This window comes from Nocardia sp. CNS-044 (assembly GCF_059570515.1).
In genome coordinates this window covers 576,843-634,513 of record NZ_JCANSX010000009.1, presented here as the reverse complement: position 1 = coordinate 634,513, position 57,671 = coordinate 576,843, and the positions used below count along the sequence as shown (strand labels likewise).

General features: G+C 69.7%; 52 protein-coding genes and 1 pseudogene. 28 read left to right on the top strand and 25 right to left on the bottom strand.

Annotated features, from left to right (window positions below; genetic code table 11):
- Window positions 1–67: 67 nt before the first annotated feature.
- Window positions 68–427, top strand: a complete 360-nt coding sequence (locus tag T333_RS25635) for a DUF952 domain-containing protein (RefSeq protein WP_496426089.1) — start codon at window positions 68–70, stop codon at window positions 425–427.
- A gap of 10 nt (window positions 428–437) precedes the next feature.
- On the opposite strand, the gene T333_RS25630 is transcribed toward T333_RS25635, so the two are convergent.
- Together T333_RS25630 and T333_RS25625 are read right to left on the bottom strand one after the other, a co-directional pair.
- Window positions 438–1,085, bottom strand: coding sequence for a response regulator (locus T333_RS25630; protein WP_357256417.1), 648 nt, complete (start codon window positions 1,083–1,085; stop codon window positions 438–440).
- A gap of 34 nt (window positions 1,086–1,119) precedes the next feature.
- Window positions 1,120–2,334 carry a sensor histidine kinase gene (locus tag T333_RS25625; protein ID WP_496426088.1) on the bottom strand — a complete coding sequence of 405 codons (1,215 nt, stop codon included), beginning with the start codon at window positions 2,332–2,334 and terminating at the stop codon, window positions 1,120–1,122.
- 212 nt (window positions 2,335–2,546) lie between these two features.
- Between T333_RS25625 and T333_RS25620 the strand changes: the two genes are divergently transcribed.
- Together T333_RS25620 and T333_RS25615 are read left to right on the top strand one after the other, a co-directional pair.
- Window positions 2,547–3,029: a cation:proton antiporter regulatory subunit gene (locus tag T333_RS25620; RefSeq protein ID WP_354999589.1), complete on the top strand. Its 483-nt coding sequence runs from the start codon at window positions 2,547–2,549 to the stop codon at window positions 3,027–3,029.
- A gap of 3 nt (window positions 3,030–3,032) precedes the next feature.
- Window positions 3,033–4,214, top strand: a complete 1,182-nt coding sequence (locus T333_RS25615; RefSeq protein ID WP_354999590.1) for a cation:proton antiporter — start codon at window positions 3,033–3,035, stop codon at window positions 4,212–4,214.
- Window positions 4,215–4,321: 107 nt separating this feature from the next.
- On the opposite strand, the gene T333_RS25610 is transcribed toward T333_RS25615, so the two are convergent.
- From T333_RS25610 to ppgK, 3 genes are all read right to left on the bottom strand, one after another.
- Window positions 4,322–5,413 carry an MHYT domain-containing protein gene (locus T333_RS25610; RefSeq protein WP_496426087.1) on the bottom strand — a complete coding sequence of 364 codons (1,092 nt, stop codon included), beginning with the start codon at window positions 5,411–5,413 and terminating at the stop codon, window positions 4,322–4,324.
- A gap of 245 nt (window positions 5,414–5,658) precedes the next feature.
- Window positions 5,659–7,032 carry an RNA polymerase sigma factor gene (locus T333_RS25605; RefSeq protein ID WP_354999592.1) on the bottom strand — a complete coding sequence of 458 codons (1,374 nt, stop codon included), beginning with the start codon at window positions 7,030–7,032 and terminating at the stop codon, window positions 5,659–5,661.
- Between the two features lie 234 nt (window positions 7,033–7,266).
- Window positions 7,267–8,025 (bottom strand): polyphosphate--glucose phosphotransferase, encoded by a 759-nt coding sequence (gene ppgK / locus T333_RS25600; RefSeq protein ID WP_354999593.1) that lies wholly within the window; start codon window positions 8,023–8,025, stop codon window positions 7,267–7,269.
- 172 nt (window positions 8,026–8,197) lie between these two features.
- On the opposite strand from ppgK, the gene T333_RS25595 reads away from it, so the two are divergent.
- The gene (locus tag T333_RS25595) at window positions 8,198–9,112 is read left to right on the top strand and encodes an inositol monophosphatase family protein (protein WP_496426086.1); all 915 of its coding nucleotides are present in this window, start codon (window positions 8,198–8,200) and stop codon (window positions 9,110–9,112) included.
- A gap of 65 nt (window positions 9,113–9,177) precedes the next feature.
- Here the strand turns inward: T333_RS25595 and cei are convergent, their stop codons facing one another.
- Window positions 9,178–9,855 (bottom strand): envelope integrity protein Cei, encoded by a 678-nt coding sequence (gene cei / locus T333_RS25590; protein WP_354999595.1) that lies wholly within the window; start codon window positions 9,853–9,855, stop codon window positions 9,178–9,180.
- 377 nt (window positions 9,856–10,232) lie between these two features.
- Between cei and T333_RS25585 the strand changes: the two genes are divergently transcribed.
- Window positions 10,233–10,535: a DUF4193 domain-containing protein gene (locus T333_RS25585; RefSeq protein ID WP_067779587.1), complete on the top strand. Its 303-nt coding sequence runs from the start codon at window positions 10,233–10,235 to the stop codon at window positions 10,533–10,535.
- A gap of 54 nt (window positions 10,536–10,589) precedes the next feature.
- On the opposite strand, the gene T333_RS25580 is transcribed toward T333_RS25585, so the two are convergent.
- Window positions 10,590–11,102, bottom strand: a complete 513-nt coding sequence (locus T333_RS25580) for a DUF3093 domain-containing protein (RefSeq protein ID WP_354999596.1) — start codon at window positions 11,100–11,102, stop codon at window positions 10,590–10,592.
- A 62-nt stretch (window positions 11,103–11,164) separates the two neighbouring features.
- Between T333_RS25580 and dut the strand changes: the two genes are divergently transcribed.
- Window positions 11,165–11,665, top strand: coding sequence for a dUTP diphosphatase (dut, locus tag T333_RS25575; protein ID WP_354999597.1), 501 nt, complete (start codon window positions 11,165–11,167; stop codon window positions 11,663–11,665).
- A gap of 7 nt (window positions 11,666–11,672) precedes the next feature.
- A complete protein-coding gene (locus T333_RS25570; RefSeq protein ID WP_496426085.1) occupies window positions 11,673–12,527 on the top strand; it encodes a DUF3710 domain-containing protein in 855 nt (284 codons plus the stop codon).
- A gap of 169 nt (window positions 12,528–12,696) precedes the next feature.
- Here the strand turns inward: T333_RS25570 and T333_RS25565 are convergent, their stop codons facing one another.
- Complete coding sequence (locus T333_RS25565) at window positions 12,697–13,416, bottom strand: alpha/beta fold hydrolase (protein ID WP_357256423.1); 720 nt, start codon at window positions 13,414–13,416, stop codon at window positions 12,697–12,699.
- Between the two features lie 126 nt (window positions 13,417–13,542).
- On the opposite strand from T333_RS25565, the gene T333_RS25560 reads away from it, so the two are divergent.
- From T333_RS25560 to T333_RS25550, 3 genes are all read left to right on the top strand, one after another.
- Entirely contained in the window at window positions 13,543–13,920 is a 378-nt protein-coding gene (locus tag T333_RS25560; protein ID WP_354999863.1) for an OB-fold nucleic acid binding domain-containing protein, read from the top strand.
- Window positions 13,921–13,925: 5 nt separating this feature from the next.
- Window positions 13,926–14,666: a DUF3159 domain-containing protein gene (locus T333_RS25555; protein WP_354999600.1), complete on the top strand. Its 741-nt coding sequence runs from the start codon at window positions 13,926–13,928 to the stop codon at window positions 14,664–14,666.
- 139 nt (window positions 14,667–14,805) lie between these two features.
- Window positions 14,806–15,438 carry a sigma-70 family RNA polymerase sigma factor gene (locus T333_RS25550; protein ID WP_357256424.1) on the top strand — a complete coding sequence of 211 codons (633 nt, stop codon included), beginning with the start codon at window positions 14,806–14,808 and terminating at the stop codon, window positions 15,436–15,438.
- Window positions 15,439–15,471: 33 nt separating this feature from the next.
- Here the strand turns inward: T333_RS25550 and T333_RS25545 are convergent, their stop codons facing one another.
- Entirely contained in the window at window positions 15,472–16,143 is a 672-nt protein-coding gene (locus T333_RS25545; RefSeq protein WP_354999602.1) for a potassium channel family protein, read from the bottom strand.
- A gap of 2 nt (window positions 16,144–16,145) precedes the next feature.
- Window positions 16,146–16,811 carry a potassium channel family protein gene (locus tag T333_RS25540; RefSeq protein WP_354999603.1) on the bottom strand — a complete coding sequence of 222 codons (666 nt, stop codon included), beginning with the start codon at window positions 16,809–16,811 and terminating at the stop codon, window positions 16,146–16,148.
- A gap of 191 nt (window positions 16,812–17,002) precedes the next feature.
- Here T333_RS25540 and T333_RS25535 point away from each other — a divergent pair, with 191 nt between their 5' ends.
- From T333_RS25535 to T333_RS25525, 3 genes are all read left to right on the top strand, one after another.
- On the top strand, window positions 17,003–18,994 hold the full coding sequence (locus T333_RS25535; protein WP_354999604.1) for an APC family permease: 1,992 nt from the start codon (window positions 17,003–17,005) through the stop codon (window positions 18,992–18,994).
- Window positions 18,995–19,028: 34 nt separating this feature from the next.
- Complete coding sequence (locus T333_RS25530; RefSeq protein ID WP_496426084.1) at window positions 19,029–20,417, top strand: class I SAM-dependent RNA methyltransferase; 1,389 nt, start codon at window positions 19,029–19,031, stop codon at window positions 20,415–20,417.
- A 109-nt stretch (window positions 20,418–20,526) separates the two neighbouring features.
- Window positions 20,527–20,892: a VOC family protein gene (locus T333_RS25525; protein WP_496426083.1), complete on the top strand. Its 366-nt coding sequence runs from the start codon at window positions 20,527–20,529 to the stop codon at window positions 20,890–20,892.
- 58 nt (window positions 20,893–20,950) lie between these two features.
- Here T333_RS25525 and T333_RS25520 read toward each other — a convergent pair whose 3' ends face one another.
- The 3 genes from T333_RS25520 to glsA form a co-directional block, all read right to left on the bottom strand.
- Window positions 20,951–21,754 (bottom strand): enoyl-CoA hydratase, encoded by an 804-nt coding sequence (locus T333_RS25520; RefSeq protein WP_357256427.1) that lies wholly within the window; start codon window positions 21,752–21,754, stop codon window positions 20,951–20,953.
- A gap of 88 nt (window positions 21,755–21,842) precedes the next feature.
- Window positions 21,843–22,526 carry an SIMPL domain-containing protein gene (locus T333_RS25515; RefSeq protein WP_357256428.1) on the bottom strand — a complete coding sequence of 228 codons (684 nt, stop codon included), beginning with the start codon at window positions 22,524–22,526 and terminating at the stop codon, window positions 21,843–21,845.
- Between the two features lie 61 nt (window positions 22,527–22,587).
- A complete protein-coding gene (glsA, locus tag T333_RS25510; RefSeq protein WP_496426082.1) occupies window positions 22,588–24,453 on the bottom strand; it encodes a glutaminase A in 1,866 nt (621 codons plus the stop codon).
- A 241-nt stretch (window positions 24,454–24,694) separates the two neighbouring features.
- On the opposite strand from glsA, the gene dxs reads away from it, so the two are divergent.
- The gene (dxs, locus tag T333_RS25505) at window positions 24,695–26,593 is read left to right on the top strand and encodes a 1-deoxy-D-xylulose-5-phosphate synthase (RefSeq protein WP_354999609.1); all 1,899 of its coding nucleotides are present in this window, start codon (window positions 24,695–24,697) and stop codon (window positions 26,591–26,593) included.
- A 511-nt stretch (window positions 26,594–27,104) separates the two neighbouring features.
- On the opposite strand, the gene T333_RS25500 is transcribed toward dxs, so the two are convergent.
- Together T333_RS25500 and T333_RS25495 are read right to left on the bottom strand one after the other, a co-directional pair.
- Window positions 27,105–28,373, bottom strand: coding sequence for an HRDC domain-containing protein (locus T333_RS25500; RefSeq protein WP_496426081.1), 1,269 nt, complete (start codon window positions 28,371–28,373; stop codon window positions 27,105–27,107).
- Window positions 28,374–28,395: 22 nt separating this feature from the next.
- A complete protein-coding gene (locus T333_RS25495; RefSeq protein ID WP_496426131.1) occupies window positions 28,396–28,947 on the bottom strand; it encodes a DUF3000 domain-containing protein in 552 nt (183 codons plus the stop codon).
- 204 nt (window positions 28,948–29,151) lie between these two features.
- Here T333_RS25495 and hemE point away from each other — a divergent pair, with 204 nt between their 5' ends.
- From hemE to hemQ, 3 genes are all read left to right on the top strand, one after another.
- Window positions 29,152–30,207 (top strand): uroporphyrinogen decarboxylase, encoded by a 1,056-nt coding sequence (gene hemE / locus T333_RS25490; protein WP_496426080.1) that lies wholly within the window; start codon window positions 29,152–29,154, stop codon window positions 30,205–30,207.
- 207 nt (window positions 30,208–30,414) lie between these two features.
- The gene (locus T333_RS25485; RefSeq protein ID WP_496426079.1) at window positions 30,415–31,761 is read left to right on the top strand and encodes a protoporphyrinogen oxidase; all 1,347 of its coding nucleotides are present in this window, start codon (window positions 30,415–30,417) and stop codon (window positions 31,759–31,761) included.
- Between the two features lie 284 nt (window positions 31,762–32,045).
- The gene (gene hemQ, locus T333_RS25480) at window positions 32,046–32,741 is read left to right on the top strand and encodes a hydrogen peroxide-dependent heme synthase (protein WP_357256430.1); all 696 of its coding nucleotides are present in this window, start codon (window positions 32,046–32,048) and stop codon (window positions 32,739–32,741) included.
- Between the two features lie 84 nt (window positions 32,742–32,825).
- Here the strand turns inward: hemQ and msrB are convergent, their stop codons facing one another.
- The 4 genes from msrB to T333_RS25460 form a co-directional block, all read right to left on the bottom strand.
- Entirely contained in the window at window positions 32,826–33,269 is a 444-nt protein-coding gene (gene msrB, locus T333_RS25475) for a peptide-methionine (R)-S-oxide reductase MsrB (RefSeq protein ID WP_067779651.1), read from the bottom strand.
- Complete coding sequence (locus T333_RS25470; protein WP_496426078.1) at window positions 33,266–34,636, bottom strand: glycosyltransferase family 87 protein; 1,371 nt, start codon at window positions 34,634–34,636, stop codon at window positions 33,266–33,268. The genes msrB and T333_RS25470 overlap by 4 nt, the downstream gene beginning before the upstream one ends.
- A 95-nt stretch (window positions 34,637–34,731) precedes the next feature.
- A complete protein-coding gene (locus tag T333_RS25465) occupies window positions 34,732–36,288 on the bottom strand; it encodes an alpha/beta hydrolase (protein WP_496426077.1) in 1,557 nt (518 codons plus the stop codon).
- Window positions 36,289–36,320: 32 nt separating this feature from the next.
- Window positions 36,321–37,082, bottom strand: coding sequence for a pyrimidine reductase family protein (locus tag T333_RS25460; protein WP_354999615.1), 762 nt, complete (start codon window positions 37,080–37,082; stop codon window positions 36,321–36,323).
- Between the two features lie 35 nt (window positions 37,083–37,117).
- Here T333_RS25460 and zapE point away from each other — a divergent pair, with 35 nt between their 5' ends.
- Window positions 37,118–38,137 (top strand): cell division protein ZapE, encoded by a 1,020-nt coding sequence (gene zapE, locus T333_RS25455; RefSeq protein WP_496426076.1) that lies wholly within the window; start codon window positions 37,118–37,120, stop codon window positions 38,135–38,137.
- Between the two features lie 57 nt (window positions 38,138–38,194).
- On the top strand, window positions 38,195–38,992 hold the full coding sequence (locus T333_RS25450) for a tyrosine-protein phosphatase (RefSeq protein ID WP_496426075.1): 798 nt from the start codon (window positions 38,195–38,197) through the stop codon (window positions 38,990–38,992).
- 9 nt (window positions 38,993–39,001) lie between these two features.
- Here the strand turns inward: T333_RS25450 and T333_RS25445 are convergent, their stop codons facing one another.
- From T333_RS25445 to T333_RS25435, 3 genes are all read right to left on the bottom strand, one after another.
- Window positions 39,002–39,490 carry a GbsR/MarR family transcriptional regulator gene (locus T333_RS25445; protein ID WP_354999618.1) on the bottom strand — a complete coding sequence of 163 codons (489 nt, stop codon included), beginning with the start codon at window positions 39,488–39,490 and terminating at the stop codon, window positions 39,002–39,004.
- 75 nt (window positions 39,491–39,565) lie between these two features.
- A complete protein-coding gene (locus T333_RS25440) occupies window positions 39,566–40,345 on the bottom strand; it encodes a DUF2705 family protein (RefSeq protein WP_496426074.1) in 780 nt (259 codons plus the stop codon).
- A 40-nt stretch (window positions 40,346–40,385) separates the two neighbouring features.
- A complete protein-coding gene (locus tag T333_RS25435) occupies window positions 40,386–41,270 on the bottom strand; it encodes an ABC transporter ATP-binding protein (RefSeq protein ID WP_496426073.1) in 885 nt (294 codons plus the stop codon).
- Window positions 41,271–41,372: 102 nt separating this feature from the next.
- On the opposite strand from T333_RS25435, the gene T333_RS25430 reads away from it, so the two are divergent.
- On the top strand, window positions 41,373–42,125 hold the full coding sequence (locus tag T333_RS25430) for an alpha/beta fold hydrolase (RefSeq protein ID WP_496426072.1): 753 nt from the start codon (window positions 41,373–41,375) through the stop codon (window positions 42,123–42,125).
- Window positions 42,126–42,137: 12 nt separating this feature from the next.
- Here the strand turns inward: T333_RS25430 and T333_RS25425 are convergent, their stop codons facing one another.
- Window positions 42,138–42,677, bottom strand: coding sequence for a GNAT family N-acetyltransferase (locus T333_RS25425; RefSeq protein WP_496426071.1), 540 nt, complete (start codon window positions 42,675–42,677; stop codon window positions 42,138–42,140).
- 262 nt (window positions 42,678–42,939) lie between these two features.
- Here T333_RS25425 and T333_RS25420 point away from each other — a divergent pair, with 262 nt between their 5' ends.
- From T333_RS25420 to T333_RS25405, 4 genes are all read left to right on the top strand, one after another.
- Complete coding sequence (locus T333_RS25420) at window positions 42,940–44,409, top strand: flavin-containing monooxygenase (RefSeq protein ID WP_496426130.1); 1,470 nt, start codon at window positions 42,940–42,942, stop codon at window positions 44,407–44,409.
- A gap of 182 nt (window positions 44,410–44,591) precedes the next feature.
- Window positions 44,592–46,601 (top strand): hypothetical protein, encoded by a 2,010-nt coding sequence (locus tag T333_RS25415; RefSeq protein WP_496426070.1) that lies wholly within the window; start codon window positions 44,592–44,594, stop codon window positions 46,599–46,601.
- A 59-nt stretch (window positions 46,602–46,660) separates the two neighbouring features.
- A complete protein-coding gene (locus T333_RS25410; RefSeq protein ID WP_496426069.1) occupies window positions 46,661–48,535 on the top strand; it encodes a dynamin family protein in 1,875 nt (624 codons plus the stop codon).
- Between the two features lie 58 nt (window positions 48,536–48,593).
- Complete coding sequence (locus tag T333_RS25405) at window positions 48,594–50,789, top strand: Hsp70 family protein (protein ID WP_496426068.1); 2,196 nt, start codon at window positions 48,594–48,596, stop codon at window positions 50,787–50,789.
- 58 nt (window positions 50,790–50,847) lie between these two features.
- Here T333_RS25405 and T333_RS25400 read toward each other — a convergent pair whose 3' ends face one another.
- Window positions 50,848–52,320, bottom strand: a complete 1,473-nt coding sequence (locus T333_RS25400) for a dynamin family protein (RefSeq protein WP_496426067.1) — start codon at window positions 52,318–52,320, stop codon at window positions 50,848–50,850.
- Between the two features lie 362 nt (window positions 52,321–52,682).
- Between T333_RS25400 and T333_RS25395 the strand changes: the two genes are divergently transcribed.
- From T333_RS25395 to T333_RS25380, 4 genes are all read left to right on the top strand, one after another.
- The gene (locus T333_RS25395; protein ID WP_357256446.1) at window positions 52,683–53,909 is read left to right on the top strand and encodes a cytochrome P450 family protein; all 1,227 of its coding nucleotides are present in this window, start codon (window positions 52,683–52,685) and stop codon (window positions 53,907–53,909) included.
- Window positions 53,910–54,221: a cytochrome P450 gene (locus T333_RS25390; protein WP_496426066.1), complete on the top strand. Its 312-nt coding sequence runs from the start codon at window positions 53,910–53,912 to the stop codon at window positions 54,219–54,221.
- 129 nt (window positions 54,222–54,350) lie between these two features.
- Entirely contained in the window at window positions 54,351–55,925 is a 1,575-nt protein-coding gene (locus tag T333_RS25385; protein ID WP_496426065.1) for a flavin-containing monooxygenase, read from the top strand.
- A 70-nt stretch (window positions 55,926–55,995) separates the two neighbouring features.
- Window positions 55,996–56,901 carry a LysR family transcriptional regulator gene (locus tag T333_RS25380; RefSeq protein WP_496426064.1) on the top strand — a complete coding sequence of 302 codons (906 nt, stop codon included), beginning with the start codon at window positions 55,996–55,998 and terminating at the stop codon, window positions 56,899–56,901.
- On the opposite strand, the pseudogene T333_RS25375 reads toward T333_RS25380, so the two are convergent.
- Window positions 56,902–57,671 (bottom strand): annotated as a pseudogene (locus T333_RS25375) (hypothetical protein); the annotation flags it as partial. It abuts the gene before it with no gap.

The window sequence follows — 57,671 nt, the reverse complement described above, 5'->3', positions numbered from 1 at the left end:
CAGGGATCGAACCGCACTCGATCACCCACGAACACGTCTATCCAGTTGGTCTGTTGGGAGATTACCCGTGACGTACGACACTCACACGCTGGTTCACCTTTGTACTTTGCACGAGTGGCGCAACGCACGGCAAACCGGTGCGCACCGGCCGCCCTCGTTGGCCGAGGTCGGATTCGTTCACCTGTCCACGCCGCGGCGGGTGCACCTGCCCGCCAACCGCCTGTACGTGGGACGACGTGACCTGGTGCTCTTGCGCATCGACGCGAAACTGCTCGTGGATCCGGTGAAATGGGAGCTGGGCGTGCCGACGGATCCGGCGTCGATGCTCTTCCCGCACCTGTACGGTCCGCTTCCTGTGAGCACCGTCACATCCGTGGACGAGTATCTGCCCTGCCCGGATGGAACTTTCGCGCCGCTGGCGGAGTGAGCGCCGCCGCTCAGCGCTCGCGCGCCTGCCGCGCCAGGATGGCCGCCTGAACACGGGACCGCACACCGAGTTTCGTGAGCACCCGCGAGACGTGCGTCTTCACCGTGGTCTCCCCGATGAACAGCCGCGCCGCGATCTGCGCGTTGGACAAGCCCTCGCCGAGGCAGTCCAGCACCTCGCGTTCGCGTTCGGTGAGATCGGCGAGCCCGTCCGGTGCGGCGGGTGCGGCGTCGGCGCCGGAGGACGCGAACGCGGCGATCACCGCCCGGGTGACCTCCGGCGCCAGCACGCCGTCGCCCACGGCGACCGCGCGCACCGCGTCGAGGAGTGCTTGTCCCGACGTGGATTTCAGCACGAACCCCGACGCGCCGGCCCGCAAGGCGCGAAAGACGTACTCGTCCAAGTCGAATGTGGTGAGGATGAGCACCCGCGCCAGCGCGTCGGCGGTGATGCGCTCGGTGGCGGTGATGCCGTCCACGCCGGGCATCCGCACGTCCATCAGCACCACGTCGGGACGCAACGCCTTGGCCTGCGCCACCGCGATGTCGCCGTCGGCGGCCTCGCCGATCACCTCGACGCCCTCGGCGCTGTCCAGGATCATCCGCAACCCCGCGCGGATCGCGCCGTGGTCGTCGGCGATCAGCACGCGAATCGTCATGCCACCTCCGCTGTTCGGCTGCCAGACGGTTCGCTCATGCCTCCGCCTCGCCGACGCGCGGCTGCGGCATGCCGAGCGGCAGTCTGGCGCGCACCGACCATCCTCCGGCTTCCGGTCCTGCGGCGAAGCTGCCGCCCAGCGCGGCGGCCCGCTCGCGCATGTTCACCAGGCCGCGGTGCGCCCCTTCGGAATTCGGGGATTCGGCCGAGTTCGCCGGCGCCGGATTGCGCACCGACACGTCGAGTGTCGACGGATCGGCGCGGACAGCGATGTCGACCGGTCGGCCGGGTGCGTGCTTCATCGCGTTCGTCAAGGCCTCCTGGACGATTCGGTAGGCGGCCTGGTCCACCGCGCTGGGCAGCACGGCCCCGTCGAGCGAATCGGCAACGCGCACCGTCGTTCCCGCCGACCGGGCGGCGTCCACCAGGATCGGCAACTGGGCCAGGGTGCGCGGCGCGGCGGGCTCGTCCTCGCTCCCGTCGTCGCGGCGCAGCAGACCGATCATGGTCCGCATCTCCTGGAGCGCGTTGACGCTGTTGGCCCGGATCGAGCCGAGGATCCCGGCCATCGCGGTGTCGGAGTTCTCGCGGGTCAGCACGCCGAGCGCCGCCTCGGACTGGAGCGCGATGGCCGAGAGGTGCCCCGCGATGACGTCGTGCAGATCGCGCGCCATCGTCTTGCGCTCGTCGGCGATGGCGGCGCGCCGATCCAGCTCGGCCACCAAGGCCATCGCCTGCCCCCGCGCGCGTTCGGCTTCGGCGATCTCCTTGTGCGTGCGCACCGACAGCGCCCACCAGATCGGCGTGCCGACGAACGCGGCCGCCGCGGCGACCGAGAGCACCAGCGCCCGCCAGTCAGCGGTGCCGACGAAGACCCCGATCGTGATCACCGTCGTCAGCCCGACGCAGCCGATCGTCACCCAGCGCGAGACGGCGCGCGTGCCGTAGAGGACGGCCGCGTAGATCAGATCCGAGTAGACGATCCACACCGGCACCGTCGGGCCGAGCGCCAGATCGATGCCGACCGGCACCGCGCCCGCCGCCAGCGCCACCAGCGGCGCGCGCCGCCGCAGCAGCGTCGCGGCGCACAGCAGCGCGAGCACACCGAACCGGGTGCCCAGGGACGAGGCGAGGCTCGCCTGGGTCGTCGGATAGAACCCGGACAGATACAGGAACGCGCCGAAGGTGAACGCGAAGAGCGCGACCAACGCGTCCTGCGCGGTCGCCGACAACGCGCGCCACTGCTTCACCGACCCATCACAGCACACCCGTCGAGGGGTGCGGGTCCGCCGAAGTGATGACGCGCGAACGATCCGACGGCCGACATGGCGCACCCTGGCGGGCACGAGACTCGCCCATAGCGTTGCTCGCCGGTGACGCGCTGATCGAGTTTCCGTGGTCTGCGCCCGAACCTGCGCGGGGCTTCAGGCCGATTTCGTTCGGCTGGGGCTACGCTGAACGAGTGAACGTCGACGTCACCGCACTACCCGGCATCGGGGTACGCAAGGACTTCGAGGCCCGGTCGGGCCGCCGGATCGGCGTGGTCGACCATCGGGACGGAAGCATCGATCTGATCGTCTCCAAGCTCGACGACCCCGACGCCTGCGCCGCGCAGGTGCCGCTGACGAGCGACGAGGCGGCCGTGCTCGCCAATCTGCTCGGCGCACCGCAACTGGTGGCCAAGCTCCGCGAGGACCACCGCGACCTGCCCGGTATCACCACCCGGCAGCTGCCGATCGCCGAGGAATCGCCGTACGAGGGCCGCACGCTCGGCGAGACGGCGATGCGCACCCGCACCAAGGTCTCGATCGTCGCGGTGATGCGGGCGGGTCAGCTGCACCCGTCGCCCGGACCCGATTTCACCTTCGCCGCAGACGATCTGCTCGTGGTCGTCGGTACTCCCGACGGCCTGGACGCCGCCGCGAAGATCCTCTCGCACGGTTGACCCGTGAACACGACCGCGCTCGCCCTGCTCGAGCTCGGAGCGGTGTTTTTCGCTCTCGGCATGCTGGGCCGGGTGGCGGGACGGGTCGGCATGTCGCCGATCCCGCTCTATCTGCTCGGCGGATTGGCGTTCGGGTCGGGCGGGTTCATCGATCTCGCCGAGGCCGACGAGTTCGGTCATGTCGCGGGCGAGATCGGCGTGGTGCTGCTGCTTCTGCTGCTCGGACTGGAATACACCGCCGCCGAGTTGGTGACCGGTCTGCGACGGTCGTGGCCCGCGGGCGTGGTCGACATCGTCGTCAACTCGATTCCTGGCGTGGTGGTGGCGCTGCTGCTCGGCTGGGGCCTCGTCGGCGCGCTCACCATGGGCGGGATCACCTACATCTCGTCCTCGGGCATCGTCGCCAAGGTGCTCAACGATCTCGGTCGGCTCGGTAATCGGGAAACCCCGGTCGTGCTCTCGATTCTGGTGTTCGAGGACTTGGCCATGGCGGTCTACCTGCCGATCCTCACCACCCTGCTGGCCGGCCTCAGCTTCATCAGCGGACTGCGGGGGCTCGGCATCGCACTCGCGACGATCACCATCGTGCTGGTGGTGGCGCTGCGCTACGGCCGCTACGTCTCGGCCATCGTGGACAGCTCGGACAACGAGGTGTTCCTGCTCAAATTGCTCGGAGCGGCGCTGCTGGTGGCCGGAGCCGCCTCGGCGCTGAACGTCTCGGCGGTGGTCGGGGCGTTCCTGCTCGGCATCGCGATCTCCGGGTCGACCGCGCACCAGGCCGCGAAACTGCTGGAGCCGCTGCGGGATCTGTTCGCGGCCATCTTCTTCGTCGCCTTCGGGCTGAGTACCGACCCGCGCGCGATCCCGCCGGTACTCGGCTGGGCGGTGCTGCTCGCCGTGGTGACCACGGTGACCAAGGTCGCGACCGGCTGGTGGGCCGCCCAGCGGCAGGGCATTCGGCGGATGGGCCGGGCCAGGGCGGGCGCCGCGTTGGTGGCGCATGGCGAGTTCTCGATCGTCATCGCGGGTTTGGCGGTGACCGGCGGCGCGGTCGCCGGCGAACTGGCCGCGCTCGCCTCGGCCTACGTACTGCTGATGGCGGTGTTCGGCCCCATCGCGGCACGAGTGGTGGAGCCACTGGTGGCCTTCGTGAAACCCGAGCCGGGTCCCGCGGTCACCTCCTGAGGGGGACGGAAGTCCAGCGCACGGCCGGAGCGGAGTCAGGGTTCGTGGTCCTGCGTCGCGGCACGTTCCCGTTCGACGCGGGGCGACTCCGAATGGCGATTCGCGCGCTACCTCCGACGCGGAACGTCGTGCGTCGTCGGCCAATACGGTGTCCCCGTGACCGGCGCGGCGGAGATCGCGGCCGACTGCGGACCGGGCTCGAGATCGGGCGCGGGGTGCTCGGCGGCTTGGTGCACGGGAGCCACGTGCGGTGGGAGCGAGGGCACGAGATCTTCGGCGGTCGGTCGCGCGGTGGACGGGGACAGCGCCGCGAGATGCTCCGGGGTGACGTGCACCGCGGCGGGGCGAGGTGGTGGCGGCGGTGCGAGATAGTCGGCGGCGGAACGCGCGGGGGGCACGCGGGGCTTGGGCAGCGGGGCGAGGTCCTCGGCGGCGGGACGGACGGTGGCCGCGCGCAGCGGCGGCAGCTCGATATCGCGCTCGATCGCGGTGAGGCTGACGGCGATCAGCAGCAGCATGGTCACGATGCTGATGCCGACGATCAGCGGCGCGAGCAACTGCATCGCTCCCGTCCCAGCGACCGGCCCGCCATGGCCCGAGCCGTGCGCGTGCGCGTGCATCGACGCCATGCCCGTGTAGTGCATGCCGCACACGGCAAGGCCCATGATCCCCGCCGCGCCGGTGGTGGCGAGAAAACCGTTGACCCGCAACGTGAACCACAGCGCCACCGTCGCCGCGACCACCGCGATGGCCACCGAGAGCGCCACCATCGGAAGCTTGTAGCCGATGGTCGCGTTGGACTTCATCGCGAACATGCCGATGTAGTGCATGGCCGCCACGCCGAGACCCATGACGGCGCCGCCCGCGAGCAGGGCGACCAGCGTCGGCTGCGGGGTGACCACCACGAACAGCCCGATGCCGACCACCACGATCGCGGTCGCCGCACTGAGCAGGGTGAGCGGGACGTCGTAGCGGATCTCCGCTCCGGCGATCGAAAAGCCGAGCATCGCAATGAAATGCATGACCCAGATGCCGGTTCCGCCGATCGCGAACGCGGCGAGCACCAGCCAACCGGCCCTACCTCGACCAGCCCTGGCCCGCGCGGCGCACTGCAATCCGAGCAGCGATCCGGTGAAGGACATGATGTAGGCCAGCAGCGGTGTCAACGACCCGTACGTGAAGTGGTGAATGTCGAGCACATGAACCCCATGGCCGGGCCGAGACCGCCCGGCGATTGAAAACGTGTGCGTCAGACAGTACGGCAGCGGACCGCGCAAAACCGAGTTCCCCGAAGTGTTTTGAATCACTTTTCAGTTTTGTTCCATCTGGAAAGTGGTATGGGACAGCGCAATACCCCACGGCGAACGACAACGGGCCCGCATCCCCGCCACGCCGCCGAAATGGCAAGTGGCACAAGGAATGCGGGCCCGTAGGTCCGTGCGTATCAGTCCAGGTAGTCGCGCAGCACCTGGGAGCGGCTGGGGTGGCGCAGCTTGCTCATGGTCTTGGACTCGATCTGGCGGATGCGCTCACGCGTGACGCCGTACACCTGGCCGATCTCGTCGAGGGTGCGCGGCTGGCCGTCGGTGAGGCCGAAGCGCAGCCGGACCACGCCCGCCTCGCGCTCGGACAGCGTCTCCAGCACCGACTGCAGCTGGTCCTGCAGCAAGGTGAAGCTCACCGCGTCGACCGCGACCACGGCTTCGGAGTCCTCGATGAAGTCGCCGAGCTGGCTGTCGCCCTCGTCGCCGATGGTCTGGTCCAGCGAGATCGGCTCGCGCGCGTACTGCTGGATCTCGAGGACCTTCTCCGGCGTGATGTCCATTTCCTTGGCCAGCTCCTCCGGGGTGGGCTCGCGGCCCAGGTCCTGGAGCAGCTCGCGCTGGATGCGGCCGAGCTTGTTGATGACCTCCACCATGTGCACCGGGATGCGGATGGTGCGGGCCTGGTCGGCCATGGCGCGGGTGATGGCCTGCCGGATCCACCAGGTGGCGTACGTGGAGAACTTGTAGCCCTTGGTGTAGTCGAACTTCTCCACCGCGCGGATCAGACCGAGGTTGCCCTCCTGGATCAGGTCCAGGAACGCCATGCCGCGGCCGGTGTAGCGCTTGGCCAGCGACACGACGAGTCGCAGGTTGGCCTCGAGCAGATGATTCTTGGCCCGGTTGCCGTCGCGCACGATCCAGTTGAAATCGCGGCGCATCGCGACGGGCAGCTTCTCGCCCGCCTCGGCGAACTCGCGCACCTTCTCCGCCGCGTAGAGGCCGGCCTCGATCCGCTTGGCGAGCTCGACCTCCTCCTCGGCGTTGAGCAGCGCGACCTTGCCGATCTGCTTGAGGTAGGCGCGCACCGAGTCGGCGGAGGCGGTGAGTTCGGCGTCCTTGCGGGCCTGCCGCAGCGCCTCGGACTCCTCCTCGTCCCAGACGAAATCGCCGGAGGCCTTGTCCTTCTCCGACGGCTCCTCGGCGCCCTCGGCTTCCTCGTCCTCGGCGACGTCCTCGGCCGTGTCGTCCGCCAAGTCCGCGTCTTCGGCGAGATCGCCTTCGTCGACCTCCAGATCGTCCAGATCCTCGAGATCGAGAGCCTCGTCCTCCAACGCCTCTTCGGCGCCGGGCTCGCCGTCGGGGCCCGCCTTCTTGGTGGCGGCCTTCTTCGCGGGCGCCTTCTTCGCGGCGGCCTTCTTCGCGGGCGCCTTCTTGGCAGCGGCCTTCTTGGCCGGTGCCTTCTTGGCGGCAGCCTTGCGGACCGGCCGTGCTGCGGTTACATCTGTGGAGTCGGCGTCGGCCGATTCGGCGGTCTGACGGGTCGTGGCTACCACGTACGCCCTTTCGTGACGGTCTCGTGCGGCGTCACGCCAGAGTGGTGTTCCGGCGGAGCGGTCTGTCGGGTTTCACCGGCGGAGGGCCGGTCGGGTTTCTCCGGCTCACCGCCGGGCATGTTCCATTGTAACGATCCAACCAGGGTACTCACGGCACGATGCCAGTTGTCGCACGCCCGCCTCGAGCGTGTTCCGCGTCGTCGCCGACCCGTCGCCCGCGCGCCGCCGAGCAGGTCACGGGACTACGCCCGAGGCGATCGCCATGGCGGCGCCGACGATACCCGCGGTGTTGCGCAGCCGGGCGGGAACCACCGGAGTCCGATTGGTCAGCAAAGGAATCCACTGGTCCGAATCGCGGCTGATGCCCCCGCCCGCGACGATCACCTTCGGCCAGAAGAGGTTCTCCAGACCGATCAGTACGGTGCTGACCTCCGCGGCCCACTGCTCGTAGCTGAGACCCTCGCGATCCTTGATCGAGGCCGCGGCGCGGTGCTCGGTCTCCATGCCGCCGACCTCGAGGTGGCCGAGTTCGGTGTTGGGCACCAGCGTGCCGTTGTAGAGCAGCGCCGACCCGATGCCGGTGCCGAAGGTCAGCAGCAGCACCAGCCCGTCGAAATCCCTTGCCGCGCCGTAGCGGTCCTCCGCGAGCCCGGCCGCGTCCGCGTCGTTGAGCACCGTGACCGATCTACCGCCGAGGGCCGCCGAGAACAGGGTGCGCGTGTCGGTGCCGATCCAGGTCTTGTCGATGTTGGCGGCGGTGCGCGCCACGCCTTCCAGGACGACGGAGGGCAGCGTGATGCCCACCGGGCCGGGCCAGTCGGCCTCGGCGACCAGCTTGGCCACCGCGTCGGCGACGGCGTGCGGTGTCGACGGATGCGGGGTCGCGATCTTGATCCGCTCGTGCAACAGCTCGCCGGTGGCCAGGTCCACCGCGGCGCCCTTGACGCCGCTGCCGCCGATATCGATACCGAATGCGTGCCCCCGAGCGGACATGGCTAACCCCTCGTTCCCTTAGCTGGCCGGTTGTGATCACAGCGCCCGCCGCACCGGGTCCACGCGGCCGCCTGCGGGCGGGTGCGGTGGGGTGCCCGACGACGGCGCTGTGTCGTGCACGACAAGAGTAATGCGCGATCGAGGCTGCGCACGTGGAAGCATCTGTGATGCGATGGACGGCGTGCCGGAATCCAGTACCCGAGTAGCCGAAGAGTCCGCCGCCGAGACCGGGGGGACCGCGTCCGAACTCCGCCGCGTGGCGGTCGAGCTCGCCGAACGAGCCGCGGCCCATGTCCGCGCCCGCCGCCCCGAGGTGTTCGGCCCGGCCGGAGCCGTGACCGACGGCGCCGTGCGGGCCAAGGGCCACGCGACCGATCCGGTGACCGTGGTGGACACCGAGAGCGAGGAACTGATCCGCGCGCTGCTCGCCGAGCGGCGGCCGGGCGACCCGATCGTGGGCGAGGAAGGCGGCGGCAGCATGACCGTCGACGACGACGCGGTGCACTGGGTCGTCGACCCGATCGACGGGACCGTCAACTTCCTCTACGGCGTCCCCGGCTACGCGGTCTCGGTGGCGGCGATGCGCCACGGAAGGTCCGTCGCGGGCGCGGTGGTGGACGTCGCGCGGGCGGTGACCTACAGCGCCGGGCTCGGCTTGGGAGCCACGGCGACGGCCGCCGACGGCACGGTCGAACAGTTGCGGTGCAACCCGGTCGAGGATCTCTCGATGTCGTTGGTGGCCACCGGTTTCGCCTACGGCGCGCACCGGCGCGCGCGGCAGGCCGAAATGGTCGGGCGGGTACTGCCGAGGATCCGCGACATCCGCCGCTTCGGCGCGGCCTCGCTCGACCTGTGCAACGTGGCCGCCGGGCGCGTCGACGCGTACTACGAGCACGGGCTGCACGCCTGGGACTGGGGCGCGGGCGCGCTGATCGCCGCGGAAGCGGGCGCGCGTCTGACGCTTCCGCCCGCGACCGCGTCCGGCGCGGCGGGCGATCTCGTCGTCGCCGCGGCGCCGGGCATCGCACGGGAACTCGGCGAACTGCTCGCCGAAGTGGGCGCGACGGAGCCGATCCCGGATCGGTGATCCGGGATCGCGGCGCCGGGAGTGTCGGCTCGGCGCCGGGTCGGAAATGCGCGGCTAGCGCGGCGTCAGCAGTGCGCGGAGCGTGCGGCGTCGAGCAGTTCGGAGTCGATCGCCGTGCTGGCGCCTGGCGCCGGGTTCTTCAGCGAACGCAGCACCTCCTCGGCGTCGTTGCTCGGCCGCAGATCCCGGAACAGCGAACCGAGCACCAGGTCCACGCTGTCGTCCTCACGCTGATCCTCGATCAGCTCGGCGCACGGCGCGACGAGTTGCACCGACGCCGCGGCGGGCCTGCCGTTCACGCCGAAGCGGATCTGCCCGGTGCATTCCAGGTCGCCGTTGACGTATATCGAATCGTTGCCGTACTGCGTGCCGGGTGCGCTCGCGAAGCCGAGATCACCGAGCTGCGCCGCGACGTGCGCGGCCTGGCCACGCTGGTTGTTCGCGTTCAGCACGCGCACCTTGCTCGCCGCGAGCGGTGCGGGTTCCACATCCTCCAGCCGCGACGCGCCGACCCGCTGACCCAGCTTGGGCGCCGGGGCCGCGCCCGGATCGCTGGCGGGACTCGGCGAGTTGCAGGCCATCGCGGTGGTGTCGGTGTCCTGCGTCGTCAGCGCCTTGATCCACACGATCGCGCAGATCAGCGCCATGACGCCGAGCATGATGAGCCAGGGTTGGGGGCGGCGCCGAGCGTAGGGTCGTCCCTGTGAATCCGAAGCGCTGCCTTCGGTGATCAGTGAAACCACGAGCCACACTCTACGAAAATGTCGCGAAGCCGGTGCGGAAGGTCTCGGCGAGTTCCAGCGTTGGTGTCGATTCCCCGACAGTTTCGACTCGGCTGTGTTTTGATTGCGACTTTTGTCGCGCGGTCCGCTATTGTCTGGCGGCCCAGATCGAATCACCAGCGGCGAAAACGGTGGGTCGGTCGCGGGAACAAGTAGGGCATGTCCTGCGTTTACCGAGCGCTACCGGGTATGGATCCTAGTGATCCCCCCTGATAGGTGACCGGTGCACGTGTGATGTGCACCACCGGCGGGGCGGTGCGGGCGCTCGATTCCGGCGAGGAATCGGAGTGGCGGCAGCCGGTCCGGGATATACGGAGTAAGGACGAGGGGAAGACGACATGGCAACCGACTATGACGCACCGCGGCGCACCGAATCCGACGATGTGTCGGAAGATTCGCTGGAGGAGCTGAAGGCTCGTCGCAACGAGGCGCAGTCCGCCGTCGTGGATATCGACGAATCCGATACCGCGGAGTCGTTCGAGCTTCCCGGCGCGGATCTGTCCGAGGAAGTGCTCTCGGTTCGGGTGATTCCGAAGCAGGCCGACGAGTTCACCTGTTCCAGCTGCTTCCTTGTTCACCACCGCAGCAGGCTGGCCAGCGAGGCAGGCGGCCAGATGATCTGCATGGATTGCGCCGCCTGATAGTTCGCGGGACGCGGAATCCGGCCGGACCGCGGGTTCGGCCGAAGGTAACTGTCAGCCCGCGCTCGGCAGCCCGAGCGCGGCAAGGACCTTCTCTGGTCGGCGCGTACTGATCAACCAGTACGGCGTCGGATCATCGGGGTCGTCGAGGACCAACAACACCATCGGACCGATCCAGGGACGATGTTGCACATACGCGGCGGGATCGAGCTGGCGGCCGAGGGCCGCGCTCTTCGCGGAGGGGGCGACCACCGCCGCGCGAGACACGAAATTCACCGGTAGGTGCGCGCGGTCGACGCGCAATTCCGGTGTGCCCGAGGCGTCGGCGTTCACCGCCAGCTTGTGGCGGCTCAACCACACCAGCACCCAGGCCGCGACCGGGAACAGCAGAACATAGGGCAGCCAGGCCCGGATTCCCGGTGCGCCCATGTGGATTTCGGCGGCGAGCAACCCGGCGATGCCGAACCCGACCGGCCACCACCACAGCGGTACCCAGAGCCGCTCGACGTATGGCCGGCGGGCCTGTTTCTCGTTGTCCGTCACCGAAGGGTTGGGCCTGTCCGACACGACTCAACAGTAGGCCACCGTCCCGCCAGGCGAACGCCGAGGTACGCGTAGGCTCGACCAACGTGAGCGCACTTTCACCGATACCCCTGCTGCGGCTGGATCCGGGCATTCCCGTGCCGACGCGCGCCCATGCGGGCGACGCCGGCGTGGACTTGTGCACCACCGAGGACGTCATCCTGGAGCCGGGGGAGCGGGTGCTCGTCGGCACCGGCGTCGCCGTGGCGCTGCCGGTCGGCACGGTCGGGCTGATCCATCCTCGGTCCGGGCTCGCCGCCAAGACCGGGCTGTCGGTGGTGAACACGCCGGGGACCGTGGACGCGGGCTACCGGGGTGAGATCAAAGTGTGTCTGATCAATCACGATCCGCGCACGCGCATCGAGTTGCGCCGTGGCGACCGGATCGCGCAGCTGCTCGTGCAGCGGGTCGAGCTGGTGGACTTCGTCGAGGTCGATCAGCTCGACGACACGACGCGGGGTGCGGGCGGCTACGGGTCCAGCGGCGGTCACGCCAGCTTGGGCGCGGAGACCGACGGGGTGAGCCGGGTGACCGGCCGGGAGGCGTGAGGCGACGATGTTCGGAAAGAGAAAGAAGCGGTCGGACCGGTTCGAGGACCAGTACGACGAATACGGCGCCGAGTACGACGACGTGGACTACGACGCCGAGTACGACGAGCTGTCCTACGACGAATTCGCCGAGGACAGCGCCGGTTTCGCGGAACGCCCGGAGGGCGAGCGGACCGGCCCCTACGACTACGACGAAGTGGCCGAGCTGCTCGAAGGAGTCGTCGATCAGCGCCTCGACCTGGGTTCGGTCATCCTTCCGGTGCCGCCGGGCGGCCAGCTACAGGTCGAGATGACCCCGGACGGCACTCCGCAGGCGGTGCACCTGGCCACCGAGCACGGCCGCATCACCGTCGCCGCCTATGCCGCGCCCAAATCGCCGGGCCAGTGGCGGGCGGTGGCGGCCGACCTCGCCGACTCGCTGCGCAAGGACGGCGCGCGGGTCGCGGTGGAGACCGGTCCGTGGGGACGGGAAGTCCTGGCCATCACGGAGGGCGCCGACCTGCGCTTCATCGGCGTGGACGGCTACCGCTGGATGGTGCGCCTGGTCGCGGCGGGCCCCTCGGGCGCGGTGAACGACGGCACGCCGCTGGTGTCCGCGGCGCGGGCGATCCTCAGCGAGACGGTCATCCGGCGCGGCACCGATCCGCTGCCGGTGCGCGATCCGCTGCCGGTCGTCCTGCCGCAGCAGCTCGCCGAGCAGCTGGCCGCCGCGCACCACGCGCAGATCGAGGCGCAACAGCAGCAGCTGGCCGCCCAGGCCGCCGCGGCCCAGAACCCGGTGCCCGCCCAGCCGCAGACGCTGCCGCCCCAGCCGCGCCGCGGCGCCGACGGCTCCGCGATGCAGCAGCTCGGCCTGAACTGATCGCTTCGCACCCGCCTCGCGGAGGTTGTCCGCACTGCGAGGCGGGTGGACGGTCTCCTGCCGCAACGGCGTGGCCCGTCCGGTCTCGGCGAGGAGTTCGCCCACGGGCCGCGGTGCGGAAGACCGGCCCGTCAGCGGAAGACCGGCCCGTCAGCGGAAGGCCGGCCCGTCAGTCGAATGCCGTGAATCCGAGGCGGCCCAGGATCGCCGGGTCGGCGCCCAATTCGTCCAGCGTGGTGCGGAACAGCCGGGCGCCGGGGATGAGATCGGCCCACTCCTCGGCTACGGCGAGCGGGTGGACCGGGTCGTCGGTCGCGGTGACGACCGCGACCGGCACGTCCAGCGTGGCGAGGCGGTCGGTGCTCGGCCACTTGTAGTCGGCGGCTTCCTCGAGGGCTTGCGGCAAGTGCGGCCACTGGGAACGCCAGGACTGGGTCAAGGCGTCGGCCAGCCAGCGCGGGCTGCTCGCGCGCATCCGGGCGATGACCGTCTCCAAGCCGTCGGCGCGCAGTTGCTCGGCGGTCACGGCGGCGCTGAGCGCGGCAGGGCAACGGGCGGTGTCCGAGCCCGTCCATGCGGGCAGCGCGGCGACGACGCCCGCGACGGATTCCGGGTGCGCGCCCGCCCATTCCAGCGCGATCGCCGCGCCGAGCGAGATGCCCGCGGCCAGTACCGGGCCCCGCGCGGCGGCGGCGTCCAGCGCGGCGTGGCAGCTGGCCACGACCGCCCGCGGATCCGGCTCCACGGCAATCGATTCGAACCCGCGGGCGACGCTCGCCGGGCCGAAGGCGCGCCGGGCGAAATCGGCGTCGGAGCCGGTGCCCGGCAGCGCGACGACAAGCGGAACCGCAGGTCGTGTGGCCGTCGTGACATGTGTGGAGTCGAACACCGGGTCGAGCGTAGCGGGGGTGACCGTAGGCATCTACAGTGGCGGGTGTACGGCCAACAGCCGGTCGTCACCGAACAACCACGATGGCGTGAGACCCGCGCCATCTGTGCAGCAGGAGAGCGTGTAATGCCATCCGCAGCCTCAGGGTATTTTCGACGTCTGGGCCGCAGGCTTACCGAGGACATCGACAGACTCGATGCCGAGGAGCTGGCCGAGACCGCAGAGGCGTCGGGCGCGTGTCGGGCGTCGGAGTGTCGTCGCGGTGACGAAGCGACGATGCTCGGTCGTCTACGAAGTGTGGAGGCCTGCCCCAAGTCGGTGGGCGCCAGTGTTCAGGCAGAATTCTTCGACGGCACCGACGCCATCACACTCGTGTGGATCGGCCGCCGGCGCATCCCCGGCATCGAACCGGGGCGGCGAATTCTGGTCCGCGGCCGGGTCGGTGACCGCGACGGCCGTAAGGTGATCTTCAACCCCTACTACGAATTGCGCGGGAACAGCTGACACGTATGCCATCGAGCAACGACCACGGCGCCGATCTAGGCACGCCGACCGATATCGAGCGACCGATCGACGCCGCGGCTCGCAGGCGTACGGACGACCGTCCCGCCTCGGCCGAAGAGGCCGTGCGTGAGGAAGCCGCCCAACAGACGCTGCTCGAGCAGTTGGGCGGATTCAGCGGCCTGATCTACTCGACGTTGCCAGTGCTCGTCTTCGTCCCGGTGAACACCCTCGCCGGGCTCACCGCCGCGATCTGGGCGGCGCTGGGCGTCGCGACCGCCGTGCTCGTGTGGCGGCTGGTGCGACGCGATCCGGTGCAACCCGCCATTTCCGGCTTCCTCGGCGTCGGCGTCTGCGCGCTGATCGCCTACCGGGTCGGCGAGGCCAAGGGTTTCTTCCTGTTCGGCATCTACACCAGCCTGATCTACGCGGGCGTGTTCCTCGCCTCGATCCTGGTGCGCCGGCCGCTGGTCGGCGTGATCTGGGGCGTGCTGAACGGCCACGGCTCCGGCTGGCGCGCCGACCGCAGGGCGCTGCGCCTCTACGACCTGGCGACCGCCACCTTCGTCGTGGTCTTCGCCGCCAGGTATCTGGTCCAGTCCGAGCTCTACGACACCGACCGCACCGGTTGGCTCGCCGTCGCCCGCATCGCCATGGGCTGGCCGCTGACCGCCGTCGCCTTCGCGGTCACAATCTGGGCCGTGCGCCGGGCGGGTCATCTGCCGCGTGCCAAGGCCGAAACCGCCTGATACGGAACAGGGGTGGGGTCCGCCCCACCGCCGAGGTGGGGCACTCTCCACCCTGGGGTACCTGGTTGGTGCGCCGAGTTCATCGGACGATCGTTTGCAACACGAGAAACGCAACGATCGGCTAGAAAGGACTCGGACATTGGCTACCGAGCACAAGGTTTCGACCACCAAGACCCACGCCCACCCCAGCCCCGCGCTGTCGGAGAGCCGCCGGGTGGCGGCCGAATTGGACAAGCTGATCGGCCCCGCCGCCGCGGGCGACAAGCACGCGGTGTCGGAGATCGTGCGGGTAGTGCACCCGCTGGTCCGCCGCTACACCGGCGCCCGTCTCGGCAACACCGCCCACCTGCACGTCACCGCCGACGACGTGGTGCAGGAGATCCTGCTGGCCACCGTCAACGCCATCCCGCGCTACCGGGATCAGGGCAAGTCCTTCCTGGCCTTCGTCTACGGCATCGCGGCCAACAAGATCGCCGACGCGTTCCGGCGCTCGCAGATGCACCCGACCTATCCCGTCGCGGACGTCCCCGACTCCCCGTCGGCGGCCGCGGGGCCGGAAGAATGGGCGCTCGCGCTCGAACGCCGCTCGGCCACCAGGGAATTGATGAAGATACTGGCTCCCGCGCACCGCGAGGTGCTGGTGATGCGGATCGTGCTCGGCTGGTCGGCCGCGCAGACCGCGGAGGCCATCGGCACCAGCCCCGGCGTCGTCCGGGTGATGCAGCACCGCGCCCTCAGCAAGCTGCGGGCGCAGCTGCAGCCGGTGGCCTGAGCCCGAACCGCGGCAGCAAACCGTATCGGGGTGTTATGGCTTGATGCCGTGGTCGGCCAGCGCCACCCGCAGATCTTCCTCGGCTTCCACCGAGGTCACGAACAGCAGCTCGTCCTCGCCCTCGAAGGGATCGTCGGCCTGCGGGACGATCACCCGGCCGCCGCGCAGGATCGTCACCAGCGCGGCGTCGCGGGGCAGGGTCAGGGTGCGGACGGGCTTGCCCGCCAGCGCGGTGTCGGCGGGCAGGGTGATCTCCACCAGGTTCGCCTGCCCTTGGCGCAGCGTCATCAGGCGGACCAGGTCGCCCACCGAGACCGCCTCCTCGACCAGCGAGGCGAGCAGGCGCGGCGTGGAGACCGCCACGTCGACGCCCCACGACTCGTCGAAGAGCCATTCGTTGCGCGGGTCGTTGACCCTGGCGACCACGCGGCGCACGCCGAACTCGGTCTTGGCGAGCAGGCTGTGCACCAGGTTCGCCTTGTCGTCGCCGGTGGCCGCGATGACCACCTCGTAGGTCTCCAGCCCGGCTTCCTCCAGCAGCGCGAGTTCGCACGCGTCGGCGTGCACCCAGACGGCGTCCGGAATGGCTTCCGCGTCGATGTGGTCGAGCTGACGCTCGATCAGCATCACCGTGTGTCCGCTGCGTAGCAGTTCGCGGGCAATCGATCGGCCGACGGCGCCTGCCCCGGCGATGGCCACCTTCATGATCAGTCCTCGCTAGCGGGGGGCTTGACGGCCAGCGCGACGACCTCGCCGACGCTGCCCGAGTTCGCGGCCACGTAGACGATGTCGTCGGCCTGGACGATGGTCTTGCTGTCGGGCAACAGGCCTTGGCCGAACCGGATGATGAACGCCACCCGGACGGAGATCGCGCGCTCCAGATCGCGCACCGTCCGCCCGTACCAGTCCTCGTGCAGCGTCAGCTGGGTCACCGCGACCGTTCCGGTGGGATCGCGCCAGGTCGTCGTGCTGGAATCGCCGACGAGGGTGCGCAGGAAACGGTCGGTGGTCCACGGCACCGTGGCGATGGTCGGGATGCCGAGCCGCTCGTACACCGCGGCGCGCTTGGCGTCGTAGATCCGGGCGACCACGCGCTCGACGCCGAAGGTCTCGCGGGCCACCCTTGCGGAGATGATGTTGGAGTTGTCGCCGGAGGAGACCGCGGCGAACGCCTCGGCCCGCTCGATTCCGGCGCGGGTCAGCACATCTCGGTCGAAGCCGACGCCGACCAGGCGCTCGCCGGGGAAATCGTCACCCAGCCGCAGGAACGCGCTCGGATCCCGGTCGATCACGGTGACCTCGTGGCCAACCCGGACCAGGGCGCGGGCCAGCGACGAGCCGACGCGACCGCATCCCATGATCACTACGTACACCGTGCAACCTCGCTCCTGGACCTGGCGTTCGGTCTACTCACCTGTCCGCAGAACCGTACCCGCCCTGTGTGTCCATGGCCCACTTTCCCCCTTCGGGGGGCGGGCAAACCTCTTTGTGACCCGCGGGCCTGCGCAGACGCGCATCGATACCCCGCGGGCGATCGAGGGCCAGGGGATCTATGCTCGCTTCAGTGTCCAAGTTGACGACGGCAGCCAAGCGGATGCTGCTGGGCAGGCCCTTTCGTAGCGATTCGCTGGGGCACACACTGCTGCCCAAGCGAATCGCGCTTCCGGTGTTCGCCTCCGACGCCATGTCGTCGGTCGCGTACGCGCCGGAGGAGATCTTTCTCGTGCTGTCGGCGGCCGGTATCTCGGCCTACGTCTACACGCCCTGGGTAGGTCTCGCCGTCGCGTTCGTGATGGCCGTGGTGGTGGCCAGCTACCGCCAGAACGTGCACGCCTACCCGTCCGGCGGCGGCGACTACGAGGTCGCGACCACCAACCTCGGCCCCACTGCGGGACTCACGGTCGGCAGCGCCCTGCTGGTGGACTACGTGCTCACCGTCGCGGTGTCGATCTCCTCGGCCGCCTCCAACATCGGCTCGGCCATTCCCTTCGTGGCCACCCACAAGGTGCTGTTCGCGGTGGTGGCCATCGCGCTGCTGACCGCGATGAACCTGCGCGGCGTCCGGGAATCGGGCACCGCGTTCGCGATCCCGACCTACGCGTTCATCTTCGGCATGTTCGTCATGCTCGGCTGGGGCCTGTTCCGCACCGTGGTGCTCGGGGAGGAACTGCGGGCCGAGTCGTCCGGATTCGGCCTCGCCGCCGAGGACGAGCACCTCTACGGCGTGGCCTTCGCCTTCCTGCTCGCGCGCGCCTTCTCCTCCGGCTGTGCCGCGCTGACCGGTGTCGAGGCGATCAGCAACGGCGTGCCCGCCTTCCGCAAGCCCAAGTCGCGCAATGCCGCGACCACGCTGCTGCTGCTGGGCAGCATCGCGATCACGCTGCTGATGGGCATCATCATCCTGGCGCAGAAGATCGGCATCGTGTACGCCCACGACACCCACAACCTGATCGGCGCGCCCGACGACTACCACCAGAAGACGCTGATCGCCCAGATCGCCGACACGGTGTTCCAAGGCTTCCCGATCGGGTTCTTCTTCATCACCATCGTCACCGCGCTGATCCTGGTGCTGGCCGCCAACACGGCCTTCAACGGCTTCCCGGTACTCGGTTCGATTCTGGCGCAGGACCGCTACCTGCCGCGCCAGCTGCACACCCGCGGTGACCGGCTGGCCTTCAGCAACGGCATCCTGTTCCTGTCCGGCGCGGCGATCGCGTTCGTCGTCGTCTTCGGGGCCGAGGTCACCAAGCTCATCCAGCTCTACATCGTCGGCGTGTTCGTCTCGTTCGTGCTCAGCCAGACCGGCATGCTGCGGCACTGGACGAGGCTGCTGCGCACCGAGACCGATCCGGCGCAGCGGGCCAGGATGCAGCGTTCCCGGGTGATCAACGCGGTCGGCCTCAGCGCCACCGGCGCGGTGCTGATCATCGTGCTCATCACCAAGTTCTTCGCGGGCGCCTGGATCGCGATCCTGACCATGGTCTCCATCTTCGTGGTGATGAAGAGCATCCGCCGCCACTACGACTCGGTCGCCAGGGAACTCGACGAGCACGAGTGGGACGGCGTGCTGCCGAGCCGTTCGCATTCGATCGTGCTGGTCTCCAGGCTGCACCTGCCGACACGGCGCGCGCTGGCCTACGCGCGCGCCACCCGCCCCGACACGCTCGAGGCGATCACGGTGAACGTCGACGAGGCCGACACCAGGGCGCTGGTGCGGGAATGGGAGAAGAGCGATATCACCGTGCCGCTCAAGGTGATCGAATCGCCCTACCGCGAGATCACCAAGCCGGTGCTGGACTACGTCAAGCGGGTGCGCCGTGACGCTCCGCGCGACGTGGTGACGGTGTTCATTCCCGAGTACGTCGTCGGCCACTGGTGGGAGCAGGTGCTGCACAACCAGAGCGCGCTGCGGCTCAAGGGCAGGCTGCTCTTCGAGCCCGGTGTCATGGTGACCTCGGTGCCGTGGCAGCTGAGCTCGTCGACGACGCGGGCCGGACAGGCGGGCGAGATCAACGCGCCGGGCGCGGTACGGCGCGGCTACGAGGATCGGGTATGAACGCGCCGCAGCCCTGCCCGAGCGGGTCCGTCCGATGACCGACTGGTTCGGCAGGACCTTCGACCTGCGGCTGGGCCCGCCCGGACACGGCGGGTTCTGCGTCGGCAGGCACGAGGGCCGGGTCGTGTTCGTGCGGCACGGGCTGCCCGGTGAGCTGGTGCGCGCCACGGTCACCGAGGACCGCGGCGGTTCGTTCTGCCGTGCCGACGCCGTGCAGGTTCTGGAGCCTTCGCCGGACCGAGTGCCGCCGACCTGCCCGGTGTCGGGGCCGGGCGGCGCGGGCTGCTGCGATTTCTCGCACGCGACGCCCGCCGCGCAGCGGGAGCTGAAGGCGATGGTGGTCGCCGAGCAGTTGCGCAGGCTCGCGGGGATCGAGCGCGAGATCGTCGTCGAACCGATCGCCGGTTATCCGGACGACGCGAGCGGCGGCTGGCGTACCAGGATCCGGCTGCCGGTCGACGCCGAGGGGCGGGCCGGTGTGCACCGCTATCGCAGCACCGAGGTGATCGCGGATCTGCGCTGCCCGCAACCGGTTTCGGGTGCGATGAACGGCATCGCCGACCGGATCTGGACGCCGGGCGCGGATCTGGTCGTCGCGGTGGACGGGGACGGTGTGCGGCACCTGGTGGAACTGCCGCCCGCCGAGCAAGTGACCGCCCGGCGGGGGCGGCGGCACGGTGGCGGACCGCGGGGGCGGCGCGGCGGGAACCAGGGCTCGGAGCGGCCGCGCGGTGCCGCGGGACCCTCGGGCCGAGCGGAGGAGCGGGTCGAGGATCCGGAGGAGGCGCGCCGCGAGGCGGTGGCGCGCCGCGCCGCGACGCACGCCGCCCGCGACGAATGGGTGGTCGACGGCACCGGGCGGGCCGTGGAGTACGTCGCCGGCCGGCGCTGGGAGATCGCGGCGACCGGGTTCTGGCAGGCGCATCGCCTTGCGGCGCAATGTTATTCGGACGTGGTAGCGGACTGGTCGGGTCTCTACCACGGTGACCTGGCCTGGGATTTGTACAGCGGTGCAGGGGTTTTCGCGGCGCGCCTGGCGGATCGAGTAGGCGCGCGGGGCTCGGTGCTCGCGGTGGAGTCGGCGCGTTCCGCCGTGGCCGACGGACAGGCCGCATTGCACGACCTGCCCTGGGTGGATCTGCGCGCGGAACGTGTCGAACGCTGGCTGACCGAGCATGTGGGCGGCGCCGCGCCACGGGCCGTGGTACTGGATCCGCCGCGCGCGGGTGCGGGCAAGGAGGTGGTCGCGGCGGTGGCCACGGCCGCTCCCGCCCGCATCGTCCACGTCGGCTGCGACCCGGCCGCGTTCGCCCGCGACCTGGGCCTCTATCGATCGCACGGCTACCGCCTCGTCGACCTGCGCGCCTTCGACGCCTTCCCCGCGACCCACCACGTGGAATGCCTTGCGCTGCTGGAGCGCTGACCGGCCAGGGTGCAGTAGCGGCGGGATCCGGACGACCGCGGGTCGGCGTAGAGTCGGCGCCGGGAGTCCCTGCGCCAGTGGGGGACTGGTCGACCTTCGGGAGGGCGTCGTGATCCATCACGTGCAGGTGAGCTGTCCGCCGGGATCCGAGGACGCGCAGCGCGCGTTCTACACCGATGTGCTCGGCTGGCCAGAGCTGCCGAAACCGCCGCTGCTGGCGGCGCGCGGCGGCTGCTGGTTCCGGGTGCCCGGCCACGGTGGACCCGACGGCGAGCTGCACGTGGGCGTAGAGGCCGACTTCCGCCCGGCCGCCAAGGCACATCCCGCATTCGTCGTCGACATCGACGCGACGGCCGAGGCGGTCGCGAGCGCGGGTCATCCGGTGCGCTGGGCCGATCCCGCCGAAATCCCGGGGCGCCGCCGCTTCTTCACCGAGGACGGCGTCGGCAATCGGCTCGAGTTCCTGGCGGACTGAACACCGGATTCGTTCCCTCGGGTCGCGGCGGACATGGCCGAGCCAGAGCTCCGTCCGGTCAGTGTTCGTAATGGGGTGGACGGCGGTCGCGGCGGGCGCGGATGGCCTCGTCGAAGTTGTCGGTGGTGAGGCGGACGTAGAGCTGGGCGAGGCCCTCCTGCTGCATATGTGACTCGAAGCTGCTCGCCTCCAGTCCGCTCCACAGCATCCGCTTGGTGAGCTCGGTGCCGACCCGGCTGAAGCCGATGATGCGTTCGGCGAGGTCGTAGCAGGTGTCGAGGAGTTTCGCGGTGGGCACGGTCCGCGAGACCAGACCGATCCGCTCGGCCTCGACGGCGTCGACGTCGCGTCCGGAGAGCATGATCTCGAAGGCGCGCGCGGAGCCGATGGCGCGCGGCAGCAGGAAGCTCATGCCGAGCTCGGTCGAGGTGAGGCCGTTGTTGATGCCCGCGGCGCGGAAATACGCGTCCTCGCCGGCGACGCGGATGTCGGCGCCGACCGCGAGGCAGAACCCGCCGCCGATGGCCGCGCCGTTGACCGCGGCGATCACCGGCTGGTGCATCCGGCGCAGCGTGATCATCACGTCGTTGAGCAGGTCCATCGAGCGACGCGCGACCGTAGTGGGAGTGAGCCCCGCCGTGTTCGGCACCCGCCCGGCGCCTTGGAGGTCGGCGCCCGAACAGAAGCCTTGTCCTGCACCGGTCAGCACCACCACGCGGACGTCGTTGTCGGCGCTCACCTGCTCGAGCGCCTCGCGCAGCGGGATCATCACATCGAAGGCCATGGCGTTCATCCGGTCCGGCCGGTTCAGCGTCACCAGCGCGATATGCGGCCGCGGCCGGTCGACGAGCACGAAGGACATGGCGGCTCCTGACCCGCGGCGCCCGGTCCGCCGCGCGCCTTCACTATAGGGTCGCCCGCGCGCCGATCGCGGCGAATCCGCGGCTCCCTCAGTCCAATTCCCAGGTGGCGCGCACGCTCGCCGACACCTCCGATTCGCCGAGCTCGACCGGCACCGCCGCGGCGAACGCGACCTCACCCACCGGCGCCGACATGGCGCGCATCCGCGGCGCGAAAGGCGGTGCGGACGCGGCGTTCTCGGTGATCTCCAGCACCGAGCCCAGCGCCCGGCCCGCCCGCGCGGCGTACTGTTCGGCCTTGGCCAGCGCGTTGTCCCACGCCGCGTCGCGGGCCCGCGCGAGCAAACCCGCCTGATCGGCGAAGGTGAGGGTGAGCCCGCCGAGCCGGACGTCGTCGCCGCCCGCCTCCACCGCGTCGGCGATGATCGTCGCGGGCCCGGTCTCGGCCCCCGCTTCGGCGTCGATGTCGCGCAGCGCCACCGTCAGGTCGGCGGTCGCGAGATAACCCGTGATGCGGTTGCCCTGCCCCTCGGTCCACACCGTCTCGGTGCGCACCGACAGCCCACTCGTGGCGATGTCGGAGTCGGCGACGCCGTTTGCGCGCAGCGCCGCGCTGACCGCCGCGACCCGCTCGCCCGCCTGCCCGTAGGCCAGCGCGACCTTGCTCGCCCTCGTCTCGAGGGAAATGGTGACGCGCATCAGATCCGGGGTCGCGCGCACGCTGCCCTGCCCGAAGGTGGTGACCGTGCCGGTGTCGGACTTCTTCTTACTCACGTCGCTGCGCTCCTCGCTCGGCGGTATCGGTCCTCGTCGCTGGCTCAACGGATGAATCGGCTCAATAGTCCCCGCCGCGTACCGCGATCGCCCGCACGGCGGCGTCCATCTGGGCGTACGCGCCCGCCGCCAGCCGTTCCAGCAGCGCCAGCTTCAGCTCCGGCGCGCGTTCGGCGAGCATGTCGAAGCGGGCGGGGCTCAGCACCGCGACGCGGACGGCTGTCTCGGCCCGCGCCTCGTTCACGAACGGCGTGCCGACCAGCATCGGGATCTCCCCGAACGACATCCCCGCCGAGAGGGTGACCAGCCGGTGGGCGCGTCCGTCTGCGCCTTCGAAGCTGAGCCGGACCCGGCCCTCCAAGATCAGATACAGCCCGGAACGGCTGCTGCCGCGGTGGGCGATCACCTCGCCACGCGCGACGGTGCGCATCTCGAAATCCTCCGCCAGCCGCGCCCGCGCCTCGCGGTCGAGCGCCGCGAGCGCGGGATGCTCCTCGACCGTGATCGACGTGCACGCCGGTTCGTCGGCGGGACGGTGGCGGGCGAGCACGATGTCCTCGCACCACTCCGTGGCGGTGTCGCGGTCGATGAAGACCCGGCCGCGCGGGTCGGCGGGGTCCAGGCTCGACACCAGACGCCCCAGCTTGGCGTCCGGGTCCACCAGCGCGACCAGGCACCCGGTCGCGGCGAGTTCGCGTCGCAGCTCGTCGAGCATGGTCACCGCGATCACGCTGACCTCACCCACCCGGCGCAGGTCGATCACCAGCGCGTCCAGGTCTTCGGCCCGCTTCTCGATCGCGCGCACCGCGCCCTCGGCCCCCGCGAACAGCAGATCGCCGTGCAGTTCGTAGACCCTGGCTCGGTGTCCGTGCTCGTCGAGCACCGCGATCTCCTCGGTGCTGCGCCGCATCCGGGAGGGCACCTCCACCACCGTGTAGTCGGCGCGGATCGTCGTGCGCGCCGACCGGGTGACGTGCAGGAAGTGCAGTTCCAGCCGTCGCGACAGTTCCCGGCAGGCCGCGACACCGCGCACGCTGTTGCCGTGCCGGTCCAGGCGCGGGGAGTAGACGGCGATCCCGATCTGCCCGGGCAGCACCGCCAGGATGCCACCGCCGACCCCGCTCTTGGCGGGCATGCCGACGGTGCTCACCCACTCGCCCGCCGCGTCGTACATGCCGCAGGTCGTCATCACGCTCAGCACCTGTTCGGTCAGCGTGCTCGACAGCGCCCGCTCCCTGGTGAGCGGATTGACGCCGTTGTTGGCCAGTGTCGCGGCCATCACGGCGAGATCGTGGCAAGTGACGTCGATCGAGCACTGCCGAAAGTAGCGGTCCACCGCCTCGTCCGGATCGGAGTCGATGACGCCGAAGGAGCGCAGCAGGTAGCCGATGGCGCGGTTGCGGTAACCGGTGCGTGCCTCGGAGGCGTAGACGGCCTCGTTCACGCGCAGCTCGCGCCCGGCGAAACGGGAGTAGCAGCGGCGCACCCGCTCGAACCTCTCGGCGGCGTCGCGACCGTCGATCAGTGCGGAAGCGGTGATGGCGCCCGCGTTGATCATCGGATTGCGCGGACGCGCGGTCACCGGGTCCAGGCTGATCTCGTTGAACGCTTCGCCGGAGGGCTCCACGTCGATTCGCTCGGCCACCGCGGCGGGCCCGCGATCGGCGAGCGCCAGCGCGTAGCTGAACGGCTTGGAGATCGACTGGATCGTGAAGGGGACGTGCACGTCACCGGCGCCGTACACCCGTCCGTCGGCGGTGGCCACGCACAGGCCGAACGAATCCGCTTGCACCGCCGCGAGTTCGGGAATGTAGTCGGCCGGCTCGCCGGACCGGTCGGCCAGGCACTCGGCGTACACGTCGGCGACGATGCGTGCCACCACACCGGAATCGGTCGTTCGCGGAACCACTCGCTCGGGCTCGGCCACCCGACCACTGTATGGCCGTTCGCCGCGGGTGTGCGCGAACTTTGGGCCTACTCCGTCCGGCCCCGCGCGGGCGACAGGTACCGTAGAGCGCACGGCCGGACGGTTTCGTCCGGCTCGCGCGTGTCCAGTCTCACATGTCGCGACGAAGTCGGCTGGTGACAGGCAGTTGTCGGAAAGTGGCACTGTCACCGCTCCGTAGACTGATCGGATCAGAAGCGCTATCCGGAGGGAGCGAGTTCAGGTGGGAGTGCTTTCCCGGGTCGACACGCCCGAAGACTTGCGCCGGCTGAACGTGGCCGAGCTGAAGGAGCTGGCGGAGGAGATCCGCGAGTTCCTGGTGCAGAAGGTCGCCGCCACCGGCGGTCACCTGGGACCGAACCTCGGCGTGGTGGAACTGACCATCGCGCTGCATCGAGTCTTCGATTCGCCCGCCGACCCGTTGATCTTCGACACCGGCCACCAGGCCTACGTGCACAAGATCCTCACCGGCCGCAAGGACCAGTTCGACGGTCTGCGCAAGCAGGGCGGGCTGTCGGGCTACCCGAGCCGCGCGGAGAGCGCGCACGACTGGGTGGAGTCCTCGCACGCCTCCGCGGCGCTGTCCTACGCCGACGGTCTGGCCAAGGCGTTCCAGCTCACCGGACAGGGCAGGCACGTCGTCGCGATCGTCGGCGACGGCGCGCTCACCGGCGGTATGTGCTGGGAGGCGCTGAACAACATCGCCGCCGCGCCGGACCGCTCGGTGGTGATCGTCGTCAACGACAACGGCCGCTCGTACGCCCCGACCATCGGCGGCCTCGCCGAGCGGCTCACCGCGCTGCGCACCCAGCCCGCCTACGAGGTGGCCCTGGACGCGGGCAAGCGGATTCTCAAGAGCATTCCGCGGGTGGGCGAATCGGCCTATTCGATGGTGCACGCGGTGAAGGCGGGCATCAAGGACGCGGTGAGCCCGCAGGAGCTGTTCAGCGATCTCGGGCTCAAGTACGTCGGCCCGGTGGACGGCCACGACGTCGCCGCCATGGAGGCGGCGCTGCGCCGCGCCAAGGACTTCGGCGGTCCGGTGGTGGTGCACGCGGTCACCCAGAAGGGGCGCGGCTACGCGCCCGCCGAGAATCACGTCGCCGACCAGATGCACGCCTGCGACCCCATCGACCCGCTGACCGGTCGTCCGGTCGGCGGTCCGAAGGCGGTCGGCTGGACCTCGGTCTTCTCCGAGGAACTGATCGCGCACGCCGAACAGCGCGACGACATCGTCGCCATCACCGCCGCGATGCCCGGCCCGACCGGTCTGGCCGCGTTCGGCGAGCGGTTCCCGGACCGCATGTTCGACGTCGGCATCGCCGAACAGCACGCCATGGCGTCGGCGGCCGGTCTCGCGCTCGGCGGTCTGCACCCCGTGGTCGCGATCTACTCGACCTTCCTCAACCGGGCCTTCGATCAGCTGCTGATGGACGTGGCGCTGCTGAAGCAGCCCGTCACCGTGGTGCTGGACCGCGCGGGTATCACCGGTTCCGACGGCGCCAGCCACAACGGCATGTGGGACCTGTCGGTGCTCGGCATCATCCCCGGCATCCGCGTCGCCGCCCCGCGCGACGCCGCCACCCTCCGCGAGGAACTGGGCGAGGCGCTGGCCGTCGACGACGGGCCCACCGCGCTGCGCTTCCCGAAGGGCAGTGTGACCGAGGACATCCCGGCGGTCGAACGTCTCGACGGCGTGGACGTGCTGCGGCTGCCGGACGCCGAGGGCGGCTCGGCGCAGGCGCAGCGCGGCGACGTGCTGGTCGTCGCGGTCGGCTCGTTCGCCGAGACGGCGCTGCGGGTCGCGGATCTGCTTGCGCCGGAGGGTGTCTCGGTCACCGTGATCGATCCGCGCTGGGTGCTGCCGGTCTCCGACACCGTGGTGAAGCTCGCGGAGAACTACCGCCTGGTGGTCACCCTCGAGGACGGCGGCCTGCACGGCGGCATCGGCTCCACCGTCTCGGCCCGCCTGCGCTCCTCCGGTCTGGACGTCCCCACTCGCGACCTCGGCGTCCCGCAGCAGTTCCTGGACCACGCCTCGCGCAACCAGGTCCACGAGGAACTCGGCCTGACCCCGATCGACATCGCCCGGCGCATCACCGGCTGGCTCGACGCCAGCTGATCCCGCGATCTCGCGCGCCCCGCCTCGGATCCCGAGCGCGGGGCGCGCTGTGTTGTCGGCCCGAAATCCTCGCTCGGCCGCCCTCGCCGCCCGAGAGGGCGTCGCTTTCGGATCCTGATCATCGCGGGAGCGTGGGACAGTCCGCGGCCCGTCGGCCGCGACGTCATTGCGGCAGGCGTGAGCAAGACGGTGAGCCGGGGGAGGGCGAGTTCGACGCTACCGAGGCAGAAGGCCGTCGAGTGGGACGTTCGACCCCGCGAGGTCGGGCAGCCGCAGGTATGAGTGCGACGGTGAGCCAGAGCGGCGGTGGCGCGCTGTCAGGATGGGCCGTGATCACGCAGGGTCAGATGGGCGTGGTGGCTGGTGTGCGGTGGTGAGCCGAGGGCGATCGGCTCGCGCTGTCAGGGTGGGCCGCGACCACGCGCGGTCAGGCGGGCGTGGTGGCTGGTGTGCGGTGGTGAGCCGAGGGCGATCGGCTCGCGCTGCCGGGGTGGGCCGCGACCACGCGCCGTCAGGCGGGTGTCGGCGCCAGAGCGGTGGTGAGACGGGGGACGGCGAGTTCACGTTGCCAAGGACGGGCCCCGCCGGACTTGAGGAAACCGTCGACCGCGGCCGCGAGTTCGGCGGTGTCGCCGCGATCGTATTCCGGCAGTCCGTCCCAGCACAGTCTGCGGACCAGGTCGGGGGAGAGCAGGTTCTCGACCGGGATGGCGTGCTCGAGCGAGAGCTCGCCCATCGCGGCGCGGGCGCGGGCCAGGCGGGCCGCGGCGATCGGGTCGCGGCGCTCCCAGCGGTTCGGCGGGGGCGGACCGTCGAACGGCTGGGTCAGCGGGGGCAGCTCGCTGTCCGGCAGTCCGCGGGCGCGATCGATGGCGCCGAGCCATTCCCGCGAATACCGGCGCTGGCGCGGGCCGCCGAATACCGGGAGGGCGCGCAGCTGGGCGATGGTACGCGGGTCGCCGGTCGCGGCGGAGACGATGGCAGAGTCCGGCAGGATACGGGCGGGCGCGACGTCACGGGCGCGGGCCAGCGCGTCCCGCGTCGTCCACAGCTCGCGCACGACCGCGAGCTGACGCGCGCGGCGCAGGGTGTGGATGCCGGAGGTGCGCCGCCAACGGTCGGCCTTCGGCGCGGGCGGTTCGGTGGTGCGGATGTGCTCGAATTCCTGTGCCGCCCAATCGGTCTTGCCCTGCACCTCCAGGTCGGCGGCGACCTTGGCGCGCAGCTCCAGCAGCAGTTCCACGTCCAGCGCGGCGTAGTTGAGCCATTCGGCGGGCAGCGGGCGGGTCGACCAGTCGGCGGCGCCGTGGCCCTTGCGCAGCGCCCGTCCCAGCAGCTTCTCGACCATCGCGGCCAATCCGACCCGCTCGTATCCGGCCAGCCTGCCGCCGAGCTCGGTGTCGAACAGTCGCGCGGGGCGCAGCCCCAGTTCCGCGAGCCCCGGCAGATCCTGATCGGCCGAGTGCAGCACCCACTCCAGGTCGTTGATCGCCTCGGCCAGCGGTGTGAGCGCGTCCGTCACCGGGATCGGGTCGATCAGGAAGGTGCCCGCGCCCGCGCGGCGCAGCTGGATCAGGTAGGCGCGCGCGGAGTAGCGGAAGCCCGAGGCGCGTTCGGCGTCGACCGCGAGCGGACCGGTGCCCGTCGCAAGCTTCGCGGCCGCCGCGGCGACCTCGTCCGCGGTGGCAAGGACCGGCGGCACTCCATCGACGGGGGCGAGCAGAGGTTCCGCTGTGCTGTCTCCCGCGCGCCCGTCTTCGGGCTGGTCTCCTACCGGCATAGACCTGAACTTTACGTTGTGGTCAGTTGTGGTCGTTGCTGGTATACGACTGCGGGCGCAGATGGGTGATCCCCGCGGGCGGTAGACCCGCCGAATAGGCGAGCACTTCGCAGAACGCTTCGACGTGCGGACGCATCTCTGTGGTCAGCGCGGTCCACGAGGCGCGCAGCTCCAGTTGGTGGGCGCGCGGCGGGCCCGCGATGTCGCCGTAGCGCACCGAACTCGTCGAGGTGACGGTGCCGCCGAGCGCGGTGAACGGCTCGGAACGCGACTCGAGCGCGTCGACCAGCCAGCTCCAGGCCACCTCGGGCAGCAGCGGGTCGGTGGCCAGCGCGGCGTCGATATCGGCCTGGATGTAGGCCACCAGACGGAACACCCCGTGCCAGGCGTCGTCACCGTCCGGGTCGTGCAACAGGATCAGCCTGCCGAACGCGTCACCCTCGGAATCGACCGGAACCACGGGGGTCTCGGGATGTTTGACTTCGGCGCCGATGGCGTAGGAGAACGGCGCGAGGCGTTGCGGCGGCCGGATGGGCGCGAGCTCGATCCGAGGATGCACGGTTGCGGTGCCCATCGCCTCGACCGCGGCGCGAAATGGAGCAGGTTCGCCTTGGGGGCCTTCGGTCGGTGCGGCGCCGTCGCGGAAGTCGAGCGGTGTCACAAAAGCGACGGTAGACCTTGTGCCCCCGGCGCGGGCGGAGGCGCGCCGCTGACGCCCCGTCACGGCCCGGTTCGGCCGGTCCGTGGCCGCCCGCCGGGCGCGCATACGATAGCGGTGATGAGCACCTACACTCGCCGCCGGTTGACCGACGCCCCGTTCCTGGCCGCCGCCACCGGCGCCACCCCGAGTCGGCGCCCGGTGTGGTTCATGCGCCAGGCCGGACGATCGCTGCCCGAGTACCGCGAACTGCGCGCGGGCATCGGCATGTTGGAGTCCTGCTTCGACCCGGAGCTGGTGTGCGAGATCACCATGCAGCCGATCCGCAGGCACGGCGTCGACGCGGCGATCTTGTTCTCCGACATCGTCGTTCCGCTCAAGGCGGCCGGCATCGACCTCGACATCGTGCCCGGCGTCGGCCCCGTCGTCGCATCGCCGGTGCGCACCCACGACGACGTGCGCGCGCTGCCCCGGCTGCGGCCCGAGGAGGTGCACGCGGTCACCGAGGGCGTGCGCCTGCTCACCGACGCGCTGGGCCAGACCCCGCTGATCGGTTTCGCGGGCGCGCCGTTCACCCTGGCCTCGTACCTCGTCGAAGGCGGGCCGAGCAAGCACCACGAGCGCACCAAGGCGATGATGCACGCCGACCCCAAGACCTGGCACGAACTGCTCGGCGCGCTCACCGACATCACCATCGTCTTCCTGCAGGCGCAGCTGGCCGCGGGCGTGGACGCGGTGCAGCTGTTCGACTCCTGGGCGGGCGCGCTCTCGCTGGCGGACTACCGGACCTTCGTGCTGCCGCACTCCGAGCGGGTGTTCGCCGAGATCGCCGACGCGGGCGTGCCGCGCATCCACTTCGGCGTCGGTACCGGCGAGCTGCTGGGCGCGATGGGCGAGGCGGGCGCTGACGTGGTCGGCGTCGACTGGCGGGTCCCGCTGACCGAGGCGGTCCGCCGCGTCGGCGCCGGAAAAGCCTTGCAGGGCAACCTGGATCCGGCCATCCTCTTCGCCGGGCCCGAGGCCGTCGAAGCCGAGGCCAGGCGCATCGCCCGCGAGGCCGATCAGGCGATCACGATGGGCGCGACGGGCCACATCTTCAACCTCGGGCACGGCGTCCTGCCGGATACCGACCCCGGCGTCCTCACCGCCCTGGTCGAGCTCGTCCACGAGCTCTAGAACCGCCGCTTCGGTCGCGCCGTCGCGCCGAGGTCACGGCGGCGAGCGGGTCTGTTGGCGCGGCGCCGAGCGGCCGTGCGGGTGCAGCGGCGTTCGTGCGCGCGGGGCGTCGGACCGCTTGCGCTGGGCTGTGGTCGGGCCGGGAGTGACGAATCGGACAGCGGGGCGGCGGCGGAAAAGATCGGCGAACGGGATACCGTCGCAGACATGAGGATCGCGATTGTCGGCGGTGGGATCAGTGGTCTCGTTGCGGCGTACCGGCTGCGCACGCGGCTCGGCGCGGACGCCGACATCGTGGTGCTGGATCGCGCAGAACGACTCGGCGGCATCCTGCACACCGGTGAAATGGGCGGGGAGCCACTGGATCTGGGGGCGGAGGCGTTCGTCGGACGCAGGCCGGAAGTACCCGCGTTGCTCGGCGAACTCGGGTTGACCGACCAGCTGGTGACACCCGCCGGGCGGCGTCCCCTGGTCTGGGCCGGTGGTACGGCGCACCCGCTGCCGCCGCGCACCCTCATGGGCATTCCTTCCGACGCCGAGTCCCTGCGCGGCCTGGTCGACGCCGACACGCTGGCGCGGGTCGCCGCCGAACCCGAGCGCGCACTGACCTGGTACCCGGACGCCGACCTGGACGTGTACAGCCTGGTCGCCGACCGGTTCGGCAAGCAGGTCGCCGAGCGCAGCGTCGACCCGCTGCTCGGCGGGGTGTACGCGGGCAGCTCCCGCTCCATCGGTGTCCGCGCCGCCCTGCCCGGCCTGGCCGCCGCGCTGGACGCGGGCGCGCCGAGCCTGACCCACGCGGTGGCCGCCGCGCTGCCCCCACCGTCGAACGAGCCGGTGTTCGGCGGCATCCGCGACGGGTATCGGGTGCTGCTGGACGCGCTGGCGGAGGCCGCGGCCGCCCGGTTCGTCACCGCGACACCGGCCACCCGCCTCGCCCGCGCCACCGGCGGCTGGGTACTCGATCCGCTCGGTCGCGTGGACGCCGTGGTGCTCGCCACCCCGGCGCCGGTCACCGCCAAGCTGCTGCGCTACGTCGCGCCGGGGGCGGCGGACGCGGCCGCCGGGATCGAGCTGTCGTCCTCGGTCGTCGTCGCGCTGTCGCTGCCGAGGGACACCGCGCTGCCCGACAACTCCGGCATTCTGGTGGCGACCGGAGAACCCCTGCGCGCCAAGGCCTTCACGCTGTCCAGCCGCAAGTGGCCGCACCTGGCCGAGCGCAAGACCGCGCTGGTGCGCGCCTCCTTCGGCAAGTTCGGCGACGACGCACCGCTGTCCTGGTCGGACGCCGACCTGATCGCCGCCGCCACCGAAGACCTCGCTACCGTCACCGGGGCCGTGATCGATCCGGAGGAAGCGATCGTGCAACGCTGGCCCGGCGGTCTGGCCCAGTACGCCGTCGGCCACGTCGACCGCATCGCCGAAATCGAGTCCACCACAGCCGATCTCGACGGCCTCGCACTGGCGGGGGCCTACCTGCACGGAGTCGGCGTCCCAGCCTGCGTCGCCTCCGGTGAGAACGCCGCACGCCGCATCGCCGAATCGCTCGCCTGATCATTTCCCTCGCCGCGACGGCGCCGACGGGCCGACACCGATCCGACTCCCGTTCGGTGCTGCGCCACCCGACGGCGCGACTCGGCCCGCCGAGCGCTGCGTCACCGACGGTGGCGCGTCGTCCCGATGTCGTGCGCAATCGCGAAACTGCGGGGTCCAACCCGGGCACCGACGGCGGAATCGTTCCGGGATTCCGCTCTGCCGCGCGGGCACCCCGATGCGCTGCACCGACAGGCCCGCCCCGAGCACCGGGGTGCGGTGGCCGCAGTGGCACGATAGGAACCATGGCGCGACTCGACTATCAAGCTCTCAACTCCACCATTCGCTACCTGATGTTCTCGGTGTTCCAGGTGCAGCCGGGCGTGCTTGGCGAGGATCGCGAGGCAGCCGTCAAGGAGGCGCGCGCGTTCTTCGACGGGCTCGCCGAGCGCGACGTGGTGGTGCGCGGCATCTACGACGTGGCGGGCATGCGTGCCGACGCCGACTTCATGATCTGGACGCACGCCGAGCGGGTGGAGGACCTGCAGTCGGCCTACGCGGACTTCCGCAGGACCACCGAGCTCGGCCGGGCCAGCGACCCGGTGTGGAGCAATGTGGCGCTGCACCGCCCCGCCGAGTTCAACAAGAGCCACATCCCGGCGTTCCTGGCCGGTGAGGACCCGGGCAACTACATCTGCGTGTACCCGTTCGTGCGCTCCTACGAGTGGTACCTGCTGCCCGACGAGGAGCGTCGCAAGATGCTGGCCGACCACGGCAAGGCCGCCCGCGGCTACCCGGACGTGCGCGCCAACACCGTGAGTTCGTTCGCGCTCGGCGACTACGAGTGGATCCTCGCCTTCGAGGCGCCGGAACTGCATCGGATCGTGGATCTCATGCGCGATCTGCGGGCCACCGAGGCGCGCCTGCACGTCCGCGAAGAGGTGCCGTTCTTCACCGGCCCGCGCGTGGAGGTCGACAAGCTCATCGCGGCGCTGCCCTGACAGACGCCGCAGTGCGTGCCCCGAGATTTCGGGGCATGCACGGCGCGTCGGCGAACCCGTATTCTGCGCTGAGCGTTCGGTCGGCTACCCGGCTGCGCTGTCCGAGGGGTGCAGCCGCAGAGCGATGGAGTTGATGCAATAGCGCTGGTCGGTGGGCGTCGGATAGCCTTCGCCCTCGAACACGTGGCCGAGGTGGCTGTGGCAGTTCGCGCACAGCACTTCGACCCGGTGCATGCCCAGCGAATTGTCCGAACGCAGGATCACCGCGTCGGATTTCGCCGGATCGAAGAACGACGGCCATCCGCAGTGCGACTCGAATTTCTCGGTGCTGCGGAACAATTCGGCGTCGCAGGCGCGACAGCTGTATACGCCCTCGGTCTTGGTGTCGGTGTACTCACCGGTGAACGGACGTTCGGTCGCGGCCTCGCGTAGCACCGCGTACTCCTCGGGGTCCAGCTTGGCGCGCCACTGCTGCGGCGTCAGCTGGAGCCGTGGCGCGGGCAGGGACGTTTCGGCGTCGGAACTCATTGCTCCACGCTAATACGTTTCTCCTCGGCAGGCTCCGATCCGTTGGGTGAGCTGGACGAAGCCTGGGCCTGCGTCCGGTCGGCGGGCGCCGCGACGGAGTCGCCCGCGTCGTCGGACGCCACGTCCGCCTCGGCGCCGTCACGACTGTCGGGCGCGGTCCGCATCCACACCGGATCGATGCCGAACGGCAGACGGCCTTCCCGGCGGGCGGCCAGATAGCGATCGCCGAGCACGCAGAACACCACGATGAGCAGCAGGCTCCAGCCGAACGTGATGCGCAGGTACTCGAGGTTGCGTCCGAAACTCTGCCAGCGGTCCGACAGCCACTTGTCGTAGGACATGAACCCGAAGATCGCCAGCCAGGCGGGCCAGTTGCGCAGCACCGAGTTGCGCAGCACCACCGACATCAGGAACGGGAACAGCATCATCGAGTAGTACATCTGGCCGAGACCGGGCAGCAGGAACATGGCGGTGAGCAGCACACCCGAAGACGTGGTTACGAAGAACAGCTCGTCGTCGCGGTACCAGCGGTACAGAATCCACAGCGAGATCGCCACCAGTCCGGCCATCGTGAGGCGGATGCCCCAGGCCAGCGCGTCCGGCAGGCCGTAGTAGGCGGCGTTGCCCGCGATCGCGCTGTTGAAGTAGTCCCTGGTCTCCATGAGGTAGGGGAGGGTCCTGGTGAAGAACTGCTCGGGGTCCTTCAGCAGCGGCCAGGCGATCGCGGTGAGTGCGACGGGCACGCCGATGGCGGTGATGAAGACCTTCCACTGTCCGCGTGCCGCCGGGATCAAGACCAGCGGCGCCAACACGGGTTTCACGGTGATGCTCAATCCGAGTATCGCGCCCGCCCACAAATCGCGCCGAGCCAGCAACAGGTGCAGGAAGAGCAGCTCGGCCAGCAGGATGCAGCCGTTCACATTGGTGAAGACCAGCGTATTGATGACCGTCTCGGACATGAACATGGCCAGCAGCAGCGCGGGCGCGGCCACCGACTTCAGCGTGTACTTGAACAGTCGCAGCAGCAGATACCAGGCGAGCAGAATGGCGGCGGCGTTCAGCAGGATGAAGCACCAGCGCGATTTCTCGGGATCGATCAGCGCGAGGGGCGCGATGAGCAGCGTGCCGCCCGGCGGATACAGGTAGTGCGGGTCCACCGTGTCGAAGTTGGCGGTGTAGACCGGGCGACCGTTGAGGAAGGCCAGCGAGGCGTTGTAGACCGGCTTGTAGTCGTCGGTGATGAACCCGTTGACAGCCTTGATGAATACCCTATTCAGCACCGTCATGACCGCGAGAGGCCAGAGTGCGAACTTGATCACCTCGGCGGTGGTGCGAGCGGTGCGAGGCTCGAGCTGTCGAAGTAACACTGGGGCACGGTACACCGGATGGGCGGCGCTCAGGTTGCCGGGATATGTCTCGGCGCGGCGAGACACGCCATGCAATCAGGCTATGACCGGGGCGTTCAGGCCGGACAGGCGCTGCCGTCCTGCGGCAGTCGCGCCTCCTTCAGGTAGTCCAGCAGCATTCGCTGCGCGCAGCCCGAGTGGGTGAACACCGGGTGCCCCCAGCCCTGCCAGGTCGTCGACGCGTGCCGCGCGCCCGCGGCGCCAAGCGCGCCCGTCACCGAGGCCTGACCGCCGTTGCCCACCACCGGGTCGGCGATGCCGCCGAACACCAGCACCGGAAGGGTGAATTTCTCCGGCAGCGGCGGCGCGCCCGCGACCGGCCACGCCGAGCAGGCCATCAGCGCGATCGCCGCGCTCCGGCCGAACACCGGATACTTCTGACCCCACGCGGCCGTCAGCTCGGACGCCTTGCTGGGGGTCGGCGGTTGCTGAATGTCGGTGCAGCGGTTGACGAACTGGCCGTCGCTCGCGGTTGCCGCCGATTCGCGCAGCACCAGGTTGCCGAGCGCGGCCCGGTCGCCACGCCCGGCCGCCGAGAGCGCGTCGGCCAGTTCGGTGATCCGGTTGGACTGATCGGCGCGCGGCGATCCGAGGAAGCCGCTGATCGCGGTGAGCAGCGCGTTGGCGGAGATGTCGCCGAGACCGCCCTCGCCCGCCCTGCGGACCAGGTCGGTGATCGCCGCGCGCGGGTCGGGCCCGAGCGAGCAGCCCAGCCCGGTGCAGCGCTGGGCGAACGCGGTGAGCGCCGCTTCCGCGCCTTGCAGGCGCTGCTCCTCGGCGGTGACAGCGTCGGCGCCGACGGCCTCGGGGGAGTCGAGCGCCAAACGGGCCAGGTGATCGCCGAACTTGCGCGCGTAGCTGAGCGCGACGCGCGCGCCGTTGCCGGTGCCGAGCAGGTCGATGTGCTCGACCTGCCACTGCCTGCGCAGCTGTTCGATGTCGTCGGCCGCGTGCGGCGCGTCGAAGGTGCCTTCGTAGGGCTGCAGGAAATCGCGGCAGGAGATGGTGGCCTCCCGGCTCAGCCCGGCCACCGCCTGCACCGGATCGGCCGCGTCGGGTCCGAACTGGGCGTTGTCGGCGAGGCCGCGCCGGATGTCGGGTGGCAGGCAGTCGATCGGCTGGGAGGTGCCGAGGCCGCGCCGGTCCACCGCGACGATCGGGCGCGCGCTGAGCACTGCGCTCGCCGGACCGACAGCGAGACCGGCGAGCGTCGCGGTGGACGAGCGGTCCGTGCCCGAGGTCAGGACCAGCGGTGCGACGTCGGTCGGGGTCTGGGGGAGCCGGGCCCGCATCGCGCCGGTGCGGAAGCTGCCGAGCACGCTGCCCGCGGCATCGATCGGCGTGGAGTACTCCGCGCAGTCCAGCACCAGACCGGCGGGCGCGGGGCCGAGGCCGAGCAGATCGAGGGTCGGCGCGGTGCACTCGCGCCAGCTCAGGTCGGTCTTGGGCACCTCGGCGTTGGGCGGCGGGGGCGGGGTCGACGCCGAGGTCTCTCCGCCGCCGACGGCCGGATGCTCGACGGCGACGACGGGACGATCGGACGGGCCCGCGCCGCATCCGGCGATCATCATCGACAGTGCCGAGGCCAGCACGGCGGCTCGAGTCCAGCGCATGCGCTACAGCCTGCCAGGTTCGGACGCGTGTTTCACCGACGGGCCCATCGGGTCAGCATCGTGCCGTCGGTGTCGAGCACGATGTGCCTGCGCTCCATCGGCATCCGGAACTCGTGCGCGGACAGCGAGATTCGCCGAGCGGTGCCGCCGACCAGCACCGGCGCGGTGGTCAGGCACAGCTCGTCGATCGCGTCCGCTTCCAGCAGTTCGCCGAACAGGTGCGGCCCGCCCTCGCACAGCACCCGGGTGAGCCCGCGCTCGGCGAGCGCCGCGAGCAGACCCTTCGGGGTCACCGCGACGCCGCCCGCCTCGATCACCACGCCGCCTGCTTCGGCGAGCGCGAGCTTGCGGTCGGCGGGCGCGATGCTGGTGGTGATGATCAGCGGCGGCACCGCGGTGTCGGTGAACAGGCGGCAGCCCGGTTCCAGGGCGGCGCTGGCGGTGACCACCGCGATCGGCGGCGGCGCGCCGTCCGGATGTCCGCCGAGCCCGCGGTCGTAGAGCTCCCTGCGGCGGGTCGCGCTGGTGCGCGCGCCGCCGTAGTTCTCCGCGCGGACCGTTCCCGCACCGACCACGACCACGTCGGCGAGTTCGCGGAGGAGCATGAACACCGTCTTGTCGGCCGGGGTGCCGAGTCCCGCGGTCGCGTCCTCGCTGGTCGCGGCGCCGTCGATGCTGGCGACGAAATTCGCGCGGACCCAGGGGGCCTGGAGGTCGAAGGGATAGGCGTAGAGCATGGCGAGGTCTTCGCGGCTCAGCTCTGTGAGCTGGATCGCATTGTGGATACGCTGCATGAAGTCAGATCACACCACGTCTTTAGGCTTCGTCCATGCAAGAACGCCTTGTCGATCGCCATCCGGAGGTTCCGGCGGACCAGCTCGTCGCCCAAATGGTGCCTCCGCCCATGTTCGACGAGGTCAGTTTCGCCTCCTACATCCCGGACCCCAAGGAGCCCAGCCAAGCCGCCGCCGTGCGCAAGGCCGAGGACTTCGCCGGGCAGGTGGCCAAGATCCACAAGACCGCGGGCAAGAAGAGCCTGTTCGGCAAGAAGAAGCAGGTCAGCGGCGCGGGCCTGTACCTCGACGGCGGCTTCGGCGTCGGCAAGACGCACCTGCTCGCCTCGATCTTCCACAGCGCGCCCGCGCCGAAATCGTTCGGCACGTTCGGCGAGCTGACCAACCTCGTCGGCGCGCTCGGCTTCAACAACGCCGTCGAGCGGCTCGCGGCCAACAGCGTCCTGTGCATCGACGAATTCGAGCTCGACGATCCGGGCGACACCATGCTCGTGTCGCGCCTGCTGACCGAGCTGTCCGCCCGCGGCGTGTCCATCGCCGCCACCTCCAACACCCTGCCCGGCCAACTGGGCGAAGGACGTTTCGCCGCGCAGGATTTCATGCGCGAGATCAAGAAGCTGGGCGCGATCTTCGAGGCCGTGCGAGTCGACGGACCGGACTACCGGCACCGCGACCTGCCGCCCGCGCCGGAGCCGACCTCGCCCGACGTGCTCGCCGAACGCGCCTCGGCCACACCGGGTTCTACGCTCGACGACTTCGACGCCCTGCTGAAGCACCTGAGCACGCTGCACCCGTCCAAGTACGGCGCGCTGATCTCCGGGCTCTCGGCGGTGTTCATCTCCGGGGTACACCCCGTGACCGACCAGGCCGTCGCGCTGCGCATCGTGGTGCTCGCCGACCGCCTGTACGACGCCAGCGTCCCCGTCACCATCTCGGGCGCGAAACTGGACGAGATCTTCTCCCAGGAGATGCTGGACGGCGGGTACCGCAAGAAGTACCTGCGCGCCATCTCGCGTCTGCTGGCGCTGTCCCGTTTCGAGGCCGCCGCGGCCTGAGCGGCCCGTACGAACTGCCCGCCGACTCGGCGGGCGCGAGGAAGGGAACCCGTCGACGTGACTTCGGTTCGCGCACTGCGCGTCTGGCTCGCCGCCGCGACCGGTCTTGCCATCGCGTTCGGCCCGGTGGCCGGTGTCGCCGTGGCCGACCCGGTGGTCGCCGCGGACACCGTGGTGGACCGTTCGCTCGGCCTGCAAGGTGTCCAGAACGCCAGGGACGTGGGCGGTTACCGCACCGTCGACGGCCGCCTCGTGCGCACCGGTCTGGTCTATCGCACCGGGCAGCTCAACAACGCGACGCCCGCCGATATGGCCGCGCTCGGTGAGCGCCGAGTTCGCGTCGTCGCGGATCTGCGCACCGGCCACGAGCGGGCGATCGCGCCCGACCGCGTCCCGGCGGGGTCCGGCGAGCGCTGGAACGATGTCATCGGCCAGGCGCCGCCGCAGGTTCTGGTCACCGCGCTCACCGGCGGCGGCGACCTGTACCGCGCCTTCGTCACCGCACCGGGCGCCAACGCGGCCTTCGCGTCGGTGCTGCGCGACGTCATCGAGACCGGCGACGGCGCCGTGCTCTACCACTGCACCGCGGGCAAGGACCGCACCGGCTGGGCCACGGCGGTGCTGCTGACGCTGCTCGGCGTCGATCGCGCCACCGCCACCGAGGACTACCTGTTGTCCAACCAGTACCGCGACGCGGGGCCGAACGATCCGCTCAACGGCGTGCGATCCGAGTGGCTGGACGCCGCTTTCGATCAGGTGAACCAGTCCTACGGCGGCTTCGACGCGTACGCGCGCGACGGTCTCGGCCTCACCGACGCCGACATCGCGGCGCTGCGGGCCAAAATGCTGGCCTGAGCGTTCGGTTCAGGACCGGTGCTCGGCGTACCACCGGTCGACCAGGGCGGGCATCTCCTTGCTCAGCCAGACGAAGAACTCGTGAATGTCGAGGACGCGCGCGGCCTGTTCGCTCTGCGGGTCCTCGAACAGCGCGAGTCCGCGCGCGGTCATCGCGGTCAGGTCGGTGTACTGGCCGGCCTGCGAACGGATCAGCTCCGGCATGATGCCGGGCCGGATGGAGTAGTAGTCCTTGCGGTCCCCGGGTTTGGAGCTCTTGTCGACCCAGCGCATGGTGGTCAACTGCTTGAGCGAGTTGGAGATCGAGCCTTTGGACGCCTGTAGCGCGTCGGCGATCTGGGCGAAGGTCTGCTCGGGCGGATCGCACACCAGCAGCCAGCCCGCCGCGCGACCGGTCATCCGGACCAGACCCATGCGTTCGAGCACGAGCGCGAAATCCTCGACGAACGCCAACTGTTCGGGCGTTGGCGCGGGTCGGTCGTGTTCGGTGCTGGTCATCGGTCGAGTATCCCTTTCGTTCCGGAGAAACGGGAAAACGGGGCAGGCCGTGTCGGCCCGCCCCGTGCGCCGCGGTCACACCGCGAGGTCGCGGCGCTCGAACGCGGCCAGCGCGACCGCGACGGCCACCGCAGCCAGCGCGACGAGCACCGCCAGGTGGACGGGGTTGGCGCCGTTGACCAGCGGCGAGTCACCGTTGGCGTAGTAGAACGGTGAGAGCCGGCGCAGCCACTCACCCCCGTCGAACATCCCGCCGAGGTTGTTCGCCAGATAGCCCGCGACCGTCACGAGCGCCGCGAAACCCATTGTCAGAGGGCGCTTTCCGGTCGCCGCGCCGAGCAGCAGGGTGATGGCCCCGATCAGCAGGCTCAGCAGGCCGAGCCCCGCGCTCGCGGCCACGATGTGCCCGGTGGCGATGTCCAAGCCACCGCTGTTCGCGCCCGCGAGGACGCTCAGCGTCAGCACCGTGGCGACCACCGCGGTCTGCGCCGTGAGCGCCGCGAACCGTTGCGCCAGCAGGCTTTTCCGGCCGATCGGCTGGGCGAGCAGCAGATCGAGCATGCCGTTCTCCTCCTGCGTCACCGACCGGGTGGCGAAGGTGACCGTGAAGATCAGCATGAGCAGCAGACCCATGAGCGAGAACACCGTGGAGTTGAGATAGCCGGTGGCGCTGGCGAAATCGCTGAGACCCATGGCGTCGTACATCGCGTTCTGCCCGATATCGAGCGTGCCCTGGTCCCGGAGCGACTGGTAGGACGGCAGATACATCATCGGGACGATGGACAGGCCGATCGACCAGCCGATCAGGCCGCGCCGCTGTTCCTTCAGCGTCTGGGTGAAGACCGAGCGTGTCATGTTCGAGTTCTCCTGTGCGTGAGATTTTTCGTCGGTGGGTTCAGCGGCCGTAGAGGCTGAAGAAGATCTGCTCCAGGTCCGGTTCGGTGGAGAGCACGCTGACCATTCGGTATTTGGCCGCCGTCTTGAACAACTCGTCGACCTCGCCCTCGGTGGTGCAGCGCACCGTCCGGTCGGCCACCGAGAGATCGCGGATACCGGGCAGATTCGCGAAATCGTCGGCGAACACGTCCTCGTCGAAGACCAGTTGCACCGAGCGCGGGGAGCGGCGGCGCAGATCCTCGACGTTCTCGGTGCCGAGCAGCCTGCCAGCCCGCATGATCACGGCGCGGTCGGCGGTCTGCTGCACCTCGCTGAGGATGTGCGAGGACATGAAGACCGTCTGACCGTTCGCCTTGGCCTCGCTGACCAGGGTCAGAAAGCGTTGCTGCAGAAGTGGATCCAGGCCGGAGGTGGGTTCGTCCAGGATCAGCAGCTGGGGGCGGTGCATGAACGCCGCGATGATGCCGACCTTCTGCTTGTTGCCCTTGGACATCGCGCCGACCTTCCTGGACAGGTCGAGGTCGAGCAGGTCGGCCAACTCGGCGATGCGGCCGGGTTCCACGGTGCCGCGCTGGTCGGCGAGGAAACCGAGGAGCTCGCTCGCGGTGTTGCGGCCCTCGATCTCCAGCTCGCCGGGCAGGTAGCCGATGTGCGCGCGCAGTTCGGCGCCGCCGACGCGGGGATCCATGCCGAGCACCTCGACGCGGCCCGCGGTCGGGCGGATCAGGTCGAGCAGGATCCGGATGGTGGTGGACTTGCCCGCGCCGTTGGGTCCGAGGAAGCCGAAGACCTCGCCCTGGGCGACCTCCAGGTCCAGGTTGGTGAGTGCGACGTGCTTGCCGTAGCGCTTGGTGAGGCCTTCGGCCAGGATCGCGACGGACATGGTGCTCCTTCGGTAATTGTTCGGCGATAACCGATGTGTTCAGTAAAGGCTGAACACACAGAACTTGTCAACCATCGGCCGGGCGCTGCCTACGATCCGAACATGTCGAAGTTCGAGACCTGGGACGGGCTGGAGCTGAACTACCGCGTGTGGGACGGCGAAGGTCGCACGGTGGTGCTGCAGCACGGATTTGTCGCCGATACCAACGCCAACTGGATGAGCATGGGCGTGGTGGCCGCGCTGCAAGCCGCTGGACACCGGGTCGTCTCGCTGGACGCGCGCGGGCACGGGCGCTCGGAGAAGCCGCACGACGCGGCGCGGTACTCGTGGTCGGCGATGGCGCGGGACGTGCGCGCGCTCTACGACGAGCTCGACCTGGCGGACGTCGCGCAGGTGGGCTATTCGATGGGCGGAGTGATCTCGCTGATGGTCGCCGCGTCCGACGAGCGGGTCGCGAAACTAGCTGTGGGCGGGATCGGTTCGGGCGTGCTCGACTGCGGCGGTGTCGACCGGCGGGTGGTGGAACCCGAGGAGATTCGACTGGCGATGAACGGCGACGGCGCGGGCGCGCCACGGGCGGCCCACCAGTTCCGCGTCCTCGCCGACGCGGTCCGCGCCGATCGGGACGCCATCCGCGCCGTGGTCACCGGTCTCGACGACCGTCCGGTCGGAAGGCTCGACGACATCACCGTTCCCGCGCTGGTTCTCGCGGGCGCCGAGGATCCTTTGGCCGCCGAACCCGAGCGCCTCGCCGCGGCGTTGCCGGACGGTCGCTGCGTTGTCGTTCCCGGCGATCACATGCTTGCTGTGATGAATCCCGGCTTCAAGGACGCCCTGGTCGATTTCGTGCGCTGAGTTTCGTCGCCGTCAGAAGACCAAGCGCATCACGTAGTCGTGGTGGAGCTGGTTGCCGACGGGGAAGGTCTTGGTGCCGACCGTCTGGAAACCGTGCTTGGCGTAGAAGCGCTGGGCGCGAGGGTTCTCCTGGTTGACGCCGAGCCACACGCCCGCGTAGCCCTCCTCGCGGGCCCGCTCCAGTGCGGCGCGCATGAGCGCCGTCGACACCCCCGTGCCGTGGTGACCGGGCAGGACGTACATCTTGCTGATCTCGATCACCGGCCGCAGGTCGACGGCCCGCGCCACCTCGGGGTCCGCGGGCTCGCCCGCGTGCAGCATCGCGTAGCCGACGATCTCCCCACCCGCCACCGCCTTCAGCACCGTACGCGCGGGATCGGTCAGGTATTCGCCGAATCGTTCGCCGGACAGCACCTCGGTCAGGTAGATCTCGATGTCGTCGGCGGTCGCGTCGGGCGGGCAGGCCAGCGGAAAGGTCGTGGCCGCAACGTCACTGAGGGCTTCGGCGTCCCACAATCCGGCCCGGTCGACGGTGACTGGGATGTTGCTCATGCGTCCAGTAGAGCACGTTCCGCGGGGAACGGCGCACGACGATCCATTCGGCCTTCGGACAAATATTAGCTCTATGTGTGCTCTCCGATCTTCGGAGATCCTGCCGCGGTAGTTCGTTCCAGCCCGTGTCCTGAGTCCTTTTCGTGACCTACTGTGAGGCCGAGCGGGATTCGCGGCAATCCTTCGTCACTCGCGAGACGAAGATTCAAGGTAGCTAGATGTTGTCTATGGGTCTATCCGACAGTGAGGAGGATTGAGCGGAATGCTGGACTGCGCGGTCGCGGTGATCGGAGCCGGATTCGGCGGCATCGCGATGGGAGTCGCGCTGAAGCGCGCCGGAATCGAGGACTTCCTGATCTTCGACAAGGGGCACGAGGTCGGCGGCGTGTGGCGCGAGAACACCTATCCGGGCTGCTCGTGCGATGTGCCCTCGCACCTGTACTCCCTGTCGTGCGCGCCCTACCGCGACCGGCGCGTGCGTTATCCCGGTCAGCCGGAGATCCTGGCGTATCTGCGTAGAGTGGCCGACGAACACGACTTGGCACGGCATCTCCGGCTCGGTGTCGCCATCACCGAGGCGACCTACCTCGACGACACCGGATCCTGGCGACTCGGCACCGCGTGCGGTCACCGCTCGGTGGCCGAAGTGGTCGTCTTCGCGGTCGGCCAGCTGCACCGCCCGAACATCCCGGACCTGCCCGGCGGCGCGGAGTTCGCCGGGCCCGCGTTCCACTCGGCCGAATGGGATCACGGTGTGGACTTGCGCGACCGGACCGTGGCGGTGATCGGCACCGGTTCCTCGGCCGCCCAGATGCTGCCGGATCTCGCGTCGACGGCGCGCCGGGTGTTCGTCTTCCAGCGGACACCGCACTGGGTGCTGCCGAAACCGCGGCCGGAGTTCGGCCCGGTTTCCCGTGCGGCACTGCGGGTTCCCGGCGCGCACCAGCTCTACCGCCGGATGCTCTATCACGGCGCCGACCGCGTGCTCGCTCCGGTCATGCGGCGCGGCTGGTCGGCTCGGCCGGTGGAATGGGCGGCGCGCAGGCACCTGCGCAGGCAGGTACTCGATCCCGCGCTGCGCGCCAAGCTCACGCCCCGCTATCCCATCGGCGGCAAGCGCATCGTCTTCGACAGCCGGTTCTACACGCTGCTCAACTGCCCTACCGTGCAGTTGGTCACCGAGGCGATCGAGCGGGTGACCGCCGACGGCGTCGAGACTGTCGACGGAGCGCTGCGCCGTTGCGACGTCTTGATCTACGCGACGGGTTTTCGCGCCTCGGAGTTCCTCGTCCCGATCGCGATCCGTGGCCGCGACGGCGCGGTGCTGCACGAACAGTGGGCGACCGGCGCGTCCGCGTTCCTCGGTGTGGCGGTACCGGGTTATCCCAACGCCTTCCTCATCGCCGGACCGAACACGTTCAATCCGGCGGGGAGCAACCCCACGATGAAGGAGTGCCAGGTCGACTTCATCGTGCGCTGTCTGCGTTGGCGTGCCGAACTCGGCGCCGCCGCGATCGAGGTGACCGCCGAGGCGGCGCGCGGCCACCAGCTCTGGTTGGCCAAGGCCATGGCCGATACCGTCTGGCCCGCGATGGAGCAGAGCTGGTACAAGCACGGCGCCGGCCGGGTGACCAATCCGTGGCCCGCCTCCGCGCGCGCGTTCGGCAGAATGTTGCGCCGCCACCCCGCCGAATCGTTCGCCGTCGTCCGGATCGGCGACCGAATCGGTTAGCGGGGTAGTTTCGGCACACCACCACCTTTGCCGAACCAAGGGTGGTGGTTTCTTCCCCCTCGGGTGCCTGTTTTCCGCCTGCCGAAGTTCACACCATGGATCGCGAGCAAACTTCTGGCGTCCGAAATCCGGGCGCGGATCGGCTCAGCACTGTTTCCACTACCGAAATCCATGGAGATCGAATGGCAGACGACTACACATATGGCACGGCGACAGAAGTCGCGGCAGAAACTCCGGTCGATACGGAAAACGCCTCCGGCGGAGCCGAATACACCGCTGCGGCTACCACGGCGGAAAGTGCCTATGTCGCCGAGGAAGCGCCGGTCGAGACGACCGCGAGCGTGTCGGTCGAGGAGCCGATTGTCGCGGAAACGCCATTGGTGGCGGAGACGGAGCCGGTCGTCGAGCACGCCATCTACGAGCCCGACTGGACCGAGGACGCGCCTGCCGCGGAGCCGTCGGGAATGGGAGAAGACTTCGGCGCTGCGCCGGATCCGCATATCGAGGATTACGAATATCAGGCGCAGTATCCCGACGGAAACAGATGGGAGCCGCAGACCGAGGACTACGAGAGCCCCGAGGACGGCACAGATTCCAATTCCGATGGCATGGATACGAGTGAATCCGCTTCTGGCGTCGAAGAAACTCTCGTCTCGGAGCCCGTCGATGTCAGCAATCTTCCGAACGGCCCGTTCTATGTCGACATCAGCGACATCGAGAACGGCGGAAGCGTCGATTCGGATCCGCTCGACGAGGCTTCCGTGATCGACCCGAGTGCGGCCCCAGGCCTCGGTGACGTCATGACGAGTATTCAGGACGTCGTGACCCAGCTGGGGTCGGCCCCCGGTTTCGAGAACGCTCACGCCAGCCTCCAGGACGTCCTCACACAGTTGAACGACATCCCCGGGCTCGGCGGATCGCCCTCCAGCCCGGTGGCCGAGGACATCGGCGACCCCGGGACAGGCGTCGTCGATGTCCCTGATCTCGAGCATGGGGATGCGCCGGAGGGCGTGGTGGACGTTCTCGGTGCCGATGCTGCGGAGGATCTCGCCGGATCGCTCGGCTCGGTGCTTCCCGAGGAGGTCGTCGACCCGCTGAGCTCGGTGCTTCCCGGCGAGCACGATCTCGGGGATCTGGGTATCGACCCGACCCAGATTCCCGGCCTCGGTGACGTCATGACGAATCTGCAGGATGTGATGACGCAGCTGGGCGAGGTGCCCGGCCTCGGGGACATGATGACGAATCTGCAGGATGTGATGACGCAGCTGGGCCAGGTGCCCGGCCTGGGGGACATCCCGACCGGGCTCGGCGGCGCACCCGATCTGGGAGATATGCCGTGGCTGAACGACATTCCGGTTCCCGACCAGTTGCCGTTGGACGAGTTGCCGTTGGACGGGCTTCCGTTGGAGGAGTTGCCGTTGGACGGGCTTCCGTTGGATGAGCTGCCGTTGGACGGGCTTCCGTTGGACGAGTTGCCGTTGGATGAGCTGCCGTTGGATGAGCTTCCGTTGGATGAGCTTCCGTTGGACCAGTTGCCGTTGGACGGGCTGCCGTTGGACCAGTTGCCGTTGGACGAGCTTCCGTTGGATCAGCTGCCGTTGGACGAGCTTCCGTTGGATCAGCTGCCGGTGGACGAGATCCCGGGTGGCGAGTACCTGGATTACGCCCAGAACGCCGAGCAGTACGGCACCGAGATCATCGACAACCTGGAGCAGACGTTCGGACCGGAGGATCTCCTCGACCCGAACGGCGGGGTCATCGAAGCCGCGCAGGAGTCCTCGCTCGGCTACGACATGTTGAACGACAACATCGGCGGCGCGTTGGACACCGCAGACGAAGTCCTCGGTGACGGAGCCGGTCAGGCGATCTACGACGTCGTCGAGACCATGGGTGACCTCAATGGCATCACCAGTGCCGTGGCAAGCGCGTCTCCGGTCGGTTGGGGCCTGTCCGCCTACAACTTCATCGACGACGGCGGACTCGAGGACGTCTACCACGCGGGTTCCGACGCCGTCGACTGGGCCGAAGGCGCTGCCACCGACGCGGCCGACTGGGTCGATGGCGCGGCCACCGACGCGGCCGAGTGGGCCGAAGAGGCGGTCGACGACGTCGGTGATGCGGTCAGCGATGCCGGCGACGCCATCGGATCCGTCGCCAGTGATATCGGCGACGCCCTCAGCTTCTGGGATTGATGGCCCAGCGAGCACCGGCGGGTGGTGCGATCCGGCGCGCAGATCGGGAGGACACCGGTATGTCAGTACAGCAGCGGGACGGCCGCGATGCGGTCGCGGCCGTCCCGGCTCTGATCGAGCAGCTGGCTCGGCTCGCGCGGTCGGCCGATCGGGCAGACCTGCTCGGCACGCTCGACGCCGTGCGGCGCCGGTCCGCCGACGCTTCCGTGCGGGTCGCCTTCGTCGGGTTGCGTCAGCAGGGCAAGAGTCAACTGATCAATGCCCTGCTCGGCAAACAGGTTTGCGTGGCCGGTGACCGTCGAGCCACCTCGGTGGTCACGGTGGTCCGGCACAGGGACGAACCAGCCGCGCGCTTGGTCGTCGAGAAGCCCGGCGGCGCGACTTCCGCCGCAGTTCCGTTGCCGCCGGGTGAACTACAGACCGATCTGGCGACCTCTCCGCGAGCGCGAGGGTGGCGGGTCCTGCACACGGAGGTCGGCGTCGATTCCGCGATGCTGGCAGGCGGTCTGGCTATCGTCGACACCCCCGGTGTCGGCGGCCCCGGCCAGCGGCATGTCGCACAAGTATTGAACGAGGTGGCGCTGGCCGACGCGGTCGTCATCGTCAGCGATGCCAGCCAGGAGTTCACCGCACCCGAATTCCGGTTCGTGCGGCAGGTGCTCGGCCTGTGCCCCACGGCGGTCATCGCGGCGACCAAGGTCGACCTCTACCCCGAGTGGCGTCGGATCGCGGACGCGAACCGGCGCCACCTCGCCGGCGGTGGGGTGAGCTGCCGAATCATCCCGGTCTCGGCGGCACTGCGCGGCCATGCGATGCGCCTCCGTGACAAGGAGCTGAACGCCGAATCCGGCTGTCCCGAACTGCTTCGGTTCCTGCGCACCGAGGTCCTCGTCGACGTGGAAACCAAGCGGCGCGTCCGCACGGCGCGGGATCTCGAGTCCGTCGCGCACCACCTGGCCGTTCCGTTCGAGGCGGAGATGAAGTCGCTGCGCGATCCGGAGTTCCGCCGGTGCGTCGCCGACGAGTTGAAGGCTCGGAAGGAGAGGTCGGACGAGCAGGTCAAGGCGGCGAAGTCGTGGCAGCAAGTACTGAACGACGGTGTCGCAGACCTCAATTCCGAGATCGACCACGATCTGCGGGAACGGCTGCGGATCATCAACAAGCACATCGAGTCCGAGCTCGCGGACGGTGATCCGGACAAGAAGTGGCCGCTGCTGACCGGTTGGGTGCAGGAGCAGGTGAGCGTCGCGGTCAGCGACAATTTCGTCTGGGCGTTCCAGTCTGCTCAGGTACTGGCCGAGCGGGTGGCGGCATCGTTCGGCGTGGACGGCGTCCGCACCGATTTCCCGGCCCTCGATGCCGTCTGCGCGGGCGATCTCGTCGACTCCGGTCTGCGGATCGGCGAGCTGAGCGATACCAAGGCTTCGCTGGCGGACAAGGGCTTGACCGCGGTTCGCGGCGGCTACAGCGGCGCGATGATGATCGGCATGGGCGCCACGATGATCGGCGCGGCGATGATGAATCCGATCACGATCGGGGCCGGTGTCGTGCTCGGTGTGAAGGCATATCAGCAGGACCGTGCGAGCCGGATCGCGCGCCGCCGCGGCGAAGCGCAGGCCACATTGCGCAAGTACATCGATGACGTGTCCTTCCAGGTGCACAAGCTCTCCCGGGATCGGCTCCGGAATGTGCAGCGGGAGCTACGCGATCATTTCAAGGAATCCGCCGATCAGGCCTTGGCGTCGCTGCAGAGTTCGATGAAGGCGGCGCAAGAGGCGGTCGGCATGGAGTTCGCCGAGCGGGAAAAGCGTGCGGCCGAGATCGAGAAGAAATTGGCAGTGCTGACCAAAATCCGCGAAGGGATCACCCGATTGCCTGCTCCGCGATCGCGAATTGCCGATCGCGGCGGCCAGGTGCCAGCACACCTTGGGTGAATCCATCTCACACCGCGTGTGGGCTGATTCGGCACCTTGTGCGTCTGGCCGTCGATGAATGCGGAAGCGAAAGTCATATGCGCAGGTGAACGCGACCAATCATCGAGAGGAACACATGTCGGGAAGCCTTGGCGTCAAGATCGGCACCGCCTGTTTCGCTACCGCCGCCGAAGCGGGATCGGTGCGGCCGGCGGCTTCCGTGCGCGCCGCCTCGCGTCCAGCAACGACCCGGCATGCGGCGACTTTGCTCATGTCGCACGACATGGCGCCGACCCTCGCACCGCTCGCCGACGGCGTAGGTCCGGTGGGCCATGGACTCGCCGTCAACGGGTTCGTCGACCGGATCGGTGATCCGATCGATCTCATCGCCGCCGACGGGTCCCCCCATCGGCCGGAAGTTCTCGTCGCCGCCGCTGTTCGGTATCTGACGCGGTATTCGGCCGGTGCGTTCGCCGGGACCCCAGCGATCGCGGCGACCTATCCCAGCCACTGGAAGACGCACGAAGTGCAGGCGCTGCGCGAGGCGCTCGACCGGCTGGACATGACCCGCGTGGCACTCGTGCCCGAAGTCGCATCGATCCTCGCTCAGGTCGAGTCGACCCGCGGGCTCCCCAGCGACGGCATTGTGGTCGTGTACGACCTCGGCGGCAACGGCCTCAGCGTGTCGCTCGCCCGCGGTACCGAGCAGATCGGCGGGACCATCCGGACCGTGGATTTCGGCGGTGCGCACATCGATGACGCCATCGTGCGGCATGTTCTTCGGGTTCTGGACGGAGAACTCACCGACGTGGATCTCGCGGATCCCGCTTTGCTGACGCCGTTGCGCGCATTGCGTGCGCGCTGTCGGCAAGCCAAGGAAACGCTCTCCGCCGAAACGGCGGCGGTGGTCGAGGTGGAACTGGGACGCGTGCGCCAAGATGTGCGACTCGTCCGCCCAGAGCTGGAGGAATTGATCAGAGAGCCGGTCGCCGGCTCCCTCGGACTTGTCGGAGAGGCTCTGCGCGCCAATGACATCGACGCTCGTGAGGTGCGAGCGGTCGTGCTGGCCGGTGGTGCCGCGGCAACCCCGCTCGTGGCCGAGTTGCTGTCCGCGGAGTTCCACGTGCCGGTGATGGGGGAGCCCGAATCTCTCCTCACCTCGGCGATGGGCGCTGCTCTGCTGGCCCGTTCCTCGGTGAATGCCATCGCATCGGTGCCGGTGCCATCCACTCCGGAAGCGAAACCCCATACTCCGAGGCGAGAATTCGAGCCGGATCCTTCCGCGGGCATGGTCGCGAGCAAGCCGCCGTTGGTCATCGCACCCCCGGACTCGGTGGCGGCGGACCACAGTGCGGCGGCGGGCGGTCGTCGTAAGTGGGCAATTCTTGCCGCGGCGGCGGTTGCCGCTCTCGCCGCGGCGATTGTCGGAGGCGTCGCGATCGGCGGGTCGGCAACCGGGCCGAAGCCCACGGTGAACGAGCAGGTGCTGATTCCGCCGGCCGGGCCGATCGCAGAACGACCGGACGGCACCGGCATAGGAACCGGTCCCGCGGGCACCGGTGGGTCGAGCGATAGCGGCAAGGGCTCTGATGCGGGTCAGTCCGCGCCCGGTGGCGGTCCGAGTACCGGTGGGACGAATGGCACCGGTTCGGCCGGCACAGCTGGGACGAATGGTGCGGGCACGGGTCGATCTCCAGCTGGCGGTCCGGATACCGGCGGGACGAACGGCTCTGGTTCGACCGGTACCGGCACAGCCGGGACGAATGGACCGGGCACCGGCCGGGCTCCGGTCGGCGGCGGTTCGGATACCGGTGGGACGACTGGCGCTGGTACCGGTACAGCTGGGACGAATGGTTCGGGCACGGGCAGGGTTCCCGCCGGTGGCGGTCCAGGTACCGGCGGGTCGAACGGCGCCGGTTCAACCGGCTCTGGCTCGGGTGGAACGAGCGATACCGGCTCGACTGGAAGCGGTGCGGGTCAGGCTCCGGCCGGTGGCGGTGCAGGTACCGGTGGGACGAGCGGCACTGGTTCGACCGGTACCGGTACGGGCGAGACGGGTACGGGCGCCGGTGGTACGGGCCCGGCTCCTACCGGCGGCTCCGATACCGGCGGGTCGAACGGCACCGGCTCGACCGGTACCGGTACGGGGGAGACGAGTGGCACGGGCGCGGGCGGCACTGGCCCGAGTACGGGGCCCGCTCCGACTGGCACCGCTGCGGGCGGGACGAACGGCACGGGCACGGGTACCGGCGGGAGTGGTGCGAATCCAGGTTGATCGTCCCGCCGCTGCCAGCGAATAGGCCTCGCCGCTGGTTCCTCGACCAGGCGAGCGCTCAACGCCGACGCAGCTCGCTGAGGACGCCTTCGGCGCTGCGTGCCGCCACCATACAAGCGTTGGCCGTGAACTGATCCGCGAGCGGATGTTCGCCACGGGATCGCCATCGTCTGATTTCCGCCAGTGCGACGTCTTGGCCGACACCCGCGACCGCGAAGGGTTCGATTCCCAAGCGTTCGGCGGGTCCGGTTCCCTGGCCGCCGATCACGCGTTGCAGGTCGGCGAGTTCCTCCTCGGACAGCGCCGTCTCGGTCGAACGGAGTCGACTGAGCAGACGGAGTTCATGAAAGCCGTGCACGTTGGCGAGCAGCTGTGCGACTTCCCGGCCGAGCGGTGTCGCCTGCGCGGCCGGGTTGGCGTCGAGTATCTGCTTCAGCATCAGCAGGGCGGTATGTGCCTTCAATTCGTCGGCACGCTGGCCGAACTGAGTATCGATCACGCGCTCGAGTTCGCCGATGCCACTGCGGGCGATCAGTTCGTCGACCAGGGTCGACGAATCGCTGGTACCGGCCCGCAATCGAGTCAGCGTCATGCGAATGCCGAACAGCCCCAGACGTCTGACGAGGTGCTGTCGCGTCACGGAATCGACCGGCAGACCGCCGGCTCGCTGGAACCGATCCGTCGAGAGCATGGCCGATTCCATGTCCGCCGGAGCGACCTCGGCAAGCCGGCGCAGAGCTGCGAACTCGGCCTGTCGAAGGGTCTTCGCGGTGAACGCGAGCAAACCCGCGACCGGGACCGCAGCCTGGCAGAGGCCCGTCCTCTCCAACTCGCGAGTGAAATCTTTGGCTGCCGCGCGGGCGGACTGCATCGCCTCCGGGCGGCCCGCACCGAGTTCGTCCGCCCGCGAGACGACACCGATGATTCCGAGCGGACCGGCGCTGCCGCCGACATGCTCGCCGATTCGATGAATCAGTGCGAGGTCGGAATCATCGAGGGAGCGGAACAGATAGACCACCGCGTCGACTCCGGCGGAGCCGTCGTCGGGAGCCAGTAACCGCAGCGTGCGCACGGATACGTCCGTCGAGAGGGATTCGGTCCCTGGCGTGTCGATGATCGTCGTGCGCTCGAGGCGGCGCACCGGCCAGTCGACGTCGATTCGATCCACCTGCGCCGCCGTGAGCCCGCCGAGGTCGAACGTCAGACCACCTTCCGCCCGGTGTATCGGCACGTTCTCCGACCGCCCGCCGCTGAGCCGTGCAGTGACCGCCGGCGTCGGGCCGTGCCGGTACCAGGTCACGACGCGCGTACATTCGGTCGCGTCGGTGGGGGCGATGTCTTGGCCGACAAGTGCGTTGAGCAGCGTCGACTTTCCGGCTTTCAGCGCTCCGGCCAAGGCGATTCGCAGCGGTTCACGCAGTCGTCGCGCACCCGCCTCGAGGCGATCGGTGACGGCACGGTTACCGAAGTAGACGCGGTGGGCCTCCTCGATGATTCTGTCCACCCTCGCGATCGGCGCCTCGCCGTTCATCGCGGCGCCCGGGTCGTCCGCTCGGGCTGCATAGCCGCGCTACCCTGCAGTTTCGTGCCCATAGTGGTCATCATCGCCGCACCGGATCGGCGGCGCAGGCCGATCGGCTCTTTCGCGGCCGTACCGGGGGACGACGACGGACGAATCCCGCGAAGGCAGGCATCCATCCGAGGGGCGGCCATCGACGCGGCCGCCGCCTCAGCGCCCGGGGTCGCGCGTGATGTGTCGAGCCGAACAGGCCGTCCGAGCTCCGCATCGACGCGACTGCTCGGGTGACGCGGCCGATACTGGCCGATCCCCGTGACCCGTGCCACTATCGAAGGGGCGCAACACAACTCGCGACTGGGGAAGGCCATTCGATCATGAGACAGCTGCCACCGGAATTCTTTCGTACACCGTATGCCTTCTACGAGGAGCTCCGGGCGCAGGGCCCGGTGCATCAGATCCAGCTGCGCACCGGTGTGCGCGCTTGGCTGATCGTCGACTACGACGCGGCGCGCGAGGCGCTGCGCAATCCGACGATCCGCAAGGACCCGCACACCGACACCGGCGCGGAAGCCCGCAGGGAGGGCGCGGGTGAGAGCGGCGTCGGCGCCGTCAACGCCCGGCTCAGCTACCACTTGCTCAACACCGATCCGCCGCACCACGCCCGGTTGCGCAAACTGGTCACCCCCGCGTTCGCCCCCGCCCGCATCGAGGCGCTCACCCCGCGCGTCACCGCCATCACCGACGAACTGCTCGACCGCCTCGCCGGGGCCGAGGGTCCGGTGGATCTGATGGCCGAGTTCGCCTTTCCGCTGCCCATCACCGTGATCTGCGAGATGCTCGGCGTGCCCGCCGCCGATCGCGAGCAGTTCAAGGAGTGGTCGGCGGTGGTCTCCGACATCACCCTGTCCGACCCGGCGCGGATGCGCGTGGCCACCGACGCGATCGTGGCGTATTTCGAGGAGCTGCTCGCGCGCCGCCGCGCCGAGGGCCTGGGCGCGGACCTGCTTTCCGATCTGCTGAGCGCCAGCGAAGCCGACGACAAGCTCACCGACGACGAGATCATCTCGATGGCCTTCCTCATCCTCATCGCCGGCCACGAGACGACGGTCAACCTGATCGGCAACACCATGCTCACCCTGCTCGCCGATCCGGCGAAATACGCGGCCCTGCACGAGGATCCGGAGCGGGTGCCCGCGCTGATCGAGGAGATGCTGCGCTTCGAGGGCCCGGTGAACATGGCGACGCTGCGCTACACGACGGTGCCGACCGTCATCGGCGAGACCGAGGTCCCGGCCGGGGAACTCGTCTTGGTCGCGCTGGGTTCGGCCAACCACGACGAGAAGCACTTCGAGGCGCCGGATACGTTCGACGCCGAGCGAAACGCCAACGGCCACCTCGCCTTCGGGCACGGCATCCACTTCTGCCTCGGCGCGGGCCTGGCCAGGCTGGAGGCGCGGATCGCCATCTCGCGGCTGCTGGAGCGCTATCCGGATATGCGGCTCGCGGTGGACGCCGACGACATCCTGTGGCGGGAGAGCGTCCTGTTCCGCGGTGTGCTGGATCTGCCGGTGGAGACGACCAAGTCGCCCGCGCTGCGCTGAATGTCGCCGGGCGATTCGGCGAAGCATCCACAGGCCCGCGGTGGTGCACAGCGGCGCCGACGAGGGTTCCGCCTTCCGCCCGGCCCGGTTCTGGACGGCGAGGGCGAGCCGAACACGTGGCTGCCGTTCGGCGGCGGCGCGCACCGGTGCATCGGCGCGGGCTTCGCGCTGATGGACAGGACGGCGGTCTTGCGCGAGGTCCTCACCAGGCACACGCTGGCACCGGCCGACTCGCACCCCGAGCGCGGACGGGTGCGGAACATCACCACCGTGCCGCGCGGCAAGGCCAGAATCGTGGTCACACCGCAGTAGACGACGCCGCCGGACGGAGTCCGTCGTCAGCCCGCGCACGGCCGGAGCGGAGGGGGAGGTACGCCTGGATCCGGGGAATCTGCGCCCGCCAGCTTTGCGCCGCGCCGCGGGCGGGTAATCTCGGTGGCCATGACGAGCGGTAACCGCATCGCGGTCGTAGGTGCGGGCATCGCAGGCCTAGCCTGCGCGAAGGTGTTGAACCGAGCGGGTTTTCCGGTCGAGGTATTCGAACGGGCGCCCGATGTCGGTGGTGTGTGGAGCGCGACCCGGCGTTATCCCGGGCTGCGCACGCTGAACAGCAAGCACACCTACCGTTTCTCGGACTACGCCATGCCCGAGGACTACCCGCGCGTGCCCGACGGCGCCCAAATGCAGGCCTACCTGGAGGGATACGTGCAGCACTTCGGGCTGCGCGAGAACCTTCGCCTCGGCACCGAGGTGGTGGCCGCCGACCCGGTGGACAGCGGCTGGCTGCTGGAGATCCGTGACGAGACGGGTGTGCACCGCACCTCGTGCGATCACCTCGTCGTCGCCAACGGCGTGTTCAGCGAAGCCGCGATGCCCGACTACCGCGGCGCGGAGGCGTTCCTCGCCCGCGGCGGGCAGCTCTATCACTCCTCGGAATTCCTCGACGTCGAGCAGGCGCGTGGGAAGTCGGTGGTGGTGGTCGGATACGGTCAGTCCGCCTGCGATATCGCCGAGGCGGTCAGCCACGTCGCGGCCGAGACCACGGTGGTCGCTCGGCGTTTGCTGTGGAAGATGCCGCGCAAGCTCAGCACCGGCCTGGACTTCGAGCGGCTGTTCCTCACCCGGCTCGGCGAGGCGCACTTCCGCTATCACAGCCCGCGCGGCTTCGAACGTTTCCTGCACGGCGCAGGACACAGCTTCCGCGACACCGATTTCGACGTCATCCAGGAACTCGCCACCAAGAAGCTCGGCCTGCGCGAGCTCGACCTGGTGCCCGAGGGCCGGTTCGAGGAGATCGCGCAGAGCACCGCCAGCATCGCCACCGAGGGATTCTTCGAGCAGGTCCGCGACGGCCGGATCACCGTGCTGCGCGACACCAGCGTGACCGAGCTGTCCGGCACGCCCGCCGGTTGTGCCGCGTGGCTGTCCGACGGGCAGGTGCTTCCCGCCGACATCGTCGTGTGCGCCACCGGCTTCCAGCAGCGGGTGCCGTTCCTGACCCCGTACATTCAGCGCAGGCTCACCGACGACGACGGCAATTTCCGCCTCTACCGGCACATTCTGCCGACCGAGGTACCGAACCTGACCTTCGCCGGTTACAACTCCTCGCTGCTCGGCACGCTCAGCGCCGAGGTCGGCGCGCACTGGATCGCCGCGTTGCTGCGCGGCCGTCTCACGCTGCCGTCGCAGGAGGAGATGGGCGAACAGATCGACGCCCGCCTGGGGTGGATGGCGGCGGGCACCGGCGGCCATCACGCGCACGGCACCACGATCACTCCGTTCGCCCTGCACAACATCGATGAGATGCTGGCCGACCTGAAGTTCCGGCTCCCGCTGAGCGCCCGGCTCGCCCAGTGGTTCCGGCCCGTGAAACCCGCCGCATACCGCGGGCTCTCGGAGCGCGGGAAGACTCCGGCGGCGCCGACGCCGCCCGGCCCGGCACCCACCGAGACGGCCCCGGCTCCGACCGAGTTCTACCCGGAGCCGCGGCGCGACCCGCACCCATCACAGGCCTGAGCCGCGGTGCTCGCGGATTGTCCTCGGCGCAACGCGCTCGCGTCCGAATTGTGTCTGTGATAATCCGCGAGTGGACGCCCTCGACCTGAATCTGCTGGTTGCGCTGGATGCGCTGCTCGACACGAACAGCGTCACCAAAGCCGCCGAACGCCTGGGCACCTCGACCCCCGCCATGAGCCGGACGCTCGCGCGGCTGCGCCGCGTGCTGGACGATCCGTTGCTCGTCCGCTCCGGGCGGAACCTGGTGCCGACGCCGCGAGCCCTCGAATTGCGGTACGAGGTCGCCGCGTTGGTCGAGCGCGGACGCGCGCTGCTCGACACCCGCGCGGAGGCCGACCCCGCCGGGCTGCGGCGCGGGTTCACCGTGCAGGCCGACGACGTCGTCCGCGCCCACCTCGCCGCCCCACTGCTCGCCGCCGTGCGGCAACGGGCGCCCGGCGTCACCGTGCATTTTCTGCCCGACGGCACCGAGGGGTCGTCGGCGCTGCGAGACGGCCGCGCCGACATCGCGGTCGGCGTCCTGGAACGCAGCGATCCGGAGATCACCGTGCAGCGGGTGCTGGGAGATCGTCTCGTCGGCGTCGCCGCGCCCGACCATCCGCTGATCACCGAGCGGGTCACCGTGGCCGCCTACGCCGCAGCGGCCCACCTCGCTATCTCACGACAGGGTCGCGCCCGCGGCCCGATCGACGACCGCCTCGCGCTGCACGGACGAACGCGCCGGGTGGTCGCGATCGTCCCCGATCTCAGCACCGCGCTGCTCGCGGTGCGCTCCGGCGAATTCGTCTGCCCGGCGCCAGCCCGGCTGGCCGCCGCCGCGCTGCGGGCCATGGGATTGCGCCCCTTCGACATTCCGCTGCCGCTGCCCGAGGTGACGATCGGCATGGCGTGGCACCCGCGCAACACCGCCGACAGCGGGCATCGGTGGTTGCGGGAATCGATTCGCGGGTTGCTCGTGCCGAGCGCCAGCGGGTGACTACTGGGAGGGCAGATCGCCAGGGGGTGTGCTGAGCGGTCTGCCGAAGGGGCCCGACGGGTTGCGCTTGAGTTCGTCGAGCATGGCCTGCAACTTGTCGACGTGCGAGTTGTCCTCGATGGCCGAGCGGTGCTGGGTGGGCGCGGCGGCCGGTTCCTCGCGGTCGGCGCGCGGTGCGGTCAGGTTCGTCTCGGGACGGCTGGTCAGCGTGGGCGCCTCCAGTCGGCCGTTCAGCCGCGGTGCGGAGTCGACGCCGGGCGTGCCGACGCTGCCGTAGTCCAGGCGTTCCTGCGGTGCTTCCGGCCGCGGCGCGATCTCCGCGGGCTCCGCGTGCGCGTTCGAGATCGGTTCGGGCGCGGCGTCGTAGGGCGCGCCTCGCGAGACGTTCGGTTCGACCCAATCGTGCAGCGCGGGCGGGACGGAGACAGACTCTCTGCGCGGTAACCCATTCGACGCGGCGGGCTGCTGCTCGACCCGCGCCGCGACTGCGGCCGCTTCCAAGCTGTCGGTGCGCGGCGCTTCGGGTGCGGGCTCCTGGCGGGGTGGCGCGGAGGGGCGTAGGCGTTCGGCGCGTGGCGTGTCGAGACGCGGTGTTTCCGTGCGGGTGGTTTCGGAGCGCAGCGGTTCGGAGCGCGTGGTTTCAGGGCGCAGCGCCTCGGAGCGTGGGGTTTCGGAGCGCAGCGTTTCGGGGCGTGTGGTTTCGGGGCGCAGCGTTTCGGGGCGTGTGGTTTCGGGGCGCAGCGTTTCGGGGCGTGTGGTTTCGGGGCGCA

Coding starts and splice junctions, on each gene's coding strand:
- T333_RS25400 (WP_496426067.1), bottom strand. CDS start 52,320: ATGAACGGCGAGGCGCCGATCGCGAGGGTGGACAGAATCATCGAGGAG.
- T333_RS25385 (WP_496426065.1), top strand. CDS start 54,351: ATGACGAGCGGTAACCGCATCGCGGTCGTAGGTGCGGGCATCGCAGGC.
- T333_RS25420 (WP_496426130.1), top strand. CDS start 42,940: ATGCTGGACTGCGCGGTCGCGGTGATCGGAGCCGGATTCGGCGGCATC.
- hemQ (WP_357256430.1), top strand. CDS start 32,046: ATGGCGCGACTCGACTATCAAGCTCTCAACTCCACCATTCGCTACCTG.
- T333_RS25445 (WP_354999618.1), bottom strand. CDS start 39,490: ATGACCAGCACCGAACACGACCGACCCGCGCCAACGCCCGAACAGTTG.
- T333_RS25430 (WP_496426072.1), top strand. CDS start 41,373: ATGTCGAAGTTCGAGACCTGGGACGGGCTGGAGCTGAACTACCGCGTG.
- T333_RS25500 (WP_496426081.1), bottom strand. CDS start 28,373: ATGCCGGTAGGAGACCAGCCCGAAGACGGGCGCGCGGGAGACAGCACA.
- T333_RS25435 (WP_496426073.1), bottom strand. CDS start 41,270: ATGTCCGTCGCGATCCTGGCCGAAGGCCTCACCAAGCGCTACGGCAAG.
- T333_RS25530 (WP_496426084.1), top strand. CDS start 19,029: ATGACCGACTGGTTCGGCAGGACCTTCGACCTGCGGCTGGGCCCGCCC.
- T333_RS25570 (WP_496426085.1), top strand. CDS start 11,673: ATGTTCGGAAAGAGAAAGAAGCGGTCGGACCGGTTCGAGGACCAGTAC.
- T333_RS25440 (WP_496426074.1), bottom strand. CDS start 40,345: ATGACACGCTCGGTCTTCACCCAGACGCTGAAGGAACAGCGGCGCGGC.
- T333_RS25425 (WP_496426071.1), bottom strand. CDS start 42,677: ATGAGCAACATCCCAGTCACCGTCGACCGGGCCGGATTGTGGGACGCC.
- zapE (WP_496426076.1), top strand. CDS start 37,118: ATGCAAGAACGCCTTGTCGATCGCCATCCGGAGGTTCCGGCGGACCAG.
- T333_RS25495 (WP_496426131.1), bottom strand. CDS start 28,947: ATGGGCACCGCAACCGTGCATCCTCGGATCGAGCTCGCGCCCATCCGG.
- ppgK (WP_354999593.1), bottom strand. CDS start 8,025: ATGTCCGCTCGGGGGCACGCATTCGGTATCGATATCGGCGGCAGCGGC.
- T333_RS25545 (WP_354999602.1), bottom strand. CDS start 16,143: ATGAAGGTGGCCATCGCCGGGGCAGGCGCCGTCGGCCGATCGATTGCC.
- T333_RS25410 (WP_496426069.1), top strand. CDS start 46,661: ATGTCAGTACAGCAGCGGGACGGCCGCGATGCGGTCGCGGCCGTCCCG.
- T333_RS25405 (WP_496426068.1), top strand. CDS start 48,594: ATGCGGAAGCGAAAGTCATATGCGCAGGTGAACGCGACCAATCATCGA.
- T333_RS25390 (WP_496426066.1), top strand. CDS start 53,910: ATGTCGCCGGGCGATTCGGCGAAGCATCCACAGGCCCGCGGTGGTGCA.
- T333_RS25460 (WP_354999615.1), bottom strand. CDS start 37,082: ATGCAGCGTATCCACAATGCGATCCAGCTCACAGAGCTGAGCCGCGAA.
- T333_RS25595 (WP_496426086.1), top strand. CDS start 8,198: ATGGACGGCGTGCCGGAATCCAGTACCCGAGTAGCCGAAGAGTCCGCC.
- T333_RS25415 (WP_496426070.1), top strand. CDS start 44,592: ATGGCAGACGACTACACATATGGCACGGCGACAGAAGTCGCGGCAGAA.
- T333_RS25465 (WP_496426077.1), bottom strand. CDS start 36,288: ATGCGCTGGACTCGAGCCGCCGTGCTGGCCTCGGCACTGTCGATGATG.
- msrB (WP_067779651.1), bottom strand. CDS start 33,269: ATGAGTTCCGACGCCGAAACGTCCCTGCCCGCGCCACGGCTCCAGCTG.
- T333_RS25555 (WP_354999600.1), top strand. CDS start 13,926: ATGCCATCGAGCAACGACCACGGCGCCGATCTAGGCACGCCGACCGAT.
- T333_RS25630 (WP_357256417.1), bottom strand. CDS start 1,085: ATGACGATTCGCGTGCTGATCGCCGACGACCACGGCGCGATCCGCGCG.
- hemE (WP_496426080.1), top strand. CDS start 29,152: ATGAGCACCTACACTCGCCGCCGGTTGACCGACGCCCCGTTCCTGGCC.
- T333_RS25520 (WP_357256427.1), bottom strand. CDS start 21,754: ATGTCCTTCGTGCTCGTCGACCGGCCGCGGCCGCATATCGCGCTGGTG.
- T333_RS25585 (WP_067779587.1), top strand. CDS start 10,233: ATGGCAACCGACTATGACGCACCGCGGCGCACCGAATCCGACGATGTG.
- T333_RS25485 (WP_496426079.1), top strand. CDS start 30,415: ATGAGGATCGCGATTGTCGGCGGTGGGATCAGTGGTCTCGTTGCGGCG.
- T333_RS25395 (WP_357256446.1), top strand. CDS start 52,683: ATGAGACAGCTGCCACCGGAATTCTTTCGTACACCGTATGCCTTCTAC.
- T333_RS25560 (WP_354999863.1), top strand. CDS start 13,543: ATGCCATCCGCAGCCTCAGGGTATTTTCGACGTCTGGGCCGCAGGCTT.